General features: G+C 39.4%; 52 protein-coding genes (1 of these 52 only partly in view). 23 read left to right on the top strand and 29 right to left on the bottom strand.

The window, feature by feature from the left end; translation table 11 throughout:
* Nucleotides 1-21 precede the first annotated feature (21 nt).
* The 3 genes from AC3KZC_RS17800 to AC3KZC_RS17790 form a co-directional block, all read right to left on the bottom strand.
* Entirely contained in the window at nucleotides 22-684 is a 663-nt protein-coding gene (locus tag AC3KZC_RS17800) for a ChrR family anti-sigma-E factor (protein WP_490577304.1), read from the bottom strand.
* On the bottom strand, nucleotides 684-1,304 hold the full coding sequence (locus tag AC3KZC_RS17795) for a sigma-70 family RNA polymerase sigma factor (RefSeq protein ID WP_490577303.1): 621 nt from the start codon (nucleotides 1,302-1,304) through the stop codon (nucleotides 684-686). Before AC3KZC_RS17795 ends, AC3KZC_RS17800 begins: the two co-directional genes overlap by 1 nt.
* A gap of 70 nt (nucleotides 1,305-1,374) precedes the next feature.
* Complete coding sequence (locus tag AC3KZC_RS17790) at nucleotides 1,375-1,935, bottom strand: LON peptidase substrate-binding domain-containing protein (protein ID WP_490577302.1); 561 nt, start codon at nucleotides 1,933-1,935, stop codon at nucleotides 1,375-1,377.
* Between the two features lie 270 nt (nucleotides 1,936-2,205).
* Here AC3KZC_RS17790 and rimO point away from each other — a divergent pair, with 270 nt between their 5' ends.
* Nucleotides 2,206-3,609 (top strand): 30S ribosomal protein S12 methylthiotransferase RimO, encoded by a 1,404-nt coding sequence (gene rimO, locus AC3KZC_RS17785; RefSeq protein WP_490577301.1) that lies wholly within the window; start codon nucleotides 2,206-2,208, stop codon nucleotides 3,607-3,609.
* 1,159 nt (nucleotides 3,610-4,768) lie between these two features.
* On the opposite strand, the gene AC3KZC_RS17780 is transcribed toward rimO, so the two are convergent.
* From AC3KZC_RS17780 to AC3KZC_RS17770, 3 genes are all read right to left on the bottom strand, one after another.
* The gene (locus AC3KZC_RS17780) at nucleotides 4,769-7,480 is read right to left on the bottom strand and encodes a TonB-dependent receptor plug domain-containing protein (protein WP_490577300.1); all 2,712 of its coding nucleotides are present in this window, start codon (nucleotides 7,478-7,480) and stop codon (nucleotides 4,769-4,771) included.
* A gap of 302 nt (nucleotides 7,481-7,782) precedes the next feature.
* The gene (locus AC3KZC_RS17775; protein WP_490577299.1) at nucleotides 7,783-10,827 is read right to left on the bottom strand and encodes an efflux RND transporter permease subunit; all 3,045 of its coding nucleotides are present in this window, start codon (nucleotides 10,825-10,827) and stop codon (nucleotides 7,783-7,785) included.
* A 2-nt stretch (nucleotides 10,828-10,829) separates the two neighbouring features.
* Complete coding sequence (locus AC3KZC_RS17770) at nucleotides 10,830-11,915, bottom strand: efflux RND transporter periplasmic adaptor subunit (RefSeq protein ID WP_490577298.1); 1,086 nt, start codon at nucleotides 11,913-11,915, stop codon at nucleotides 10,830-10,832.
* Between the two features lie 139 nt (nucleotides 11,916-12,054).
* On the opposite strand from AC3KZC_RS17770, the gene AC3KZC_RS17765 reads away from it, so the two are divergent.
* From AC3KZC_RS17765 to AC3KZC_RS17740, 6 genes are all read left to right on the top strand, one after another.
* Nucleotides 12,055-12,957: a LysR family transcriptional regulator gene (locus AC3KZC_RS17765; protein WP_490577297.1), complete on the top strand. Its 903-nt coding sequence runs from the start codon at nucleotides 12,055-12,057 to the stop codon at nucleotides 12,955-12,957.
* Between the two features lie 284 nt (nucleotides 12,958-13,241).
* Entirely contained in the window at nucleotides 13,242-14,330 is a 1,089-nt protein-coding gene (locus AC3KZC_RS17760; RefSeq protein ID WP_490577296.1) for a hypothetical protein, read from the top strand.
* Nucleotides 14,324-14,845 carry a polysaccharide biosynthesis/export family protein gene (locus tag AC3KZC_RS17755; protein WP_490577295.1) on the top strand — a complete coding sequence of 174 codons (522 nt, stop codon included), beginning with the start codon at nucleotides 14,324-14,326 and terminating at the stop codon, nucleotides 14,843-14,845. Before AC3KZC_RS17760 ends, AC3KZC_RS17755 begins: the two co-directional genes overlap by 7 nt.
* Nucleotides 14,846-14,848: 3 nt before the next feature.
* Complete coding sequence (locus tag AC3KZC_RS17750) at nucleotides 14,849-16,918, top strand: GumC family protein (protein ID WP_490577294.1); 2,070 nt, start codon at nucleotides 14,849-14,851, stop codon at nucleotides 16,916-16,918.
* Complete coding sequence (locus AC3KZC_RS17745) at nucleotides 16,893-17,243, top strand: MGMT family protein (protein WP_490577293.1); 351 nt, start codon at nucleotides 16,893-16,895, stop codon at nucleotides 17,241-17,243. The genes AC3KZC_RS17750 and AC3KZC_RS17745 overlap by 26 nt, the downstream gene beginning before the upstream one ends.
* A 402-nt stretch (nucleotides 17,244-17,645) precedes the next feature.
* Nucleotides 17,646-17,921 carry an HU family DNA-binding protein gene (locus AC3KZC_RS17740; protein WP_086743443.1) on the top strand — a complete coding sequence of 92 codons (276 nt, stop codon included), beginning with the start codon at nucleotides 17,646-17,648 and terminating at the stop codon, nucleotides 17,919-17,921.
* A 63-nt stretch (nucleotides 17,922-17,984) separates the two neighbouring features.
* Here AC3KZC_RS17740 and ilvN read toward each other — a convergent pair whose 3' ends face one another.
* The 8 genes from ilvN to AC3KZC_RS17700 form a co-directional block, all read right to left on the bottom strand.
* On the bottom strand, nucleotides 17,985-18,482 hold the full coding sequence (ilvN, locus tag AC3KZC_RS17735; RefSeq protein WP_490577292.1) for an acetolactate synthase small subunit: 498 nt from the start codon (nucleotides 18,480-18,482) through the stop codon (nucleotides 17,985-17,987).
* The gene (locus AC3KZC_RS17730; RefSeq protein ID WP_490577291.1) at nucleotides 18,482-20,206 is read right to left on the bottom strand and encodes an acetolactate synthase 3 large subunit; all 1,725 of its coding nucleotides are present in this window, start codon (nucleotides 20,204-20,206) and stop codon (nucleotides 18,482-18,484) included. Before AC3KZC_RS17730 ends, ilvN begins: the two co-directional genes overlap by 1 nt.
* Before the next feature lie 427 nt (nucleotides 20,207-20,633).
* Nucleotides 20,634-21,641 (bottom strand): isocitrate dehydrogenase, encoded by a 1,008-nt coding sequence (locus tag AC3KZC_RS17725; protein WP_490577290.1) that lies wholly within the window; start codon nucleotides 21,639-21,641, stop codon nucleotides 20,634-20,636.
* Nucleotides 21,642-21,788: 147 nt separating this feature from the next.
* Nucleotides 21,789-23,528 (bottom strand): hypothetical protein, encoded by a 1,740-nt coding sequence (locus AC3KZC_RS17720; protein WP_490577289.1) that lies wholly within the window; start codon nucleotides 23,526-23,528, stop codon nucleotides 21,789-21,791.
* Nucleotides 23,525-23,911 carry a DUF3192 domain-containing protein gene (locus AC3KZC_RS17715; RefSeq protein ID WP_490577288.1) on the bottom strand — a complete coding sequence of 129 codons (387 nt, stop codon included), beginning with the start codon at nucleotides 23,909-23,911 and terminating at the stop codon, nucleotides 23,525-23,527. The genes AC3KZC_RS17720 and AC3KZC_RS17715 overlap by 4 nt, the downstream gene beginning before the upstream one ends.
* 74 nt (nucleotides 23,912-23,985) lie before the next feature.
* The gene (gene xni, locus AC3KZC_RS17710) at nucleotides 23,986-24,762 is read right to left on the bottom strand and encodes a flap endonuclease Xni (protein WP_490577287.1); all 777 of its coding nucleotides are present in this window, start codon (nucleotides 24,760-24,762) and stop codon (nucleotides 23,986-23,988) included.
* Nucleotides 24,762-26,114, bottom strand: a complete 1,353-nt coding sequence (gene ppnN / locus AC3KZC_RS17705) for a nucleotide 5'-monophosphate nucleosidase PpnN (RefSeq protein ID WP_490577286.1) — start codon at nucleotides 26,112-26,114, stop codon at nucleotides 24,762-24,764. The genes xni and ppnN overlap by 1 nt, the downstream gene beginning before the upstream one ends.
* A 67-nt stretch (nucleotides 26,115-26,181) precedes the next feature.
* Nucleotides 26,182-27,723, bottom strand: a complete 1,542-nt coding sequence (locus tag AC3KZC_RS17700; protein ID WP_490577285.1) for a GGDEF domain-containing protein — start codon at nucleotides 27,721-27,723, stop codon at nucleotides 26,182-26,184.
* 180 nt (nucleotides 27,724-27,903) lie between these two features.
* Between AC3KZC_RS17700 and AC3KZC_RS17695 the strand changes: the two genes are divergently transcribed.
* Both AC3KZC_RS17695 and AC3KZC_RS17690 read left to right on the top strand, forming a co-directional pair.
* Nucleotides 27,904-29,700, top strand: a complete 1,797-nt coding sequence (locus AC3KZC_RS17695) for a M61 family metallopeptidase (RefSeq protein ID WP_490577284.1) — start codon at nucleotides 27,904-27,906, stop codon at nucleotides 29,698-29,700.
* 169 nt (nucleotides 29,701-29,869) lie between these two features.
* A complete protein-coding gene (locus tag AC3KZC_RS17690; RefSeq protein WP_490577283.1) occupies nucleotides 29,870-31,282 on the top strand; it encodes an MFS transporter in 1,413 nt (470 codons plus the stop codon).
* A gap of 11 nt (nucleotides 31,283-31,293) precedes the next feature.
* Here AC3KZC_RS17690 and AC3KZC_RS17685 read toward each other — a convergent pair whose 3' ends face one another.
* The 9 genes from AC3KZC_RS17685 to hisG form a co-directional block, all read right to left on the bottom strand.
* Entirely contained in the window at nucleotides 31,294-31,491 is a 198-nt protein-coding gene (locus tag AC3KZC_RS17685; protein ID WP_490577282.1) for a DUF1289 domain-containing protein, read from the bottom strand.
* Nucleotides 31,492-31,728: 237 nt separating this feature from the next.
* Nucleotides 31,729-32,340, bottom strand: a complete 612-nt coding sequence (hisIE, locus tag AC3KZC_RS17680; RefSeq protein ID WP_490577281.1) for a bifunctional phosphoribosyl-AMP cyclohydrolase/phosphoribosyl-ATP diphosphatase HisIE — start codon at nucleotides 32,338-32,340, stop codon at nucleotides 31,729-31,731.
* Nucleotides 32,337-33,110 carry an imidazole glycerol phosphate synthase subunit HisF gene (gene hisF / locus AC3KZC_RS17675; RefSeq protein ID WP_490577280.1) on the bottom strand — a complete coding sequence of 258 codons (774 nt, stop codon included), beginning with the start codon at nucleotides 33,108-33,110 and terminating at the stop codon, nucleotides 32,337-32,339. The genes hisIE and hisF overlap by 4 nt, the downstream gene beginning before the upstream one ends.
* The gene (locus AC3KZC_RS17670; RefSeq protein WP_490577279.1) at nucleotides 33,092-33,826 is read right to left on the bottom strand and encodes a 1-(5-phosphoribosyl)-5-[(5-phosphoribosylamino)methylideneamino] imidazole-4-carboxamide isomerase; all 735 of its coding nucleotides are present in this window, start codon (nucleotides 33,824-33,826) and stop codon (nucleotides 33,092-33,094) included. Before AC3KZC_RS17670 ends, hisF begins: the two co-directional genes overlap by 19 nt.
* 27 nt (nucleotides 33,827-33,853) lie before the next feature.
* Nucleotides 33,854-34,444: an imidazole glycerol phosphate synthase subunit HisH gene (gene hisH / locus AC3KZC_RS17665; protein ID WP_490577278.1), complete on the bottom strand. Its 591-nt coding sequence runs from the start codon at nucleotides 34,442-34,444 to the stop codon at nucleotides 33,854-33,856.
* Complete coding sequence (gene hisB / locus AC3KZC_RS17660) at nucleotides 34,441-35,502, bottom strand: bifunctional histidinol-phosphatase/imidazoleglycerol-phosphate dehydratase HisB (protein WP_305975269.1); 1,062 nt, start codon at nucleotides 35,500-35,502, stop codon at nucleotides 34,441-34,443. Before hisB ends, hisH begins: the two co-directional genes overlap by 4 nt.
* Nucleotides 35,503-35,514: 12 nt before the next feature.
* A complete protein-coding gene (gene hisC, locus AC3KZC_RS17655; RefSeq protein WP_490577277.1) occupies nucleotides 35,515-36,579 on the bottom strand; it encodes a histidinol-phosphate transaminase in 1,065 nt (354 codons plus the stop codon).
* Nucleotides 36,572-37,870: a histidinol dehydrogenase gene (hisD, locus tag AC3KZC_RS17650; protein ID WP_490577276.1), complete on the bottom strand. Its 1,299-nt coding sequence runs from the start codon at nucleotides 37,868-37,870 to the stop codon at nucleotides 36,572-36,574. The genes hisC and hisD overlap by 8 nt, the downstream gene beginning before the upstream one ends.
* 5 nt (nucleotides 37,871-37,875) lie before the next feature.
* Nucleotides 37,876-38,775: an ATP phosphoribosyltransferase gene (gene hisG, locus AC3KZC_RS17645; RefSeq protein WP_490577275.1), complete on the bottom strand. Its 900-nt coding sequence runs from the start codon at nucleotides 38,773-38,775 to the stop codon at nucleotides 37,876-37,878.
* Between the two features lie 335 nt (nucleotides 38,776-39,110).
* Between hisG and AC3KZC_RS17640 the strand changes: the two genes are divergently transcribed.
* The 4 genes from AC3KZC_RS17640 to AC3KZC_RS17625 all read left to right on the top strand — a co-directional run bounded on the left by AC3KZC_RS17640 (nucleotide 39,111) and on the right by AC3KZC_RS17625 (nucleotide 42,443).
* Complete coding sequence (locus AC3KZC_RS17640) at nucleotides 39,111-39,323, top strand: hypothetical protein (RefSeq protein WP_490577274.1); 213 nt, start codon at nucleotides 39,111-39,113, stop codon at nucleotides 39,321-39,323.
* A 124-nt stretch (nucleotides 39,324-39,447) separates the two neighbouring features.
* The gene (yoaA, locus tag AC3KZC_RS17635) at nucleotides 39,448-41,361 is read left to right on the top strand and encodes a DNA repair helicase YoaA (RefSeq protein ID WP_490577273.1); all 1,914 of its coding nucleotides are present in this window, start codon (nucleotides 39,448-39,450) and stop codon (nucleotides 41,359-41,361) included.
* A 1-nt stretch (nucleotide 41,362) separates the two neighbouring features.
* Entirely contained in the window at nucleotides 41,363-42,046 is a 684-nt protein-coding gene (gene tsaB, locus AC3KZC_RS17630; protein ID WP_490577272.1) for a tRNA (adenosine(37)-N6)-threonylcarbamoyltransferase complex dimerization subunit type 1 TsaB, read from the top strand.
* 82 nt (nucleotides 42,047-42,128) lie between these two features.
* Entirely contained in the window at nucleotides 42,129-42,443 is a 315-nt protein-coding gene (locus tag AC3KZC_RS17625; RefSeq protein ID WP_490577271.1) for a hypothetical protein, read from the top strand.
* A gap of 32 nt (nucleotides 42,444-42,475) precedes the next feature.
* Here the strand turns inward: AC3KZC_RS17625 and AC3KZC_RS17620 are convergent, their stop codons facing one another.
* Nucleotides 42,476-43,765 (bottom strand): alkaline phosphatase, encoded by a 1,290-nt coding sequence (locus tag AC3KZC_RS17620; RefSeq protein WP_490577270.1) that lies wholly within the window; start codon nucleotides 43,763-43,765, stop codon nucleotides 42,476-42,478.
* Nucleotides 43,766-43,878: 113 nt separating this feature from the next.
* On the opposite strand from AC3KZC_RS17620, the gene AC3KZC_RS17615 reads away from it, so the two are divergent.
* From AC3KZC_RS17615 to rnd, 3 genes are all read left to right on the top strand, one after another.
* The gene (locus tag AC3KZC_RS17615; RefSeq protein ID WP_490577269.1) at nucleotides 43,879-44,730 is read left to right on the top strand and encodes an alpha/beta fold hydrolase; all 852 of its coding nucleotides are present in this window, start codon (nucleotides 43,879-43,881) and stop codon (nucleotides 44,728-44,730) included.
* A 123-nt stretch (nucleotides 44,731-44,853) separates the two neighbouring features.
* On the top strand, nucleotides 44,854-46,515 hold the full coding sequence (gene fadD, locus AC3KZC_RS17610; protein WP_490577268.1) for a long-chain-fatty-acid--CoA ligase FadD: 1,662 nt from the start codon (nucleotides 44,854-44,856) through the stop codon (nucleotides 46,513-46,515).
* 43 nt (nucleotides 46,516-46,558) lie between these two features.
* The gene (gene rnd / locus AC3KZC_RS17605) at nucleotides 46,559-47,686 is read left to right on the top strand and encodes a ribonuclease D (RefSeq protein WP_490577267.1); all 1,128 of its coding nucleotides are present in this window, start codon (nucleotides 46,559-46,561) and stop codon (nucleotides 47,684-47,686) included.
* A gap of 38 nt (nucleotides 47,687-47,724) precedes the next feature.
* Here the strand turns inward: rnd and minE are convergent, their stop codons facing one another.
* From minE to minC, 3 genes are read right to left on the bottom strand one after another with little or no spacing between them, the layout of a single operon-like run.
* A complete protein-coding gene (gene minE, locus AC3KZC_RS17600; protein ID WP_009836643.1) occupies nucleotides 47,725-47,988 on the bottom strand; it encodes a cell division topological specificity factor MinE in 264 nt (87 codons plus the stop codon).
* 1 nt (nucleotide 47,989) lies between these two features.
* A complete protein-coding gene (gene minD, locus AC3KZC_RS17595; protein WP_490577266.1) occupies nucleotides 47,990-48,799 on the bottom strand; it encodes a septum site-determining protein MinD in 810 nt (269 codons plus the stop codon).
* Nucleotides 48,800-48,804: 5 nt separating this feature from the next.
* Nucleotides 48,805-49,506: a septum site-determining protein MinC gene (gene minC, locus AC3KZC_RS17590; RefSeq protein ID WP_490577265.1), complete on the bottom strand. Its 702-nt coding sequence runs from the start codon at nucleotides 49,504-49,506 to the stop codon at nucleotides 48,805-48,807.
* 132 nt (nucleotides 49,507-49,638) lie between these two features.
* On the opposite strand from minC, the gene AC3KZC_RS17585 reads away from it, so the two are divergent.
* The 5 genes from AC3KZC_RS17585 (at nucleotide 49,639) to AC3KZC_RS17565 (ending at nucleotide 52,954) form a co-directional block, all read left to right on the top strand.
* Entirely contained in the window at nucleotides 49,639-49,920 is a 282-nt protein-coding gene (locus AC3KZC_RS17585) for a YcgL domain-containing protein (RefSeq protein WP_490577264.1), read from the top strand.
* Entirely contained in the window at nucleotides 49,917-50,945 is a 1,029-nt protein-coding gene (locus AC3KZC_RS17580) for a lytic murein transglycosylase (protein WP_490577263.1), read from the top strand. Before AC3KZC_RS17585 ends, AC3KZC_RS17580 begins: the two co-directional genes overlap by 4 nt.
* A gap of 83 nt (nucleotides 50,946-51,028) precedes the next feature.
* A complete protein-coding gene (locus AC3KZC_RS17575) occupies nucleotides 51,029-51,526 on the top strand; it encodes a YcgN family cysteine cluster protein (protein WP_490577262.1) in 498 nt (165 codons plus the stop codon).
* Nucleotides 51,526-52,053: an RNA methyltransferase gene (locus tag AC3KZC_RS17570; protein ID WP_490577261.1), complete on the top strand. Its 528-nt coding sequence runs from the start codon at nucleotides 51,526-51,528 to the stop codon at nucleotides 52,051-52,053. Before AC3KZC_RS17575 ends, AC3KZC_RS17570 begins: the two co-directional genes overlap by 1 nt.
* A 196-nt stretch (nucleotides 52,054-52,249) precedes the next feature.
* Nucleotides 52,250-52,954, top strand: a complete 705-nt coding sequence (locus AC3KZC_RS17565; RefSeq protein WP_490577260.1) for a hypothetical protein — start codon at nucleotides 52,250-52,252, stop codon at nucleotides 52,952-52,954.
* 40 nt (nucleotides 52,955-52,994) lie between these two features.
* On the opposite strand, the gene AC3KZC_RS17560 is transcribed toward AC3KZC_RS17565, so the two are convergent.
* Complete coding sequence (locus AC3KZC_RS17560) at nucleotides 52,995-53,930, bottom strand: carbohydrate kinase family protein (protein ID WP_490577259.1); 936 nt, start codon at nucleotides 53,928-53,930, stop codon at nucleotides 52,995-52,997.
* Nucleotides 53,927-55,114, bottom strand: coding sequence for an AGE family epimerase/isomerase (locus AC3KZC_RS17555; protein ID WP_490577258.1), 1,188 nt, complete (start codon nucleotides 55,112-55,114; stop codon nucleotides 53,927-53,929). The genes AC3KZC_RS17560 and AC3KZC_RS17555 overlap by 4 nt, the downstream gene beginning before the upstream one ends.
* A 135-nt stretch (nucleotides 55,115-55,249) precedes the next feature.
* Between AC3KZC_RS17555 and AC3KZC_RS17550 the strand changes: the two genes are divergently transcribed.
* Together AC3KZC_RS17550 and AC3KZC_RS17545 are read left to right on the top strand one after the other, a co-directional pair.
* The gene (locus AC3KZC_RS17550) at nucleotides 55,250-56,512 is read left to right on the top strand and encodes a sugar MFS transporter (RefSeq protein WP_490577257.1); all 1,263 of its coding nucleotides are present in this window, start codon (nucleotides 55,250-55,252) and stop codon (nucleotides 56,510-56,512) included.
* Between the two features lie 234 nt (nucleotides 56,513-56,746).
* A protein-coding gene (locus tag AC3KZC_RS17545; RefSeq protein WP_490577256.1) for a GH92 family glycosyl hydrolase crosses the window boundary here: on the top strand, nucleotides 56,747-57,671 show its 5' portion. Its footprint extends 1,448 nt past the window's final position; 925 of the gene's 2,373 nt are visible here — the first part of the coding sequence; it begins with the start codon at nucleotides 56,747-56,749; its stop codon lies beyond the right edge, outside the window.

Below are 57,671 nucleotides of genomic sequence, written 5' to 3'. Positions count from 1 at the left end.
TCATCCTTTTAACAATTTGTGCTAGTAAATAAAACTACCTAATGGGTTGAGCAGTTTAGACAAACCCTGAGTAAAATGTAGCGCATCATCGGCTACGGTAAAGCACAAGCATCCTGTTTCAGTCATCGGATTATGAGTATGTTCACCATCTAGCAATATAAAGTCACCTTTTTGATAGTGACCCATATCGTCGCTAAAACTGCCATCAAGTAATAAAGTTAGCTCAAAACCTTTGTGAGTGTGCATTGGAACCGCACCCCCTTTATCAATGTGCAGTAAACTGCTATGTAATGCACCTTCGTTAAAGTCAATACGTGAGCGACTAAGTTTGCCCATTTTGTACCAACCGCTCATATTTAAGCTACGAAGAGCGCGAGGTACGTTGTAAACGTTGCCTTTTAATTCAATTTCTGGTGATTGGACAATTTGTGGTTCATAAATGTCATCGCTTTGGCAAATAGTGTCCATCATGGCTGAAAAATCGAACTCAGTGTTACTTGATTCAGATTCGTTTTGAAGGTCTGAATTAAAAGATTGCGCAGTTTTGGTCGTAATTTCAGTGATTTGGTTTGCACATTCTTGGCATAACTCAGCATGCATCGAAATAGCTGCTGTCAAAGAAGCTGGGAGCTCACCTAATACATAGCTTTGTAATAGGGCTAATTGGGGGTGAAATTTTATCATTATAGCTCTCCTAGTTGTTCTTTGAGCTTGTTAAGTGCCAGACGAAGACGAGATTTTACCGTGCCTAGCGGAATATTGAGTTGCTCAGCGAGCTGCTCTTGCGACAGTTCTTGAAAATAAACACCTCTAATCACTTGTTGTTGTGCTTGCGGAAGGAGTTCTATGTACTGCGCAATGTGGTTTTGCATCAAATGATCGTTGAATTCTACTTCTTGTGCTGTTTGCGCCTCAACCACAGGCCACATATCATCACTGAGATAATCTTCACGTTGTGATCGTACTTTGCGCAGCATATCAAAAGAGACATTACGCATTATGGTGTAAATCCACGTCGTGGCCGCGCCTTTGTCAAAATCGAAAAGGTGCGCTTTACGCCATACATTACTCATGGTGTCTTGTAATAGTTCGTTTGCAGACGCTTCGCTGCCAAGTTGCTTGATACCAAAGCGAATAATTTTAGGTGCAAACCATTTAAATATCTGAGCAAATGCCTGACGATCGCGCTCGACTGCGATATCAGTTAACCAATTTTTTAATTGTTGTGACTCTTCTGGACTCATTTTGGCTTTTCTAGTCAAAGATGCTGTGCCCTGAGGGACATGCGATTGTTGAATTTGCATAGTTATTACACTTTAATAAACATGCCTTGTAATACGTGAGGAATAAAAATAAAGATCAGTCGCACAAAAATTATTTTTCTCCGCATAGCAGAGTATGGAGGAAGTTAAGACAAACACCAAAACTTTGTTCACTAAGAAATTGTTTTTTATCTGAAATATTTATTGGTAATAACTCTATAAAACGAGCGCAACACCAATTTGGGTTAGCAAAAAACGTTTCTTTATACATAGCTGCATACTTTGGGTTAGATGCAAAAATAGTTTTAAGTTCAATGGCGATTGCTTGCGATTGCACCGACAGGGTTTGTTTTGGCCAGTGTGGTATAGGCTTTGATTTAGCGCGTATTAACCCATCGTGTTCAACCTCAAAGTCGCTGAGCAAAACTAACGATTTAGCTTGAATATCAATGGATAAAAACCCGTCGTCAAGCATTGCAAAGTCAATAATTTCAACCCATGTTGCTGTGGTAGAGCTGTTATATTGATAGTCTTGTTCAAAACAGCTAAGAGCAAAACCCGTTCCACCCACACTTTCTTTAACCAAACGAATGTAACGAGGTTCGAATATCCGTAAACGAGTGACACCGCCCGGTAAAAGCACAATAGGTAAAGGAAAAACGCCAAGCTGCATATAAAAACCATCTAAAATGAATTGTCTTTTTCTATACGCTTTTTTACGTTAAATAGTTCAGTCAATTTGGTTTATCACTATTAACCTAAAAACTCATAATTGAGTTGATTTTATTCAATGATCTTAGGTTAGGTTACTCGTAATAAACACAAGCCTAAGCATTGATTGCTAATAAATCGTCGATGCAAGGGGTCACTCTTACTTACTTTATTAAATGTTTAGGCTATAATCCGCCTCCAGCATTTGCGCGTCACTCTTTACAGGTAAACCATGACAGTAGAAACCTTCAATCCAAAACAAACCACGACCCTAGACACTCCAGCTAAAACACTTGCCAGTCAAGCACCAACAGCTAAAAGTACGGGTTCTAAAGTCGGTTTTGTAAGCTTAGGTTGTCCAAAAAATCTCGTTGATTCAGAACGAATTTTAACGCAACTTCGAACTGAAGGTTACGAAGTAGTCAGTAGTTACCATGATTCAGATGTGGTGATTGTAAATACGTGTGGTTTTATAGACAGTGCAGTGCAAGAGTCTTTAGATACTATTGGTGAAGCACTAAAAGAAAATGGCAAGGTGATTGTAACGGGTTGTTTAGGTGCGCGTGAAGATGAAATTCGTCAAGTGCATCCTAATGTGCTTGGGATCACAGGCCCTCATGCATACGAAAACGTGATGGAGCATGTCCATGAGTTTGCACCAAAACCAGTGTTAAACCCATTTTTGAGCCTTATTCCTGACCAAGGCGTAAAATTGACTCCTAAGCATTATGCCTATTTAAAAATATCCGAAGGCTGTAATCATCGTTGCACGTTTTGTATTATTCCATCAATGCGAGGTGATTTAGTCTCGCGTCCAATTGGTGATGTGCTGCAAGAAGCCGAGCGTTTAAAACAAGCTGGCGTAAAAGAATTATTGGTTATTAGCCAAGATACCAGTGCTTATGGCGTTGATGTTAAAAGCAAAACCGGTTTTTGGAATGGCATGCCAGTTAAAACAGACATGCTTAACTTGTGTCAAGCATTGAACAAGCTTGGTATTTGGGTGCGTTTGCATTATGTTTACCCATATCCACATGTTGATGACATCATTCCACTGATGGCAGAAGGTAAGTTACTCCCTTATTTAGATATACCTTTTCAGCATGCAAGCCCTCGCATTTTAAAAATGATGAAGCGCCCAGGCCAAGCCGAGCGTACATTAGATCGCATTAAAAAATGGCGTGATCTGTGCCCTGAATTAGTGATCCGCTCAACATTTATTGTTGGTTTCCCAGGTGAAACAGAAGAAGATTTCCAAATATTACTCGATTGGTTAGAAGAGGCACAACTTGACCGCGTTGGTTGTTTTAAATATTCACCTATTGAGGGCGCTAAAGCAAACGAACTAGCTGATCCTGTGCCAGAAGAAATAATGCAAGACCGTTTTGAGCGTTTTATGTTGAAACAACAAGAAATCAGCAAAAACCGTTTGGCATTACGTGTAGGTCAAATTATGGAAGTGTTAGTTGATGAAGTTGACGAAGAAGGTGCGATTGGTCGTACCTTTGCTGATGCGCCTGAAATTGATGGTGTGATTTACCTAAACGGTGAAACTGATCTCAAACCAGGTGATGTTGTTAAAGTGTTAGTTGAACACTCTGACGAATATGATTTATGGGGCAGCTTAGTAAACTAAGCATAAGCCTGTTTGCACTTGCTAAAACAGATTGAGTGCCTCAACGTAAGCACACACTCGCAGCTGTTGAACTTCGGCCATGATAATGGGCAAGTTCAACAGGCCTAATATCAATTGCTGCAAAGTTGCTAACCCAGTAGTTAAAATAAACATAACAGTAGTCGATGCAGTGCTCGTGCTTTTGACCGAAAAAAGCGAGGTGCCATCGCGGGGTTGGTTATCATCCTTAGTCTTTATTTGAGTAAGCTCAGTACCTGCCTAGTTTTATCATGCCTTACAATCCGATTATTCGGCAAAACCCAGGTCAATATATGGCCACCATCGTTTTTGATGTGAAAGAGCCGTTACAACAATTTCTCTCAAGCTGCAGCTATTCAATCCACCAGTAGATTTGACATCGATTTTTATGTTGTGATTTGATGATAATTAATTCAAATCAATAAGATATTTATGAGAGATGTCAGGTATTTCCTGTTTATCAGTATGATAATGCGCAAGTGTTGCTTGATGACTTATGGTAGAAAAATATGGATTAAAAACATATCAAATCCGTGGATCTAATCTTGAGTTTTTTCTTCAGTGAGATCCGTTCCCAAGTAAATTTGTTTGCTGAATAAATTAAAAAAAACAACTGCGTTTTTTCAGCCGGAATCGTGCGCTGGCTTAACCGAATTAGAACGTTATCTAATCTGAACTAGTGCGCTGTTAGAACCGGAGTATGCAATTGCCTATTCCAGTAAAATAGCAATGCCAATCCATATAAATTAAAGCGTTAATCCAGTTAAGCAAGCGCAGCTTTCCAGTAAGAATAAAGCAATAGCGAAATATTGAATAAAAATGACCTTTAGAAAGTTAAGTTGGGGCGCATAGACGCCGTTTTGGGAGTGTCCATCTCATCACCCATAAATATCTCATTTTAAAAATGCTTCATTTTGAGGCGTTTTTTATGGCTAAAAAAGCCGACTTTCGTCGGCTTACAGGGAATGTCTCAGCGCTTACAAATGCAAGCGACAAAGTAGGCGGCATATCAGCAACCTACTTTAGCTCATGCATCTTATTCAGAATGACTGCCTTACTTATATCGTTAAAACGTGCTTATGGTTTTAAAAACGATACTAGACTAAATAAGGCAGTAAACCTGAAACCTGAGTGTGCAAGCTTAAAAACGTTGTTGGAAAGACAGGTATAATGTGCAACCGCGGATGCTATACAAGCTTGATGAAAAAGCATTAAATTTATCAAATTTGGGCTCTTCATCAGTTAAGTTTGTTACACCGAACGAGATGCTATTTTCCCATGGCAAGTTGACGTTATAGTTGAGGTTATGTGAAATATAGGCATCGATTTCAAACAGCTTGCTGTTGGTATCATCGATATAATTCCACGTTTTTTGTGCCCCAATGTAGTTTGCAAAGTAGTGAAGGCTGTGATCTCCTAAGGTGTAGTCTAGGCTCAAATTAACCCGTAAATCTGGCGTGTTTTGACGACCAGCAATATCCTCGGAAATAGTTGTTTCACCATCTTCAATGTATGAATATTTGTATTTGAGGTATTTAGAGACATTTATCTTCGCTGAAAAATCACCGTACTCAGTGCTAAAATTGCCAGTGAATGACACATCTAAACCTTGGCGTTCGCTTTTACCGATATTAAGTACGGGTGCAACCACATAATTGAGACGCCCATTAGGTAACAACGAGATTTCAGCCCCTGGATAAATAGTGGAAATATCTTGCCTTGGTGTCCCAGCAAGATCTGCTGCTTGATTAAGTTTTGCTTGGGTTTGCAATATTTCTGATGAATCAATTGAATCAATTAAGCCTTCTGTTTCAAGCGACCAATAATCCATTGTGATGCTAAAATTGTCATTAATATCCCATGACATACCAATGTTATAAGTATCCGATTCTTCAGCATTAAGGGTTTTATTGCCACCGGTGCGAGTAGCCGCTTCTTGTTTTAAGCTACATGAATCGATATCACTGCCAGCTTCATGACAGGCAATATAGTTCGTGAGTTTTCCAAACCCTTCTGTTTGCGCTTTATTTAAATCAGATAACGTTGGCGCTCGAAATCCAGTGCCCCAAGATGATCGTAATAGAACATTATCAAGTGGGTTATAACGTACAGATATTTGGGGATTAAATGTGCTACCGAAGTCGGAATATTTATCGTAGCGGCCTGCTAAGTTGATTTCTAAGGTATCAATTATCGGCAATACCAATTCAGCATAGCTTGAAATGACATCACGTTCGCCAGCGCCACCAGAGCCGCCATTTCCGCCTACGATTAATCCAGCTTCTGCAAGTGCATCAACTTTAGAGTCAAGGGATTCTTCACGGTACGATGCACCAATGTACATGGCTGATGTGCCAGCATCGAGTTGAAATAAATCAAAACTTAGGCCACCTGCGGCTTCTAGGTAATCGGCCACCATACGTTTATCATAGTTAGCCGCAATGCCACCAGGTAGAGGTGAATTTGGATCGCGCGGATCCCAACCTACAAACGTATTGGTTTGATCATCCCAATGGCCTACTAAATCATTTTGTGCCCCATCGAGTAAATAACCCGTACCCCATACAAAGTTAGTGTATTTGTTATAAGAAATTGACGCATCCCAGTCAAAAGCAGATGTTGAACCATCAAGCGCAAGCATATAATCGAATACGTTATCATGCATTTCTGCCACACGATCACCAGCATTATCAAAACGAAATTTCATTCCAGCATCAGGATCAGCATACAATTCTTTTAAACGAATTCCCTGTGAAGTGGTATAAGCAGGCAGGCCATTAGGGATTGAAATATTGGCAGGTACAGGGGCTGAAACATCTAGGGTTTCGTTTTTTGCCCAATAAGCACGAGCTGTTAGGCGAATGTCATCGGTCACGTTATAAGTGTAATGAATGAGTGTATTATCACGACGCGAGCGAGAAGAGCTCGCTGCTGCATTAGTATAATCATAACCACACAAAGTATCTCCATCGTAGTTACGATCGGTTAACGGCCCTTTAAAATCAGCCCCATAAATATCAGCGCAGGTGGCATCACCTTCAAAAGGATGTTGCCATGCCCAGCCACCGGCATTACCTTGCGTTAACGCTCGCCCAGTCCATGAAATATTAGCCCAATCGTTTGCGTCATTCGCATCTCCACCTGGAATAACAGAAGGTTGAGTATAAGTTCTGTCAGCTTGCATTATGGGGCTTTCTTCATAATGCTCAATTGTAAACACTAAGCTGCCCATATCTGAACTGAGCCCACCTGTGAATGAAAAATTGCTAGAATCCCCCCCTTTGGCTGATGGGCGATCGGCTCGGCCATCAAATTGCAATCCCTGAAAATCTTTTTTTAAGATAACGTTAATTACGCCCGCTATTGCATCTGTTCCATAAATAGCAGAGGCACCATCGGTTAATATTTCAATACGCTCAACCGCTGCCATTGGGATCGTATTTAGGTTACTGGCCCCTCCATCTAACACCGGTGATTTTGCCATGCGCTTACCATCAAGCAAGGTTAAGGTATGTTGTGCCGAGGCTCCCTTTAACTGGACAGTAGATTGTGAACTCCAGCTATTATTTGCACCGCCACCCCACGATCCAAACGCATTTAAATTAGAGTTACGTAATGCATCACCGACCGTTGCAAAACCGGCATTTGCCAGGTCTTCGGCATTTAAAATTGTAACTGGCACCGCACCTTCTAAATCAACGCGTTTAATTCGCGAACCTGTCACTTCAATTCGCTCTACTTGTTCAGTGCTATCAGCGGCATTAACTACAGGCACTGACATGTTCGCTAAGATGCAGCTGACTAAAAGTGATTTTTTAAAACTTAAGAGTTGTTTTTTATTAAAATTATTCATTATTAACCTCATTGATGAAACCCCCAAAATCCACATTGATATATTGTATACAATATATCAATGGTTCGAGATAATATGTTAGGCAGAGGTTAATTGCAAAATTATTTTGTGATTTTATAAATAATCGTGATGAAAACGGTGTACAAGAAGGAAGAGTTCAGTTGACGCATAAATTTTAAAACAACGAGTTACAGTGCAATTAAGCAAAGTTCTGCATAAGTCATTTTTTAATGTATTGCATTGAATTGAATTGAATCAAATTAAAGGCAGAGCCTCACATGTGCGGTGAGGCTCTGAGTCGATTAGCGTTTGATGTTAAAAATCATTGCGTAAAGCACAGGCACTACAATTAGGGTTAAAATCGTGGCAAAGCCTAATCCAAACATAATGGTGACAGCCATGGATTTAAAAAAGACATCAAATAAAAGGGGGATCATGCCTAAAATGGTCGTGATGGCAGCCATAGCAACAGGCCTAACACGTGAAACCGCCGAATCAAAAATCGCAAAATAAGGGTCTTTACCTTCTGCGAGTTCTAGATTGATTTGATCGACCAATACAATACCATTTTTAATTAACATCCCCGATAAGCTTAATAGCCCTAATAACGCCATAAAACTAAATGGACTATCGGTCACATATAGACCACCACTGACACCAATAATGGCCAAAGGCACTGTAGCCCAAATCACTAAAGGTTGTTTAACAGAGTTAAAAAGCAATACAGTAATGGCAAACATGGCTAAATACCCGATGGGTAAAGATCCAAAAATAGCTTTTTTCGCTTTTGAAGACGATTCAAATTCGCCTCCCCAATGCAGTTCATAACCGTGAGGCAATACAATTGCTTCAATCGGTGCTTTAACTCGTGCAAACAATTTAGCCGCTGTTTCATCCCCTAAAATATCATGATCGGCCATTACTGTGATGGTACGTTTACGATCACGGCGCATTAATAAGTTATCTTCGAACTCCGTATCAAAACCATCAACAACCTGATTAATCGGAATATAAACACGAAGGGCAGGGCTATATATTTGTAAGTCATTTAAACTATCCACTTCAAGACGCTCATTGGCTGGTGAGCGCGCAATAATGGGTAAAGTTTGTGTTCCTTCACGATAAACACCCACTTGTTTACCTGATAAGCTAGTCAGTAACAGACTGTCTAAATCGGCTTTACTGATCCCAAGGCGGCGGGCTTTTTGCTCATTAAATTTTGGACGAATAATTTTCGTCCGCTCGCGCCAATCATCCTTGATATTAAATGCTTTGGGATCGCTTTTAAGAATTGCTTTTGCTTGGTTGGCAAGTTCGCGTAGTACAAGTGGATCGGGGCCTGAAAAACGCGCTTCAATTTTTGCATCAGTTGAAGGGCCAATTTCCATTCGTTTTAATTTCACTTGAGCATCAAGTAAATGTTCGGCACTGTATTGCCTTAGATCAGCAATAATAGGGTCAAGTGCGTCACGATCGGCAACACGAATAATCATTTGCGCATAGGCTGGATAGGTTTTTTCAGGTGCATACGTCAACATAAAGCGCGGTGCGCCTTGTCCTATGGTGCTAGTAATATCAAGCACAGATTCTTTACTGAGCAAGTACTGTTCGATTTGTTTGATGTCAGCTTGAGTTTGTCGAATATCAGTCCCTTGGTATCGCCAATAGTCAAGATAAAACATTGGGGTATTCGATGCTGGAAAAAACGACTGTTTAACTTGCCCAAAACCGACGACTGATAGCACTAGCGCCAATAGCATCATACCCATAGTGGCTTTACGATAAGTTAAACACCAACTTAATGCGCTGCGATAAACGGTAAAAATAATGCCTTTATAAGGGTCTTCATTTGGGTCAACTGCGTTACTTTGTTTAAACATCAGATCGGCAAAAAATGGCGTCAGGGTAATCGCCGTTACCCAACTTAATAATAATGAAATCAGCAATACTGAAAACAAACTACCAGCAAATTCACCCGTTGCATCGGCACTGAGTCCAATAGGCGCAAATGCAGTGATGGCAATCACGGTGGCACCTAATAAAGGCCATTTGGTTTGTTCGACAATATCAACCGCAGCTTGCACTTTGGTACGGCCCTTTTGTAAGCCAATTAAAATACCTTCGGTGATCACTATGGCGTTGTCGACCAGCATGCCTAAAGCAATAATCAGTGCACCGAGCGAAATTCGCTGCAAATCAATGGCAAATAATTTCATGAATATAAATGTACCGAGTACTGTTATTAATAAAATTAAGCCAATGAGCACACCGCTTTTAAAACCCATAAAAACGAGCAAAACTAAAATAACGATAGCCACAGCTTCAAGTAACGAAATGATAAAATCATTCACCGACTTTTCAACTTCAACGGGTTGGTTATACACAGTTTGAACATTGATACCGTGAGGACGCTGGTATTCAAGTTCTGCCAAGTGCTTGGTGAGATTTTTTCCGATATCAACGACATTCACACCAGAACTAAATGAGACACCGAGCAACAGAGCTTGTTGACCTGCAAAATGAATAATGTTTTGCGGTACTTCGGCATAGCCACGCGATACGGTTGCTACATCACCAAGGTAAATCAGCTCTGATGCCCCTGGGCTTGAAATAAGTAAGTTTTCAAGCTCTTTAACATCTTTAAATTCACCTGTAGGGTGCAAACGAATAGACTCACTGCCTACTTTGATTTTACCTGCATTAGATACCGTATTTTGGCTTTGCAGCAATTGAAATATTTGTTGTGCAGAAATGCCTAAACTGGCTAATTTATGAGTTGAAATTTCAACCATGACTTGGGGTTGTTGTTCACCTGCGACAACCACCTTGCCAATGCCATCGACTAAAACGAGCTCTCGACGTAAGTAATCAACATAATCTTTTAGCTCATCATAGGAGTAACCTGCGCCACTGACCGCAAACATCACACCATAGACATCCCCAAAATCATCCATAATTTTTGAAGGCATCACACCATTAGGGAGTTTAGGCGCAAGATCGTTAATTTTTCGCCTCAGTTCGTCCCACATTTGGCGCAGCTCTTCTTTTCGGTAAGTGCTTTTCATCTCAATAGAGATTTGAGACATACCAGGCGATGAAATTGAGCTGACATAATCAACATAAGGTAATTGTTGGATCACATTTTCAATGGGATAGGTGACTTCTTCTTCAACTTGTTCAGGCGAAGCACCAGGGTATGCGGTGATCACCATGGCTTTTTTTAAGGTAAATTCGGGGTCTTCTAATTGACCTAAGCCTAAATAAGAAAATGTTCCGCCAATTAGCAGCAACAAAGTCACCATCCAAGAGATGACTTTTTTCTCAATTGATAATTGTGCCAAGTTCATGATTATAAGCCTTTTTCACGTTGCCAAGGGCGAACAACTAGGTTGTCACTCAACGAATGAACCCCAGCACTGACAATAAAGTCACCAGCTTTTAAGCCAGATAGTATTTCAATGCCCACTTGATGAAGTTCACCAATAGTCACGGCTACTTTATGCACTGTCTGGGTTGTTTCATCGTAACGCCAAACATAGTGCTTATTTGTTTGTTTATCTTGTGCAAGTTCAGAAAACACCGCTTCAACGGGAACCATGAATTGATCAGGGCTGGACTTAGTAATTTGCGATAGGTCGATAAGAACATTGCCTGTCATGCCCGCAAGCAAATTGAAGTCTTTTGGTACGGGTAAACTGAAAACAACTCGGTAAGTAAGGGTATTAGGATCAGCTTGTGTATCCCACTCTTTTACTGTCAGTGGGTATGCTTGTTCAGAAAAACCATCAAAAACAACTTTAGGTTGATAATTAATATTATTATTGAATCGAGCAACGACTTTTTCGGGGACTTGAATCGTTACATCCATCAAATCACGGGTTTCAAGTCTTAAAATATTTTGTTTTGCTTGAATGTTTTCGAAGTTTTTGACAAAGACTTTGGATACTGTGCCACTAAAAGGAGCCTTTAATTCGGTGTAATCGAGGTCTGCGAGGGCCTTTTTATAGGCTGATTCAGCGACTTGTTTATTGGCTTTGGCTTGATCAAACTCAGCCTCCGTAGTGATCCCTTTGCCGAGTAACGATTGTGTTCTTTCTAACTGCGATTGTGCCAGCTCAAAACGTGCTTTTTTATCTTCAACTTGAAGTTTAAAGTCCGTTGGATCGAGTTGTGCCAGTAATTGGCCTTTTTCAACATGTTGTCCTGCTAATACCGCAAAGCTTTTTAATTCGCCGTTAACTCTAAAACCAAGATAAGAACCCTGATTAGCTTCAACTTCTGCAGGAAAACTCCTTACATTTGTCTGGGCGTGATCATCAACTTGATATAGTTTTACCGGGCGGATCACTTGAGAAGAGGTTTCTTGTGATTGTTTGTTACAGCCAAGTAAGGTGGTAGAGAGCATAAGAGCTAATGCGATTTTAACTAATTGCATCGTAAATTCCTTGCAGGTAAGAAAAATTTATTACAGAACTATAGGTAATAAACAAGAGAACATAAATTTATCTAAATAATACGGATAAATAGTTTAAAATAAAATTTATATAAAATTAATAACAGTATAAGTATTTCTTATGACTTTAGAGCAAATTAGGATACTAGCCGCCGTCGTCGAATATGGCAGCTTAAAAAAAGCGGCTGAGATCCTTCATAAAACACAACCCGCTTTGAGCATGGCAATGCAAAAGTTAGAGGCTGAGCTGGGGTTTTTATTGCTCGATAGGGGGCAATACCGGTTAACACTCACACCTCACGGCGCAATATTCTTTCGTCAAGCACGCTCATGGCTTGCTGAAGCGAATCAACTCAAGGTGCTCGGTAAAAGTCTTGCCAAAGGATACGAAGCAAAATATCGCATTTGTTACGATGAAGCGTCTGTTAATAGTGAGGTTGATGACTGTCTCAGTATTTTATTTAAACACTATCCGTCGACTGAGTTTTTAATCAATAGTGGCAGCCGATTTAACGCCATCAACCAAGTCAAAGAGCAATCGGTTGAGCTTGGAATTGGGCCTTGGTTCCATATTTTTCAAGCAACTGGACAATATGAAAGTTTTCCTATTGGCGAATTAGATCTGGTTTTAGTGGCTTCACCGACCTTATTTTCACCAAAAGAAGTGCATTGCTCGAATGATTTAAAAAATTACAGTTGTATTACGCTCAAAGAAAGTAGTTTTGAATTTGACAGCGAGCAATTGACGATCGTTCAAGGTTCACAATTAATAAAAACGGATGATTTGGCGATGCTATCTCGGTTAGTGATGTCTGGGGCCGGTTGGGCAATGATGAGTCGCAATGCTTGTCAACCTCTTATTGATTCAGGGCGTTTGTTTGAAATTAGTTTAAACGATTATAGTGAAACAATTAAAGTTGAAATCCGAGTTTTTCGAAAAAAGCAGCGTGAACACGGTCCGGTTGCAAACAAAATATGGTCGTTATTACATGTTTTAAATCAAGCGCCGAGCAAGATCCCATAATACGAAACATCATTAGATAAAAAGTAACAAAGGAAATTTTGTTAACTTATTGTTTGTTATCGTTTTTAGGTAATACCAACAAAGCACCGATTTTTAATTGATGCTATCACATTGATTATTTTTATTAATTTTTTCAGTTGGGCTTGTTTTATCCTTGTATTTAAACGCATAATGCCTGCATTAAATCATGTAATGTTACATTTTTATTACAAAGCATTTTTAGCTAGACTATTTTCGCGAGTATTTTTTTGAAGTATTTATTTGCCCTTAGTTTTATGCTGCTAATGTCTACACGTTTTTGCCAAGCGAATATTGTTTGGGATAAGGAAATCAGTGAATTTAGAACATCTGTAGCATTAGAGCATGATGATAACGTATTCAATTCGATCTTAAATCAGCAAAATGAACATTTTTTACAGATGCTTGGCGATTTGCAGTGGCTGTCGTTGTACGATGGTTTTGGCGTGTATATTCCAGTCATTATTGATTATCGTCTTGCGCAATTTAGTGCTGAATTAAGCGGGGCTGATATTTCTTTTCGTCCAGAAATTCATCTTTTTATTCAGGATAACATTGAATTCAATACGGCATTTGGCTTTGAGCGCAGCACTAAATTAGGTGGTGATAGCGGTGCTGAGTTTTTACAACAACACGTTATTGAGCAATTGAACCAAAGCGCGCAAGTTGCTCTCTTACTTGGCCGAGATAAACAATTACAATACCTCAACTTTAATTTAAATCTTTCAGTTAAAAAACAGCAGCAAAAAAATCAATTACTAAACCAAATAGATTCACTTCAACTCGATGTTTTATATGGACATCGTTTTACAGAAGATAGCTATTGGTTGACGCATTTTAATGTTCAATCAGAACAAAGAGCGAAACAAAACAGTGATTTAATTGAGCTGGGTGTCGGATTTAAAACACAATTTGCATCTGATCATCAATTGAGTGTGATCACCGGTCTGTTTACCCGCTCTGGAGATAGCACCTTACGCGGTCAATATTGGCAAATATCCGATAGCTGGCAAATAAACGCCGATCATCAGTTGCGGTTGCTCACCTCTTCGCGTTCAGAAGTATCAACCACTCTAACTGCGTTGACGCAGCTTCGTACCGAGGTTGCATTACTGTATCAAATTGCCTTGTCATTTGAACACCAACTGAGTTTTTCTGCTGAGTATAGCTCGCTTACTCTTGATGAATTAAAGCGCACTCATGATAGTTGGGCTGGTTCGTTACTTTGGCGATGGTCTGTGATGGCGCATGTTACCACCGCTTTCTCTGTAGGGCATGTTTCAGTACAAGATAGCTTTTTAGAAGGTAGCCGTTCACAAAATAGTATTAATATGGCAGTAGAATATTTATGGTAAAGCCATACTCTTTTTTACTATTACTGATCGCGAGTTTTGTATCGTATGGAACGGAATTTAGTAAAGCGTATGAATTAGGTGCGGGCGATCATATTCACATTTCGGTCTACCAAGAGCCTGACTTATCTTTTTCAGGTCAAGTGAGTCAACAAGGAAAAGTAGATTTCCCCTTACTAGGTAGTATTGAATTATCGGGTTTTACCCAGCAACAAGCAAAAATGCACCTTGAAGCATTACTCAAAGATGGTTATTTAGTTGAACCGAGTGTGTCTATTCGAGTCTCAAGCTACCGACCTTTTTTTATTTATGGTGAGGTGAGAAGCCCTGGTAGTTATGCTTATCAGCCCGATATTACCCTTGAGCAAGTCATTGCACTTTCAGGTGGCTTGAAAGATCGCGCCTCACGCACGCAGTGGCAGATCCAAAGAGGTCAAAATAAAACGCTTTTTTTAGCTAAATCCGATACGGTTATTTTACCCGGTGACGTTATTAAAATAGAAAAGAGCTTCTTTTAGACGATGGCACAAGTATCTGGAGCATTTAAACCAGCTGAAGATGAAATAGATCTTACCGATTTAATCGCTCTTTTTTGGATTAAAAAATGGTTTATGCTTGTAGTCACTGCGATTGTATTTGCAATTGGCTTGAGTATGGTTGACCGCATGCCTGATGTTTATAAGGCTACGACCACGGTGATGGTTAAGGGCACTAAAGCTAACAATCCTTTACAATCATTAGTGCCTGGAATGGGATCTTCTAATGATGAACTCGATACAACCATTAAGTTATTAAAATCGAGCCAGTTTGCGCAATCAATCGTAGATTCACTTATTATACCGGTTAAATTACATCAATTTGCAACCGGTCATCGGTGGTCTGCTGACGATTTGCTCAATAACCTCACTATCAATATTGTAAATAAAACCAACTTGTTAGAAATTAGTTTTGAAAGCCAAAATGCAGAATTCACCGCAGAAGTGGCGAACAAAATCGCTCAAGCGTTTATGCAATATCAAACGCATTTGATGCAACCACATAGTAATAAAAGTGATGATTGGATCCACTCAAAAATACAGGATGTAAAAAACTCTTTAGAGCAAGAAGAAATAAAACTAATGGCATTTAGGCAGCAGCAAAACGTAGTCGATATTGCCAGTAGCGTTGCAATTGCAAAACAAGAAATTACATTATTATATCGAGAATTAAGAGAGCTAACCCTACAGTTCGAGCTTTTACAACGCTTTATGCAAAAAGTGACATCAGCGAATAATGAGTTACCGGTGTTACTTGTTATCACTGAAGTGGCCACTGCTCCAATAATCAGGGATCTTCTACAGCAAAAAGCCTTACAGCAAACGCAGCTTTCACAAATTAAACTTCGTTATTTAGAAAAGCACCCAACGTTTAAGTCAATGGCATTAAAAATTGCAGACACAGAGCAGCAATTAGAGAATGAAGTGCACGCCTTTGTGAGTGCGATGACAAAAAAGAAGCAAGAAATAGCACTTCAACTTCGCGAATTGGAACTAAAACAGCGAAGCGCAAACGAAGTGCTCGAAAGTGCAATTATTCAAGAGCAAGAATTTAATAAAATACAGCGTTCCGTGGATGCGAATATTAAATTACTTGAATCTTTAAGTGCTAAACAAAAAGAGACCGAGTTATTAAAAGATATTACCGGTTCGTCCGATATCATAGTGGTTGATCCTGCAATCACTCCTTTGGCACCGATAAAACCTAAAAAAGTACTTATTGCTGCAGTCTCTGGTGTAATGGGATTTCTATTATCTGTTGTATTGGTTATTTTGCTTCATTTTTTTGCTGATAGTCACCGACGCTATCGGCAAATAGCACACCATTATGGGTATAAAGTATTGGGAGAATTGCCACGTATTCGAAATAAAAACAAAGATAAAAGCCAACCTATTTTATTTGGCAGCGGTAAGCAATTTGAAATTTATCAAGAATCGATACGTTCAATTCGAACCAAAGTGATGTTAGATAAAGATCTTGGGGATGAAAAAATTATAGCTGTGACTTCTCTGACACCCAATGAAGGCAAGTCGAGTACATGTTTACAAATGGCCAAATCGTTTTCAGAGCTTGAGCGTGTGATTATTATTGATGCTGATTTACGTGATCCCTCAATTGCAGTTGCATTGGGTCAATCACGACATCGACCTGGCTTGACTAATTTTTTAGCTCAAACTCACAGTTTTGAAGAGTGTATTTTTCATGATGAGCAAATTAATGCCGATGTTTTACCTTCAGGCCTTAGGCCAATGAACCCACTACTATTTTTATCAATGCAACGATTTGAAAGCATGCTGAAGGTACTTCAGAAAAAATATGATCGGATCATACTTGAATGTCCCCCTATTTTATCTGTGAGTGATGCGTTAATGGTCAGCAAGCATGTAAGTGGCTTAACCTTGGTTGTTGATGTACAAAAAACGCCTTTAGCAAAATTTAATCATGATATAGAGCTACTTAGCCATGCCGAGACAACAATAAGTGGCATAATATTAAACCGAATAAAATACGATAACCAAAACTATTATTATGGCGCGACAAAAAAGCGAACTTGAAAACGAGCTTAAAAAAATGCAAATTTGGACCATTATAGGTGCTATTCCTCATGGTCAGGTCGCTTGTTATGGGCAAATTGCTAAGATGGCAGGGTTGCCAAATTACGCTCGTTTTGTTGGAGCTTGCCTTAAAAACCTTCCAAAAGACTCTCAGCTACCTTGGCATCGAGTCATTAATGCTCAAGGTTGTATCAGTTTTAGTGCTCACTCTGCCGATTTTTGTCGTCAAAAAGAACAACTAGAAGCCGAAGGTATTTTGGTTACCAATGGACGGATATCGTTAAAAAAATATCAGTGGCATGCATCAGCAATTACAACCATTTAAGAATTGACTGCGACTAAAGATTAAAACAAATCTTAATTGGTCTCAAAATGAAGCATCAACTCACACTTTTATTCTTATTGTTTTTACCCATCCTCAGTCTGTGTGTTTGTTATTTAATTGTAACTTTATGCGTGTTATCAAAACGTAACTTCTGTATTAGGCCCTAATATAAAGAGGATGTTTGGCCATCATCTTGTTGCGCTTTCATTATATATATCAGCTTGTTCAGAAAAATATGACCCTTTAATAGTTACATTTACGTGGATAGAAAAAATATTTTACATTTGATTAAAAAAATAAAGTAAATTGCCTAAAAAAATGAAAATAGCTGTTGCCAAGCCAATAAAAATGCATAACTATAAGGCCTGCGAAGGCACAATAATAAAGAATAGGAATCTAGAAATGAACAAAGCTCAATTAGTTGAAAAAATTGCCACTGATGCAGAGATTTCAAAAGCGGCTGCTAGCCGTGCACTTGATGCATTCACTGGTGCAGTATCAAACTCGCTAAAAGAAGGTAATTCTGTAGCTTTAGTTGGTTTTGGTACGTTTTCAGTTAAAGCTCGTGCAGCACGCACAGGCCGTAACCCACAGACTGGCGCAGAAATTCAAATCTCAGCAGCAAACATCCCATCTTTCAAAGCGGGTAAAGGCTTAAAAGACAGCGTAAACGTTTAATACGCGCTTAAGCACATTATTTAAATAAGGGACCTTTTAGGTCCCTTATTTATTTTATCTTTGTTAGATTCTAAGCGCTTTATCACCACGTATAAATCCAACAACCCCAGATCGGACAACTTCAACAATTTCAGTTTCGTTACGTAAAGTATCGATAAACGAAGCTAGTTTGTCAGTGTTACCAACGAGTTGAAGTGAATAGGTTGTTTTTCCCATATCAATAATTGAGCCGCCAAACACATCGGTGATACGAGAGACAGTGGCACGACTTTGCTCATCTGCAGCGCGGACTTTTATCAAGACTAATTCGCGTTCGATATGATTGGTATCGGTTAAGTCTATCACTTTAAGTACATCAACCAGTTTATTAACCTGTTTGGTTATTTGCTCAATAATACGATCATCACCTTGGGTTGTGATGGTAATGCGTGAGAGCGAATTGTCATCTGTGGTGCCCACGGTCAGGCTATCAATATTATATGCTCGCTGTGAAAAAAGCCCCACAATTCGAGACAGTGCCCCTGGTTCATTTTCGAGTAAGATGGCTAAAATTCGTTTCATTATGCTTTTACTCCTTTTTTAAGCCACATGTCATCTATGGCACCTAAACGAATTTGCATTGGATAAACATGTTCTGATTCATCGATACAGACATCAACAAATACCAGTCTATCGGTTATTGCCATCGCAGTTGCAAGGGCATCTTCTAATTGATCAGGATAATCAACACGGATCCCAACATGACCATAACTTTCGGCTAATTTTACAAAGTCCGGTAAAGACTCCATATAAGATGAAGAGTGGCGTCCAGAATAAATCATATCTTGCCATTGCCTAACCATGCCTAAAGAACGGTTATTAAGAGAAATAATTTTAACGGCTAAGCCATATTGCATACAGGTTGAAAGCTCTTGAATATTCATTTGAATAGAACCATCGCCGGTCACACAGACTGACTCTTTATCAGGAAATGCAAGCTTCACACCCATTGCCGCTGGTAATCCAAATCCCATCGTGCCTAAACCACCACTGTTAATCCATTGGCGAGGTTTATCAAAAGGGTAATACTGGGCTGCAAACATCTGATGTTGCCCAACATCTGAGCTGATATACGCCTTTCCTTGGGTGACTTTATAGAGGGTTTCAATGACTGTTTGTGGTTTTATTTTACCTTCCGCTTTGGTGTAACTTAGGCACTTTTGGTCACGCCAGCTATTGATAGTGCGCCACCAATCTTCTTGTGCAGCTCGGTCTATTTGAAGTTCACTTTTATCGATTTCAACCTGTAATTGTTCAAAGACTGTTGCTAAATCACCAACGACAGGAATATGCGCAGAAATCGTTTTAGAAATCGAGGTAGGATCTACATCGACATGAATGATGGTTGCTTTTGGACAAAACTTTTTAACATTATTGGTGACGCGATCATCAAATCGAGCGCCTAAGGCTAAAATCACATCGGCATTGGCCATTGCTTTGTTTGCTTCTAAGTTGCCATGCATTCCAAGCATACCAATAAAGTTTGGATGAGTGCCTGAAATGCCTCCCAAACCCATTAACGTATTAGTGATGGGGGCATTGAGTGATTCAACTAATTGAGTGAGTTGTTCAGAAGTATCAGACAAAATAATGCCACCTCCTGAATAAATAACTAATCTTTTCGCTTTTAAAATGGCCTGAACTGATTTTTTAATTTGTTTTGAATGTCCTTTCTTACTCGGATTATAAGAGCGTAAAGAAATTTCTTTTGGCATGACAAATGGGAATTCAAGAGCAGGATTAAGAATATCTTTTGGTAGCTCAACAACTACGGGGCCTGGTCGCCCTGTTTTAGCAATGTAAAAGGCTTTGGCCAACACTTCTGGGATCTCAAGCGCACTGCGGCAATTAAAACTGTGTTTTACTATTGGTCTTGAGCAACCAACGATATCAGTTTCTTGAAAGGCATCATCACCAATTAGATTACTAGGGACTTGTCCAGCAAGCACGACCATTGGGATCGAATCCATATAGGCTGTAGCAATACCTGTAACGCAATTGGTCGCTCCTGGACCTGATGTCGCAAGAACGACGCCCACTTGACCTGTTGCACGGGAAAACCCATCAGCCATGTGCGTTGCTGCTTGTTCATGGCGCACTAGTATGTGTTCAACATCGTTTTGTACATACAAGGCATCGTAAATATCTAGTACAGAGCCTCCGGGATAACCAAATACATATTTGACCTCTAGTTCTTTCAGTGCTCGCACGACAAGTGCAGCTCCTGACATCATTTCTTGTTCCATCCTCATTCCTTATTTTAAGTCAAAAAAAAACCCCGTCTTAATGTGCGGGGTTTATTTTGAGTGCTGTTTGTTGCTCAAGTTAACCCGCTGGCATCACCACAGTGACCAGTACCACGAGCACAACTAAAACAACACGAGTTAAATTCATAGATATTTTTTAATTAATTATTAACAAGCTCTTTTTTATAAGTTTTACCCGTTAATGTCAAGTTAATAAATAAAGTTTTAAGGGATAAAAAATGCGAAAAATCAATGCGTGAGATGTTATTTTGGATAAGTATTCCTTTGGGTGAACTGTTAAGGGATTTAAATGTTAGGATTGAATTAAATAATGCCTATTTAAGTCTCTGTCTTGAGGGAGAAATTACGATTTTTTTGCAAAAAAAAGCCCACAATATGTGGGCTAGTGTATATTTTTATTTTTGTATTACAGACGTTCAATCACGGCTTGGGTAAAGTCTGTAGTACCGTGGTTACCACCTAGGTCGCGTGTTGTACGATCACCAGTTTTAATCACATCAGCTACAGCATTACGAATACGCTCGGCGGTATCGGCCATGCCCAAGTGTTCTAACATTTGAATTGACGCTAAAATAACAGAGGTTGGGTTGGCTAGATTTTTACCTGCGATATCCGGTGCACTTCCATGAACGGCTTCAAAAATTGCAGCATCTTCACCAATATTTGCACCTGGAGCCATTCCAAGACCACCGACTAAACCTGCACATAAATCAGATAAAATATCACCAAACAAATTAGTGGTTACAATTACATCAAACTCTTCAGGTGTCATTACTAATTTCATACACGCCGCATCTACAATCATTTCTGTCGATTCAATATCAGGGTAGCGTGCAGCGACTTCACGTGCCACTTTTAGGAATAAGCCTGAAGTAGATTTTAAAATGTTGGCTTTGTGAACTGTAGTCACTTTTTTACGGTTTTCACGACGAGCTAATTCGTAAGCAAAAACGGCAATTTTTTCAGCACCTTCACGTGTAATTTTAGAGACTGCTTCCGCTTCTGAACCGTCTTCAGATACTACTTGACCTAAACCAGAATACATACCTTGAGTATTTTCACGTACAGTAATGATATCAATATCTTCATAACGTGCTTTAGTGCCTTCGAACGATACAACAGGTCGAACATTGGCATACAAATTAAACTTTTTACGCAAGGTCACATTGATTGAAGTAAAGCCTTCACCTACAGGTGTGGTAAGTGGACCTTTAAGTGTGATTTTATTTTTGGCAATGGCATCAATCGTTGCTTGTGGTAATAATTCGCCAGTATTTTCTAACGCAGTTAGACCAGCATCAACAAACTCATATTCAAAATCACAGCCAGCTGCATTTAAAATTTCTAAGGCTGAATCTATGATGCTAGGACCGATCCCGTCACCTTTAATTACTGTGATAATTTGTTTGGCCATTGTAAGATTCCTTTAACAAGAGTGTTCCATCAGAATTTTTATACCGATGGATGGAATTAATATTCAGTCGTGCTTTATAGCAATTTCGCTGCAATGTTTCCAGATTTAACTACATAAATAACACCAATTGCTTATAAATAAGGCGTTTTAGAGTAAGTTGAATGGATTGAGATTATATTTATTACTAAAAAAAAGATGGAAATCATCATTCGGCTTGCACTCAGAAATACCTAATGTACTAAATGCACGTTCTAGTATGTTATTGCTCAATGTGCATGAGATCACTTGTTTAAAATAAATACGATTGATAGATGCACAAGTGATAATTAAGCAAGCAAGTTCGACAGAGTATGTGTGTGCTTCTAACTGTGGTAGTCGGGTTAAATTCGTTAATGCTGAATGCCAATTTGTGCTGAGGTATAAATCTTTGGTGATTGTGAGTTCTGCGTGTGTTGCTGGTAGTAACAAAAAAGGGTTGGGGCTTAGCTGATCAGAGCTTTTTAAAACTCGCTCATTACTAGAGGTGTTAAAAAATAAATGAGGATTTGATTGTAAAATAACCAATACATACTTAAGTAATGCGCAGCTCGACTGCTCTGAAAATAAGTGGTGATGGTCTTTTGCTAAATGCTCTAGTAGCTCTAAGGCAATATATAATCGAGTCTTAAAAAAAGACTGATTCGGTAAATTGAGCGAATCAATAGCTTGGATAAGGGTTATTTTTTTTATTATTTCAGGTGTTCTTGCAGGCCCAAGAAGCAAGATAGCGTGTTTTAAGTCATAAATATTTTGCCCGGTACGCGCTGAGGCGTATTGGCAAATTAAAGGGGCTAAGTTTGGCGATTGATCACAAATTTTTAGCAACTGTTCTAACGAAACGATTCTAAAGCGTTCTAAAACAACCAGTAGTTCGTCAATAGATTGCTCTTCAATAGATTGTTCTTCATTTTCTGATGCCTTTTGCAGGCCGAGTAAGCGTTTCTCTAATGGCCTAAACCAGAGGCTGAAAATTAAATGTTCATCCAAACACGCTTTTTGCGTAAATTTTGTTTGACTTGGCGCTTCTTTACTCTCTTGCCAGTGCCCTTTAGCTGTCAGTTTTCGCTCACTTAAATGAAAACTTAAATGCGTCTGCTCATCAATAAAATCTATATAGAGATAAAGCTGGTTATTTTTTTGATAGCAGCTTCCGGGAATAATAGATGGCAAGGTTTTAATGAGCTTTTTTAATAAGTTTTGAGCATTTTCATTATCAGTCGCGCAATAAACATTTTTTAGTGCATCATTTAAACTGATGGCTTGAGCCGATTTTGATAAGGTTATTTTTCGGGCTAGTAATTCAGATAGTGCAACAATACAAGTAGGTTCATCGAGTACATAATGTTCTTTTTGCCCTAAAAAATGTTTACTTACACTCGATAAGTTGTTAAGTGTATGATAAATAATTGGTTCTTTAACTTTACCTGTTTGCATTAACTTTAGAGCCAATAAATGACGTTGCACCCACAGTTTTTTACCCTGAGGTGTGAGAGCTTCGTTGTTTGCCAGTTGATTTGATTCTTTTTGAGCGCACATTAAATGAATTAAGCAACTCGCAATCAGTCCCTGTCTTATTGTGCTTGGGATCGATGCAGCATGACAAAACATACAACATAAAATCGTTTGATTGATAATTAAATTAGTTGTAAAACCTTGTTTTGATATATAAAACATAAGCTGAGCTTGTAAAGCTCTTGGGTTGGAGATATAGGCATTATCATATTGTTCTGCTAATAAACTAATAAGCGGGAATAATTTTGGCCATTTTTCTTTATCGTAATATAAGCGCAGTAACGTATGGGTTGCGCCAACGAGATCATGAAGTTGTTTTGCTGAAAAGTCACTCATATGAGTTCGCTATTATAAGCAGTCAGAGCGCCTAGACCCCATGCGATGAGTAAGCCATCTTTAAAAAGCATTCCTGTGCATTCATCTTGGGTCGTAATGCCATCCGATTTGACATGTTGAGTCCGATAAAAAAAAATTTGATAAACATGTTCGTTACGTTTTTTTGCAAAAGTTAAATCAGGTGCGCCTAATTGCTGTAGTAGTGTATCGCTTGATAATTTTTGCCCAGCCTTTAATTTATCAATGAAACGATTATTAAAGGCTTCTCTATCTTGCCAATTCATTGTAGCGGGGTCGTCTTGATAAAAAACAATAACTAAAGAGGCTAGAGCCACATAAAGGCCTATCCCTAACAAAATATAACGAATAATCTTTTTCGTCATTAAACTAACCTTTACAGACATTGACCAATGTGAATTTGGATTTTTGATATCATAACTCATTCGCATTGATATGTTTAAGCTCTTTTTAAGCGCAGATCTTTGAGCGAAAAACCTAAAGGGAGATCAACACGTAATGTCGAAAGGGTTTTTGAGATCACATATTCGTTAAGTTGAGTCTCTAACTTATCTCGGATTTTTTGATTAAGCTCAGAGCTGGCTAATGCAGCGCTAACACAAGGATGCTGGGCTAATATTGTTTGTGCCGTTTTTTTACCAATCCCTTTTACACCAGGAATATCGTTAGTGGTATCTCCTGCCAGTGCCCAAAGTTCAATGAGTTGATTTTTATTGACAGAAAACTTTTCTAAAATGGTGTCTTCAGTAAAATATTGACCAGAGAAATAGTCATAAACGTGAATATATGGGTCGAGCAAAGGTAAAAACCCTTTGTCTGTTGAAATGATCGTTGAATTAATTAGTTGTCTTGCTGCTTTATCTGCAAGTGTTGCAATAATATCGTCTGCTTCATCATCTTGAGGAAAATAACTGATAACCCCTATATCTGACAGTTGTAGAGCAAAGCGCTGTAAGCTTCCTTGAAGCGGACTTGGCATTGGCTTTCGATTGATTTTATATTCAGGATAATATTGATAGCGCCAGCTATTATCGCCATCAAAAACAGCAATTGCGTGAGTAGGATTGATTTGTTTTAAGAGTTTACTGACAGCGCGCTCAACACGGTTTATCGCATTTTTGATTGCGATCTCATCGTGATTTGACTGATTGCTATCAACAGCATAGATGCGTCGGATAAGATTCAACGCATCTATGATTAAAAGGTGCTTATTCATTAGGTCTTTATGTTGTAACAAGGTACATACTTTGTCCCAGGTAATTTCATTCTACCTTGTTTAACAAATGCTTGCAGCAGTAAATCCATGTCCTGCATTAAGCTTAAATCTCCAGACAATGAAAAAGGACCATGTTGTTTAATTTCCTTGATCCCTTCATCTTTGACATTTCCAGCGACAATACCTGAAAACGCACGACGTAAATTTGCTGCTAGTTGTTGAGGAGGTTGATTAAGATGCAGGTCAAGACTGGCCATGTTGCCATGTGTCGGAGCAAATGGATGTTGGAAATCATCATCAATCTTAAGTGTCCAGTTAAAGTGGTAAGCGTCGCCCTGGGCTTTACGATAATCACGCACTTGTTGCATATTTTGTTTTAGCCTAGAGGCTACGGCTTGTGGATCGCCTACAATCACTTCAAATTTAGCAAGCGCTTGTTTACCTAAGGTTTTTTCAACAAAACGACAAATTTCATCAAAATATGCCTTACTTTCAATTGGCCCAGTCAAAATAACCGGCAAATGTTGTTTTTCATTTTCAGGGTGAAGCAAAATACCCAACAAGTATAAGAGTTCTTCAGCAGTACCCGCGCCACCTGGAAAAATAATAATTCCATGGGCAACACGGATAAAGGCTTCTAATCTTTTTTCAATATCTGGAAAAATAACTAGTTCGTTAACGATAGGGTTTGGTGGCTCAGCTGCAATGATACTTGGCTCAGTCAAACCTAAATATCGATTATTTTTTATGCGTTGTTTAGCATGACCAATGGTTGCACCTTTCATTGGGCCTTTCATTGCTCCTGGGCCACATCCAGTGCAAATGTTTAGGCCTCGTAAACCTAATTGATAGCCAACTTCTTTAGTGTAGCGATATTCAATTTCATTGATTGAATGACCACCCCAGCAAACAATCATGTTTGGGTCGGTATTAACCGGAAGTGCATTTGCATTACGAAGCATATCAAACACTACATGGGTAGTATGAGCTGAATCAGTAATGGTTGGGTGAGGCGAGTCGTATTTACTATTTATAAATAAAATATCGCGGATCACCGAGAATAGGTGTTCATGGATCCCGCGGATAATCTGGCCATCAACAAAAGCGGTTTCTGGCGGATTGTGTAATTCTATTTTAATTCCTCGCTCTCGACTCAGTAAATTAATATCAAAATCACGATATTTATTATAAATTTCATCGCTTGAATCGGTATGGCTACCAACATTTAAAACAGCAAGCGAACAATTTCGAAATAAACGGTATAACTCTGAGGTCGAAGATTGCTTTAAGGAATCAACTTCTAATTGGGAAAGTAAATCTAAACTGCCGATTGGATTAAGCTGTACTAGCATTGATATTTCCTTCTATCGCTCAATAACTATTTATTTAATATAGTTTTTTTACAATAGAAGGCAATATTTATTTTTTAATAACTAACCTGTCTCGTCCAGTTCTTTTAGCTTCATACAGTGCTTCATCGGCACGATCAAAGACTTCTTGTGTGGTATCGATTGACATAAATTGGGTTGCACCAATCGAAATTGTAATTTGTACATTATTATCTTTAAATTTAAACGGAATGGCTTTTATCGCTTTTCTGATTTTTTCAAGTGGTTGAATTATTTGTTTTAAATCGGTATCAGGCATAATAATAATAAATTCTTCGCCGCCAAACCGCGCTATAAAATCCGTATTACGCACCGTTTTTTTCAATGCACTTGCAATGACCTGTAATGTTTTATCGCCTGCACTGTGGCCAAAGCTGTCGTTTATTCGTTTGAAGTGATCAACATCAATCACTACAAGGCATAAACTTTTATTGTTCCGTTTAAAACTATTAAATTCGAGTTGAAAACGTTCATCAAAAGCGGCTCTGTTTGGTAACTTTGTTAAGCTATCTTGTAAGCTTTTGAATTTTTGTTCTGCTAAACGCTCTCGATAAACGGCTGTTTCATTTTCAAGGGTATCAATTCTTGTTTGCATTACTTTTAATGATTCGGTAATACATTCACGCTCTTGTACTTCGAGTTCTTCTTTATATTTTATATCTAAAGTGAGGGCTTCTAGTTTTTTGCCGACAATCAGTTTTAGTTCTGTTATTGAATTAGCTTGTTGGCTTTGATCATTAAGTTGAGAGATTTTTTCTTCAATTTTTTGATTTAACTCAGCCATTTTATGGCCGACATCTTTTGAACGATTGACGGAATCGAGTAGTGTTTTATGCAATAAAGAAAGCGTTTCGTTAATTGCAAATAAAAAACTTTGAGCGGTTTGCCGTTCTTGAGAAATGGTTGAAACAATAAGACGAATAATATTAATACAGCTCTCTAGCAATACATTAAGCTGATGGTTAGAAGAGATACGTTGTTTTATATGGTCTATTTTTTTAGCGCTTTCGCCTTCAAAGGCAAGCTCGCTGGTTAAATTGAGTAATTCATTGGCTAAATCAGGAGAAAGTGCGTGTGGATCTGAACTTAAATCACCGTGTTTATTATTAAGTACTTGATGGTAAATTTCGACAAGATTAGAAAGTACGGGTACGAAATCTTGTGTGGCTTTAATATCATTTAACCCGTTGGTTAATAAATTACGTAAACTACGACGTAAGTCATCAGGTACACCTTTTGACTGTTGAAGTCGTTTACCTGCGTCGTTAACCGTTTGGTGTAATTCTCTTATATTCGCATTTTGGCGGCTTTCTTGTTGCTGCAAAATAATGCTTATGTCATCAATTAAAGGTTTCAGCCTATCAAAGTCGATACCTTTACTTATCAAAGAGCGAAAGTTTGCTAAACGATTATCCAGTTCAATATCAATCCCTTTACAGGCCAAAGATAGTTTTGATACAAACTGCACTAAAGTGGATACTTGAGCATGGCGAGCTTGTTCAATGACATTACGACTTTGAATGGTTGATGCGAGTTTCTTTTCTAGAGACTCTATTTCCTTATGGTTTGACACAGACGTTCTTATTCCTTCTACTACTTAACTTTGAAGACTAAGTTGATTATATGCAAAACACCCAATAACTCCATGCTTTAAGTTAAATTTCCTTCTTAAATACTGTACATAAATCGATTCAGTTACTTATCGCAAAGGCTAGAAAATAGTGTGCGCACTTGTTACCCTCAAAGGATAATAATGAATAAGGAATTCCGAGTGCACAAACTATCATCATTAGCTTCTTTTTTGTTGCTTTTATCATCAGCGCCCCTTTTTGCCGATGTTAACTATAAACTTGAAATTAATCAGCCTGAACATCATCTTTCAAACGTTGTGGTGCAATTCCCAAAAACAGCTCAGTCTTATTTAGATGTGAAACTTCCTTCTTGGCGAACAGGTCGCTATGAAGAGTTGAATTTGGCCAATGGTGTTCGTTTTTTTGAAGCAAAAGATGCGTCAGGCAAAGCATTAAGTTGGTACAAGGTAGAAAAGAGTACTTGGCGTGTTGAATTACTTGAGCCTGCAAGCATTACGATTAACTATCAAGTGTATGCAAATGAGCTGGGTAATCGTTCGCGTCATATTGATGACAGCCATGCTTACATTGATGCATCCGGTTTTTTTATGTACAGCGAGAGCTTTAGAGACGAGCCTATCACGGTGCAATTAGATGTGCCTAAAAAGTGGCGTAGTGTCTCTGGTTTGAACCAAGGTAAAAACAAGCATTCATTTGTAGCCCCTAATGTCGATGTGCTTATTGATTCTCCAATCGAAACTGGTATTAACCAATGGTATGAATTTGAAGTAGATGGGCGTCAATATGAGTTAGTTATTTGGGGTCATGGGAATTATGATGTTGATTTAATGCTAAGCGATTTAAAAAAGTTAGTTAAAACGGGCGATGTGATTTGGCAAGGTTATCCATTTGAGCGCTATGTTTTTATGGTGCATGCAACCTCTGGTGCACGCGGGGCAACAGAGCATTTAAATTCGACCATCATTCAACGCTACCGCGAAAGCTTTCATAAACGCGAAGATTACCTTGAGTTTATATCAACAGCAGCTCATGAATTTATCCACACTTGGAATGTTAAAGCGTATCGCCCTCAAGGATTAGTTCCTTACGATTATATTAATCCAAATTACAGCCGTATGTTGTGGATTTCTGAAGGGTCAACCAGTTATTTAGAAGATCATTTATTATTACGAAGCGGTATTAAAACGACGAAGGAACTCTATAAAGGGTTAGCTAAGTCGATAAATCGTCATCTTGAAACGCCTGGCAGAGAAGTGCAGTCTGCTGCTGATACTAGTTTTGACAAATGGATTAATCAAGGAGGCGACCATGGTCGTAATTTTAGTACCAACATTTATTCTGAAGGTGCTTTAATTTCATTCGCCCTTGATATTGATATACTCGAAAAAACCCAAGGTAAAAAAAGTTATCGTGATGTGCACAATGCGCTATATCAAGATTTTTCATTGCCTAAAGGCTTTACAGAGCAAGACGTTAAGACCATTTTACAACAGTTAACAGGTGCTGATTATACAGGCTGGTGGGCACAAAACGTTGATGCACCCGCGAACTTAGACTTTGAGCATTTGCTTGGTGTGATAGGGCTTGAGTTAGTCTATCCTAAAGAAACTAAGTTTGTCGCCGATCCTGAATTTTCGGCACGTGCGGGGAGTGAACTACCAACACTTAGCGCAGTAAAACGAAATGGCGCAGCGTGGAAAGCTGGCTTAACTTCGGGTGATGTAATTGTTGCCGTTAATGGTCATAAAGTACCAGCAGATTTAAATGGGTATTTTGCTCAATTTAAAGTAGGCCAAACACTAAAGCTTGATTTTTTCCGCCGCGATACCTTGCTTAAAACAGAATTGGTTTTAGCTCAAAAATCGGATAAAGATAAAGTCATTCAGGTTGTTAATGAGCCATCAGAGCAGCAAAAAAGTTTATACAAAGCATGGATTGGATTAGATTTAGTTAATTAATAATTCTATTTTCTTGGTATTACAAAAGCACTTCAATATGAGGTGCTTTTTTATTTAAACAGACAAAACGATAAAACTGGCTAGAGTTATAACTTTGGCTAGGTCATACTACTTCTATTATGTAGGTAGTTGATCATTAGTTCTTTTTACGGGTAAATTAGTTATAACAATGCAAAACGACGGTGTGATAAAACCAACTAGGCGTACTTGGCTACGTAGCACGTTAAAGTGTTCTCAAAAAGAAGCTGTAGCTTCTTCTACTATGACAGCCACCAGTGATAATTTTTTTAATGCCTATGCTATTTCACTCGGTGCATCAATGGCTCAAATGGGGTTAGTTACTGGCTTACCCCAATTGTTTGGTGCAGCTGCTCAGCTAATATCTGTTTGGCTTGCGAGCCATTTTAATCGGCGTTCGTTTATAGTCACTTGCGCTTTATTGCAGGCAATTATTGTAGCGACAATCGCGCTTCTGGCAACATTAAGCCCTGATGATGCAGTTTATTACTTTATTATTTTTGCGGTGCTTTATCATGCTTGCTTGAATTTAATCCAACCGCATTGGCGGGCTTGGATGGGCAGTGTTGTTCCTAGGCGAAGAAGAGGTGCTTTTTTTGCATCACGTACTCGACTCACCATGATTTCATCGTTGAGTATGTTTTTTATTGGTGGTGGAATTTTGTCGCTCACTGACTCAATGGCGATGGCCTGGTTAGGATTCACATTGTTATTTTCTATTGCTGCTATGGGTCGGTTTATCTCAGCATTTCTACTGTATAAAATGCACGATCCTGTTCATGTACATGAAAAAGAACAAGGCGTGTTTGGTAGTACCTTTAGTAATTTTAGAGCAGCTTGGAAAGACCAAACTTTTCGTCATTACAGTTTGTTTGTAGGTTTAATGCAAGCCATGGTGGCAATATCAGCTCCATTTTTTGCCGTCTATATGTTAGAAGACCTAAAATTCAGTTACTTTGAATTCGTTTTAACCAGTGTTGCATCGATAATGACACAATTTTTAACGCTAAAGTTTTGGGGGCGATACAGCGATCAGTTCGGCAATCGCTTAGTGATGATCATTACGAGCTGTTTAATTCCAACCTTACCGCTGACATGGCTATTTTCGGCTGATTTTTATTACATTTTATTGATTCAGATGCTCTCTGGTTTTGCATGGAGCGGCTTTACGCTCAGTACGGCAAATTATTTATATGATATTAGGCCTTTTAGGTCTGACTTTGCGACCTACGCCGCACTGCAATCTGCGTTAGGTGCAGCTATGGTTTTTGTTGGCGCAATGGTCGGAGGGCAAATTGCATCTCATGCCCCAGAGATTGTAAATTATCTTGAGATTAGCGCGTGGCAAGCACATCCATTATTTTTAGTATTTTTTGTTTCGAGTGTCTTACGGGGGTTAGTTACTTTATGGTTTATTCCACGTTCAGTCGAACCGAATATTCGACCACGACCTAAATTACTCAATATAATGTTTCGTGTTGCTCGATTTAATGCAATTTCTGGTGTTAGTCTTGATTGGTTAACCATTATCAAAAAACGAGACCATAAGTGCAACGATGAGTAAATTGCTTGTAATTATTGGGTAGGTCTTTTTTTATCTAAATGAGCATCTGCACGTGGTGTGTTTAAAATCACATCACGCTCTCTTTGTGTTAATAAAATCCAATCATAAATTTCATCTTCTGTTCGACCGCAGCCGGTACAGTATCCGCTTAAACGATGGCACTGCCCAATACAGGCGGTTTTAAATTGATTTTGTTTGGCTTTTTTCATTGTGTAAACGACTTCTTTTGATTTTGCTACAAGTTGTTATTGTATCAGCCTTACAAACCAATTGTGACATTGTTTGGCAATGAATGAGGCGAGACTTGCTGTCAGACTGAAGGAAAATGCCATAAGCACAGTCCAAATGATTTTCTAAAATGAGCGTCAACCATGCCTTCAAAATCTGTTATCAAGTTAAGAGTTAAACCAGCGAAAGCCGATTTAACTCTGCTTGATGTATATCGTTTATTTGTGGCGCTTCTCTAAATTAGCAATCACTTCAGTCACAGGGACATCTGCTTTTTGTAATAAAACCAGTAGATGGAATAATAAATCGGCAGATTCATTGATAAGCTCCTCACGGTCTTGTTTGACTGCTGCAAGTGCAACCTCTACGCCTTCTTCACCGACTTTTTGCGCACTGCGACTAATGTCCTTAGCGAACAACGAAGCTGTATAACTACTTTCTGGTGACGCTGTTTTACGTGATTCAATGACGCGGTTGAGTTGACCCAGAAATGCCCAATCCGGTGTTGCACCAGGAAAACAACTTTGTGTGCCTAAATGACAGGTTGGGCCATCAGGTGTTGCTAAAATCAAAATGGAGTCATGATCACAATCAGTATGAATATCAATTACATGTAAGTAATTTTTGGAACTTTCACCTTTGACCCATAACCGCTCTTTTGAACGACTATAAAAGGTCACTTTTTCGGTGGTTAAAGTTTGCTCCAGTGCAGCCTTATTCATAAAGCCTTGCATTAATACTGTGCCAGTTGCGATATCTTGAACAATCGCAGGGATCAGTTCACTTTTTGCAAAGTCTAGGTTTTGATAATTGCTTAAATCTAACTTCATAGTCGAGTTGCCACCTGATTTTTGGCTAAAAATTGTTTGAGATCTGGAATATCAATGATGTTTTTATGAAACACACTTGCCGCCAGTGCACCATCAACATTTGCTTGTTGAAAAACATCAACAAAGTCTTGCATTGTACCTGCTCCGCCAGATGCTATGAGCGGTACATGGCAGTGTTCACGAATTAAATTGAGTTGTTCGATATCGTACCCATTACGCACACCATCTTGGTTCATGCAGTTTAAAACAATTTCACCTGCGCCTAAATCTTGCACTTGCTTAACCCAATCCATGGTGGTGTAACGGGTGCGTGAAGAGGCATTGGGATCGCCTGTCAGCTGGTAAACTAAATATTGATTTGTTTCTTGGTCATAAAAACTGTCGATACCGACAACCACACATTGTTTACCAAACTCATCATGTAACTGTTTGATTAACTGTGGATTTGCGATGGCGGGGCTGTTAATGCTGATTTTATCAGCGCCTTGTTCGAGTACTCGACCCGCATCGCTTACTGATTTAATGCCACCGGCAACACAAAACGGAATATCAATATGGCGTGCAATCGTTTCGACCCAAGTTAAATCAAGCAGTCTTTTTTCAACACTGGCACTGATCTCGTAAAACACCAGTTCATCGGCACCTGCGTCGCTATAAGCTTGGGCAAGGGGTAAAATATCACCAATTATTTCATGTTCTTTGAATTTTACACCTTTAACTACTTGGCCATTTTTAACGTCTAAGCAAGGAATTATGCGTTTGGACAACATGCAATGGCCTCCTCAACACTGAAGGCACCATCTAATAATGATTTACCTAAAATAATGCCGCTCACACCCAGTACTTTTAATTTAGCAATATCATCAAGGGAGCTTACGCCACCTGAGGCTTGAACTTGGATATCCGGAAATTCAGCCAGTAAGTCTTGGTACAAAGGAAATGACGGGCCTGTCATGGTGCCATCTTTACTGATGTCCGTGCATAAGAACTCATTGACGCCAAGCGCTTTGTAAAAAGCAACTAACTCAAATAATCCAAGTTCTGCATTGTTAAGCCAACCATGGGTTGCCGGAAGCCAGCCGTTTTCAGTCTTGTTCACGTCCAAAGCGATTACAAATTTCTCTGGGCCAAATTGGTCTATCCAAGCTTTCACAGTCTCGCTCTTCTCCACAGCCATCGAGCCAATTACTACTTGCTTCGCGCCTGCTGCTAGCCAAGTGCTGATGTCTGACTCGCTTCGAATGCCGCCGCCGATTTGAAAGGGTACGTTGAGCCCTTCTAATGCTTTTTGAATGTGTTGCCATTGTTTTTTGCTCGGATCTCGAGCGCCCTCTAAGTCGACTAAATGTAATTTAGACGCGCCGCTTCTTGCGTATTCGGCTAAGCGAGCACCTAACTCATATGGGTAAAATTGTGCTGTATCGTATTTGCCTTGGTACAGACGAACAATTTGGTTTTGTAAAACATCTAATGCTGGAATGATCACAGGTTAAGTCTCTCTGTTTTTGGTCGCTTAAATGCGCCATTCAATAAAATTAGTTAATAAGCGGGCACCGACTTTGGCTGAGCGCTCAGGATGAAATTGCATACCAGCAAAATTATCTTTGGTCACAATGGCTGAAAATCGCTCGCCATATTCACCACTGACTAAGGTTGCACTGTTAACGCGATGGGCAAAACTATGCACAAAATAGACTTGATCCGATGCTAATAAGCCCTGAGTAAGAGCATGAGCTGACTCAACGTGCAAATTATTCCAGCCCATGTGCGGTGATGTGAGTTGTCCTGTCTCAAGTAACGATACTTTGCCAGGGATCACGCCTAAGGTATCGACATGCCCTTCTTCAGTCGATTCGCATAGCAATTGCATTCCTAAACAAATGCCCATCAATGGCTTTTGATACTCAGTAATGGCTGATTGCCAGCCGCCATCAATTAAGCGTTTCATCGCAACACTTGCATGGCCAACGCCTGGCAGCACTGCACGGTCAAAATTAATCAATTGATCTGGGTGGCTTATCACCTCGGTAGGGCAATTTAATCGCTCAAAGGCAAATCGGACTGAATTGATATTGGCACAACCGGTATTGATGATAGCAATCATAACATTCCCTTTGAGCTGGCTAATACTTGAGTGGCGTCTTTCGCTATGGCCATTCTAAGTGCGCGTGAAAATGCTTTAAACAATCCTTCAACTTGGTGGTGACAATTGCCATCACTAATTGACAAAATTAAGCTTAATGCTGCGTTATCAGTCAGGCTTTTAAAAAAGTGTTCGACCATTTGGACATCCATATCGCCGACTTTTTCGCGGCTAAAATTGGCATTCAGTACAAACGATGCACGACCAGATAAGTCAATCTGGGCTTCAGCTTTACATTCGTCCATTGGCAAGGCAAACCCATAGCGTGCGATTTGTGATTTTGTACCAAGAGCGGTTTTGATTGCTTGGCCCAGCGCAATGCCAATGTCTTCCACTAGATGGTGTTCATCGATGTATAAATCACCCGAGGCTTTAATGTCCAATTCAATATTGGCGTGGGTGCGAATTTGATCTAGCATATGGTCGAAAAATCCAAGCCCTGTTTCAATACTGCCTTTTGCTGGGCTATCTAAATTTAGCCTAAGTGCAATTTGGGTTTCTTTCGTATTACGCTCAATTAGGGCACAGCGGTTAGGTGTTAATAAACGCGTGGTAATACTTTGCCAATCACCTTGGTACAAAATGCCTTCGCAACCTATGTTTTCGGCCAAGCCGATATCCGTTTGGCGATCGCCAATGACAAAAGAGCGTGATAAATCAACCTTGCCTGAACGCAAATAACCAGTCATAAGCCCTGTTTTAGGCTTGCGGCAGGTGCAGTTATCTTCGCTAAAGTGTGGGCAAATTAATACGTCTTCAAATTTAACCCCTTGGCTGGTGAAAATATCCATCATGTGGTTTTGTGCCACATGATAATTTGCTTCAGGGAATGAATCAGTGCCTAAACCATCTTGATTAGAGACAATCACTAAACGATATCCCGCAGCTTGTAATTGCAGCAGCGCAGGGATGACGCCCGGTTCTAATTTTACTTTGGCAACACTGTCGACTTGTTTATCTTCGATTGGCTCATAAATCAGGGTGCCATCGCGGTCAATAAATAAATAGGGAAAACTCATTACTGCTTACTCTTATTGTTGATTGATGGCATCGAGCCAAATGGATACTTGTTGAAGTTCTTGTTGATTACCAATGCTGATCCTGAGCCAAGCATTTGAACCAAAAAGAGTAAATGGGCGCATGATTAATCCCATTTCTTTTGCAATGTCGAGCACACTGACGCTATTGAGTTGCACAGTCACAAAGTTACCTTCACCAGTTAACACCGATTTTATGGCACTTGATTGCTTACATTGTTTAATTAATTGTTGTTTAAATTGGTTTAACTCAATGACTTGTTGTTGCATGGTAGCAATGGAGCTTGCTGTTAGTGCATGAGCTGCAATGCGCGCAACCACAGTTGAAACTGGGTAGGGCGCAATCACTTTACGAACAGGCGCAAGCACTTCTTCGCGTGATAACATAAATCCGGTGCGTAATCCTGCAAGGCCAAATGCTTTAGAAAGCGTACGTAAAATGACGATATTATTGCATTGTTCAAGTAACGATAACGCTGATTGATCAGGGCAAAACTCAATGTATGCCTCATCCACTACAATCAGTGTTTTACTGCCAACTTGTGCACTGATTTCTCTTATCCGATCGACAGAAACCATTGCACCTGTTGGGTTGTTAGGATTACAAATAAAGACCAGCTTACTGGTGCCAATTTCTTTGATTAAAGAGGCGATTGAACCTGTTTGTAATTCAGCTTGTGTGAGAGCATTTAGTGCTACATTGTGACTTTCGGCAGTCACTTTATACATGCCATAGGTTGGTAAAAATAACGCAATACTGTCTTGTTGTGGAATACAAAAAGTACGAATAAGTAGCTCTATGCCTTCATCAGCACCGCGGGTCATTAACACCTGTTTTGACGTAAGATTACAATATTGCGCATAGGCATTAATCACTGCTTCGGGCTGTGGCTCCGGATATCGATTAAGATCTTCAAGCGTAATGCTGATTTGTTGTGAAAACGGACTTTCATTGGCATTGAGCCACGTTGAACCAGTGATTTTTTCACTTTTTGCAGAACTATATGCAGTTAAGTTTGCAATGTTTTTTGGTAGTAATTGTTCTATAAAATTAATCATTTGCAATACTCTCTAATCGGATTGATACCGCTTTTCCATGGGCATCAAGCCCTTCAGCAGCAGCTAAAGGTAATATAGCTTTAGCAAGTTCCGTTAAGCCACTTTTTGAAATAGTTTGAATGGTATAGGTGCGATAAAAATCAAGTAAGTTTAAACTTGAATACACTTGGCTATAACCATAAGTCGGTAATACATGGTTGGTGCCAGAGGCATAATCACCTGCCGATTCTGGGGTAAAGTCACCAACAAATACCGAGCCTGCATTTTTCACTAAATCAAGATAGGGCGTTGCATCAGCTAGTTGTAATATCAAGTGTTCAGGACCATATTTTGCAGACACTTCAAATGCTTGTTCAATTGAATCAACTAAAATGAACGATGAATTTTCAAGTGCTGCACGTGCTATGTCTTTACGGCTTAGGCTATTTAGTTGATCACTCAATGCAACTTGTGTGGCTGCAATGATGCTAGCACTGTTTGTGACTAACACGACTTGCGAATCTTCGCCATGCTCTGCTTGAGAGAGTAAATCTGCCGCAATAAATCCAGGGTTAGCACGCTCATCGGCAATGACTAATACTTCAGATGGGCCAGCTGGCATATCAATCGCCAAACCAGGTACTTGCTGCGCTACTAATTGTTTGGCCATAGTGACAAAACTATTGCCAGGCCCAAAGATTTTAAAAACCTTAGGCACTGACTCTGTACCATAGGCCATTGCTGCAATGGCACCAGCGCCACCGGCTTCAACAATTGTTTTAATGCCACACAGTTGCGCAGCATATAAAATAGCTGGGTTAATTGTTTCACTGCCTTTAACAGGCGTTGCCAGTACAATCGTTTGTGCCCCTGCAAGTTGTGCCAGTACACCTTGCATTAAAACTGAAGAAGGGAGTGGGGCGCTTCCACCTGGTACATAAATACCTACAGCTTCAATGGCTTGATACTTCAACTCACAGACTACACCAGGCGTTGTTTCAATTTTTAACGCTTTGGGTTGCTGCGCCTGATGAAATTGCTTGATGTTGTTATAGGCAATATCAATCGCTGTTTTAAGCTCAGTTGTTAATAAGTTCGCAGCTTGCGCAATTTCATCGTGTGGCACTAACAAACGCGCGTTGCTGCGATTATCAAACTGCTGCGCTAAATTGAGCAAAGCTTGATCGCCTCGTTGTTTTACTTGCTCTAAGATTGCTGATGTTGCCGTTAACACTGATTGACTTTGTTTTACCGCAGGTCTTAACAACGCACGTTGTTGTTCTAAAACGGTGGCCTCATTCCACAGGATCATCAGATTTACTCCATCATTTTTTCAATTGGCATAACAAGAATCGAGCTTGCGCCTAAGGCTTTAAGTGACTCCATTGTTTCCCAAAACAAGGTTTCAGAACTCACCATGTGGAGCGCAACAAGCTCATCGGATGCAGCAAGTGCTAAAACGGTAGGTTGACCTGTGCCTGGGAGTAACGCACAAATTTCTTTTAGACGTGATTTTGGTGCATGCAGCATGATGTATTTGCTTTCTTTAGCTTGTTTAACACCACGTAGGCGCGGCAATAACTTATTGATTAAAGAAAGTTTGGCATCATCTTTTAATGCTGGGTTTTGAATTAAACAAGCGTTTGATTCTAAAATAGTTTCACCTTGGATTAAGCCGTTGGCCTCTAAAGTCGCACCGGTAGAAACTAAATCACAAATTGCATCTGCAAGCCCTGCACGTGGTGCAACTTCCACTGAACCCGTTAGCATAACCACACTGGCAGAAATATTTTCACGCTTTAAGTATTGGCTTAAAATTTCAGGGTAGGTTGTTGCAATGCGCTTACCTTGAAACCACTGTTTGTCTTTTGGGCCTAATTCTTGTGGCCATGCAAGAGCAAGGCGGCAGAAACCAAAATCAAGTTGTGCTAATTTTGTAACTTCACTTGGTAGTGATTGGCGAGCGCGATCAGCGGATGCTTCAACTAATACGTTTTCACCTACGATGCCTAAATCACACACACCATCCATAACAAGCCCTGGAATATCGTCATCACGAACCCGCAATACGTCGATGGGCATATTAGTTGAGTGGGCGATTAAACGTTGTTCACGAAGTTCAAGTTTAATGCCTAGTTGTTTTAGTAAGTCTTGGCAGTCTGTTGATAAACGGCCTGATTTTTGAATTGCGATGCGTAAGCGTGTTGAATCTGTCATTTTCTTTTTCCTAATTAGTAAAACTAAAAACCCCGAGGGGGAACCTCGGGGCGAAAATGAAAACTATTTGAATTCGCTAGAGGTTCCTTTTTAGGAATAACCCCTCAGCGAAAGACCTGAAAGGCTATTCCGATGAATGATGGTGGTGATGAATAGTGTTCAGGTTAAAAATCATGGTTTAATGCTCTTGTTTATTTAATGTTGCTAGAGTGTTTAATTCCCCTATAGATAAACATTATTTTTTATATCGTGCAATATAAAAAAAATAAAAGTTTAGAATATCTTATAACTACCGATAATATAGCTAGTAGTTGTAGGATTAAATCGGAGGTTGTATGGATGCCATTTTACCTTTTTTACCGCGTATCGCTAATATCATTCCATCAGAGCGCCGCTCTTTATATGTGGCTGGGATAAAAGATGCGAAAATTAAAAAGATAAACAAGGACTTAAAGCGTTTGGAAGAGCATAAATCAAAAGCTGAAAATCAAGAAGTATTGAACGATGAAGAGAGCGAAACGGGCGCGCATCTGGATATTTGGGTGTAATTATTCGTTTTTTTAATACTTGATACGCTACTGTTTTTCTATAATTTAACTAGTCAGCATCGGCTCGCTCACGTACCATATCAGTTCAATTTGCTGCTCCAAAGAAGTGAAGTCAACTCTACTTATGCCATTAATTTCAGATATTTTTAGTGCAACAGGTCCGCTTGCATTACAAATCGATGGTTATCAGCCTCGTCAAGCTCAAATCGATATGGCGTTAGCTGTTGAAGATGTAATTAAAAAGCAGCAGCAATTAGTCGTAGAAGCGGGAACGGGTACGGGTAAAACCTTTGCCTATTTGGCACCTGCGTTACTCAGCGATAAAAAAGTGATTATTTCTACTGGTTCAAAAGCCCTGCAAGAACAGTTATATCATCGTGATTTACCAAAGCTTTTAAAAGTACTCACTATCGGTAAAAAAACAGCCTTGCTCAAAGGTCGTTCTAATTATTTGTGTCCCTATCGCTTGAATCAGCATGTAAGTCATGTACCAACCGATGATATCGACGTGATGCACGAATTAGCAATGGTCGCCAAATTTGCCACAGAAACAAAAACCGGAGATATGGCAGACTGCATTGGTATTGAAGAAGATGCCAAAGTACTGCCTTACGTTACTTCAACAGCAGAAAATTGTTTGGGTAAAGAATGCCCTGAATTTGATAATTGCTACATCAAAAAAGCCAGATTAAAAGCAATTGACGCTGAATTGGTCGTCGTAAATCATCATTTATTTTTTGCTGATATGGCAGTTAAAGAAGGCGGATTTGGTGAACTGATCCCAACCGCCAGTGCTTATATATTTGATGAGGCTCATCAGTTATCTGAAATTGCTAGCCAATATTTTGGTCAATCGGTCAGTACAAAATCCCTTTTTGATTTGATCAATGATTTAAGATTGGTGTATCGCACTGAACTGTTCGACATGATCCAGCTAGGTAAAGCGCTGGATAAGTTGCAAAGCAGTGTGTCTGATTTTAGATTGCAGTTTCCCCTTGATAGTACTCGAGGTGATTGGCGTGAAACACATAAAAATGAAAACGTAAAACGAGCGGTAGAGCGAATTATTAATGACATTACTTTTTTATATCAAGTCACTAAATTAGCGCTTGATCGCAGTGACAATGTGACCCATTTGTTTGACCGATGTGTAGCACTGCGAAAATTGTTAGATTTGATGTTTGATACTAAAGCACATGGATTTAGTTATTGGTATGAAACAACAAAACGTAATGTCACCTTTAATATTACCCCTTTAAATATTGCAGATAAATTTGCCGCGTTAATCGAAAAATCAGACGCAGCTTGGGTCTTTACCTCTGCTACGTTATCGGTAAAAGACGACCTAACCCATTTCAATTTAGCTTTAGGATTAAATCCCGCGAAAAGTTTTATTGTTGAAAGTCCTTTTGATTATCACAATCAAGCATTGCTTTGTTTACCGCGTTATTTGCCAGAAGTAAACTCGCCCGATATGGCACATAGCCTCGTAAAAATATCGTTAAAATTAATTGCCGCAGCAAAAGGTCGTTGTTTTATTTTATTTACTAGCTATCGCATGATGAATTTAGTCGCAGAAGGACTGAGTAAACTTGTTGAATATCCTGTTTTTGTACAAGGGCAAACGTCAAAACGAATTTTACTCGAAAAATACATTCGCCATGGTAATGCTATTTTGCTGGGTACAGCCTCTTTTTGGGAAGGAGTCGATGTGCGAGGCAGTAGCCTAAGCTGTGTTATTATTGATAAACTGCCCTTTGTGGCACCGGATGACCCGTTACTACAAGCAAAAATGCAAGATTGTAAAATGCAAGGTGGTGATCCTTTTGCACAAATCCAGCTACCCCAAGCTGTTATTACTTTAAAACAAGGTGTTGGACGCTTGATCCGTGACCAAAATGATAAAGGGGTTTTGGTTCTTTGTGATAATCGCCTTGTTACTCGCCAATATGGTGGGTTATTTTTAGCCAGTTTACCTGCAATGCAACGTACTCGAGACTTAGATAAAGCAGCTAACTTCTTAACATTGATAGAATAATATGAGCCAAATAATTTTAGCATTTGATGCCTCTACTGAAGCATTATCTGTCGCATTACAATATCAAACTACAACAAGTCATTTTGAGGTGTGCCCGCAAGAGCACAGCCAAAAAATTCTTCCGACCATTGAACAGGTTTTAACACAAGGTAATTGTGAACTTTCTCAGCTCGACTTTATTGCATTTGGCCAAGGCCCTGGCAGTTTTACAGGGGTGAGAATTGGGGTGTCGATTGCGCAAGGGCTTGCTTATTCAGCAAACTTGCCTGTGGTGGGTGTTTCAACTTTACAAGTTATGGCACAAGAGGCGATTGCAAAACATGATAGCGATGATGTGTTTGTTGCTATAGACGCCAGAATGAGTGAAGTTTATTTTGCGCATTATCATAAAAATGAGGCCGGCCTCGCGCAGCTTGTTGAGCAAGAGTGTGTAATAAAACCAGACGAACTTGTATTGCCATCGGTTGCGGCTATTGCTGTTGGTACTGGTTGGCAAACTTATCCTGATGCGGTGAGCCGCGACAACATTTTAGTCGATTTATCAATAACTTTGCCAAATAGCCTGTACATGTTGCCATTAGCAGCAGCTAAATTTCAAGCCGGTGAGGCGACAGGCGCTGCTTATGCTCAGCCTGTTTATGTTCGTGATACTGTAACGTGGCAAAAGTTACCAGGGCGCGAATAGCTCATTATATAAATTGACACATATTTACAAATAGATGCGCTGATTTATACTGCACTAACAAGTATGAGAATATGAATTGAATATGGCGGTGACTCTTCTTACAACAACGGATGGCGGACGACTTTACGGTGTAACGTCGGCTAAATCCGCTTTTTCAAAAAAGCAGTCACACCCAGCAATTGAACAAAAACCACACGCTCAATCTTATATCCGAAACGATCCCAACGCATTGGCGGGTTTATCCCAAAATAACCCGTTTATTTTGCCGCAATCGGATACGATTTATGACAAGCCAAGTAATAAAGCAAGTTTAGCCATTTCAACTTATAAGAGTTTTGCTAACATGCAACGACGCGAAGAAGTACAGCTGCTGGTTGGTGTCGATGTATATGCATAATAAAAAGGGAAGCCTCGCTTCCCTTTTTTTGCTCATCGCTTGATATAATCAATCAGTTTGTTTGCAATATCAGTATTGTTTAAATGACCTCTGAAGGCTTCGCTACCTTGACCGTAGGCAAAGACTTGAACATCAATAGCGGTATGCCCGTCGGTTGTCCAACCGGTATAACTTTTATTATTAATGATTGTTTTTATTGAGGCTTCTAAAGCTTCTTTTCCTAACCCTTTTGCTTGATTAACTAAAGCAAGCTGCTCTTTATCAAGAGTCCAAGTGACATATTTATCCCATGTGGTTTTTATATCATCGTTTTCTGATATTTTTCTAGCGAGACGGCTAGCACTAATGTTAATCCCTTTGATTATCTCTGTATCCCATTTATATTCACTATTGGAGCCAAGTGTTAAACCCCCAGTGGAATGATCCGCTGTTATCACTAACAACGTGTCAGGGTGTTTATCAACATAGTTTTTTGCCGTTTGAACTGATTGAGCGAAATCATCCATTTCAGCCATCGCACAGCGTATATCATTTGCATGCCCACACCAGTCAATCAAACTGCCTTCAATCATGACAAAAAAACCATTTTTACTTTGTTTTTCAAGTAATGAGAAGGCTTTGTTTGTCATTACTGTTAGGCGATCGGGTGTTGAATCTATTGCATATCTCATTGCGGTTTTGGCAAAAAGACCGAGCGCTGGAATACTTGTTAAGTTATTAATTGCTGTTAAGTCATCGCTATATTGATAGCCTGACTTTATAAATTCAGCGACTAAGTCACGATCTGGGCGTTTAAAATATTCAGTTCCACCGCCTAACATCAAATCAACAGGAAGTTTGCCGCCAATTTTATTGTCTATGTAATCATTTGCGATTTCATTGTAATTTTTTCGATGAATATTATGGGCTGCAAAACTGGCCGGAGTGGCATGGTTTATTTGTGATGTTGCTACAAGAGCCGTTAACATACCTTGCTTTTTGGCAATTTCAAGCATGGTTTCGAGTGGTTTTTTATCGGTATCTACCGCAATTGCGCCGTTGTAACTTTTATGACCTGTGCTCAGTGCTGTTGCTCCTGCTGCACTATCGGTTACATAAGTGTGATCATCTGGAAAAGTGCGGGCCATGCCAGTGAGGATTGTATCAAATACGGTTGTTTCTACTTCTTTAGTGGATAAATCATCTGAATAATAACGATACGCAGTGGTATAAGCTGGGCCCATACCATCGCCAATCATATAAATAATATTTTTTGGTGCATCAGCAGCATAAACTGATGACGAAAGAAGGCCTAAGGCTGTGAGAGTCAGTATATTTTTCATAGTATATTCTTATTTTATAGAAGGCTTTATTTTAAGGTGTTCATTGTATAATAAAAACAAATTTAAGTATGTTACCGTTAAATAACAAAAGCTAACGACCCAAAGAGGAATGTGTGATTTTTGAATCAACCACTGCGTTAAGTAATGGCCTTTCACTGCAAGGGATTAAAGCTGGGGAGCATGGAAAGCCAACAGTACTTGCCCTACATGGCTGGCAAGACAACTGTCACAGCTTTGTTCCCTTATTTAATGTTATTGGACAATACAATTGTTATGCATTTGATTTTCCAGGGCATGGGCTATCTGATTGGCGTCATCCAACAGCACACTACTATTTGACCGAATATGTCGATGATGTGCTTAATATAATTAACAGCACAATTAAAGAGCCGGTTCACTTGGTTGGGCATTCTATGGGGGCAATGGTAGCAACATTATTTACTGCGTGTTTTCCTGAAAAAGTAAAAAGCCTCACTTTGATTGACGGAATTGGTTTTATTACCACACCAGCACAGGATGTTGTTAAACAACTGCAACAAGCCTTTGATAACCGAGAACGCCTATCGAAAAAAACAAGTAAAGTATATACAAGTTTAGATTTACTTATTGCAATGCGTAAGCAGGTTTCTGATTTAAATGAAGAAAATGCACGTTTAATTATGAAACGAAATTGCATGAATGTAAATAATGGCGTTAAACTCACAATTGACCCAAAATTGAAACTGGCATCTGCATTTCGATTTTGTGATGAACAAGCCCATTCAATCTGTAAAAACATCAGTATTCATACTAATGTAATTTTAGCTAGTTCAAATAATGCTGGATTTACCGATGCTTATGTTCGCTATGCACACGATTTTCAATCGATTTCGTGCTATGAATTAGAAGGAGGGCACCATTGTCATATGGAGCAACCTCAGGCACTTGCCGCTATTTTACGACAGATTATCGCTTTGTCGAATTGAGGCAATTGTATGTTCATAATAAATATGTGATGATATGTGGTCGTTTAGAGTAATTACTCAATTGTTAAATAACCTTAGTTGAATTAAGGTAACTATAATGAATAAAAATAAGAGGAGCTAACGGTGGATAAAATTTGGCTGAACAGGTATCCAGAAAATATGCCTGCAGAAATAGATCCAAGGCACTACAACTCCCTACTCGATCTATTTGAGATAAGTTTTTCGGAGTATGCCCAGTTGCCAGCTTTTGCAAACATGGGTAAAGAGTTGAGCTATCAAGAACTTGATATCGCAACAAAAAAATTCGCATCGTATTTGCAACATGACTTAGGCCTTAAAAAAGGCGATAAAGTCGCAGTGATGATGCCTAATTTACTACAAACACCAGTCGCTATACTGGGAATTCTACGCGCCGGTTGTACAGTTGTTAACGTAAACCCTCTTTATACAGCGCGCGAGCTTGAACATCAGCTTAATGATTCTGATACCACCGCGATTGTTATTTTAGCTAATTTTGCACACACACTTGAAGAAGTGCTGGATAAAACGAACGTCAAACATATTATTCTCAGTGAAATCGGTGATATGTGCGGTGGACTTAAAAAGCATTTAGTTAACTTTGTGGTCAAGCATATTAAGAAAATGGTCCCTCCTTTTTCTTTACCTAATGTTATCCCATATACCCGCTTAATGGCTGACGCTAATGTTAGTCATTATGTACGACCTGATCTCACTCATTTAGATTTAGCGTTTTTACAATACACCGGTGGCACAACAGGCGTTTCAAAAGGCGCAATGCTTAGTCATGGCAATATGGTTGCCAACCTAGAGCAGGTTTCAGGTTGTCTCGATACTGTACTTGAACGTGGTAAAGAAGTCGTAGTCACTGCATTACCGCTTTACCATATCTTCGCACTAACAGCCAACTGCCTAACATTTATGAAGTATGGCGGACTAAATCTACTGATCACAAATCCTCGTGATATGAAAGGGTTTGTTAAAGAATTAGCAAGTAACCGTTTTACGGCTATCACTGGTGTTAATACACTCTTTAATGGGTTACTCAATACCCCAGGATTTGAAGAGCTTGATTTTTCATCTCTTAAATTATCTTTAGGTGGAGGCATGGCGGTGCAACGCCCTGTGGCTGAGCGCTGGCAAACGATTACAAAATCTCGGTTAGTTGAAGGTTATGGATTAACAGAGTGCGCGCCATTAGTAACCATTAGCCCGTATGATTTAACTGCTTATAATGGTTCAATTGGTTTACCTGCACCAAGCACCGATATCAAAATTATGGGTGAGGATGGTCAGGAAGTTGCTATGGGCGAGGCTGGGGAGCTCTGGGTCAAAGGTCCACAAGTGATGATAGGGTATTATAATCGACCTGATGCAACAGCTGAATGTATGCACGATGGATGGTTTGCGACGGGTGATATTGCAACTTATGACGATGAAGGGTTCTTTTATATCGTCGATCGTAAAAAAGACATGATTATTGTGTCTGGTTTTAATGTGTTCCCGAATGAAATCGAAGAAGTGTGTATGATGCACTCAGGCGTGCTTGAAGTTGCAGCAGTGGGTATTGCCCACGAAGTCAGCGGAGAACAAGTTAAGATTTTTGTTGTGAAAAAAGACCCATCTTTAACAGAAAAAGATATAATAGCTCACTGTCGTAAGAATCTAACTAACTACAAGGTACCTAAATTCGTTGAATTTAGAAAGGAACTTCCTAAAACCAATGTAGGAAAAATTTTAAGGCGTGCCTTAAAAGAAGCAAGTTAATAAAAGCCGGCTCTGCCGGCTTTTTTATTAAAGGGGCTCATACTTGCACTATCAATATATCCAAGAACAATCACAACTCGACCAATTTTTGCATGCTATTTCGACTCAGTCTATATTAGCGATTGATACCGAGTTTATGCGCAGGCGTACTTTATATCCTGAAATTGCCCTCATTCAAGTCTTTGATGGTACGCATTTAGGTTTGATTGACCCCTGCTGTGATCTCGACTTAAGTTTCTTTTGGCAAATAATGTCAGATGAAAAGATTTTAAAAGTGCTGCATTCACCGTCAGAAGATGTCGAAGTTTTTTTAAAGCACGGCTGTATTCCTCATTCAATTTTTGACACGCAATTTGCGCTGAGTTTACTAGGTGGTGCTAATTGTTTAGGTTTTGCAATTATGGTTGAGCGCTTTTTGGGTTTAACTATTGATAAAAGTGAATCGAGAACCAATTGGCTTCAGCGACCTCTTAGCCCTAGCCAATTAGAGTATGCTGCTGGTGATGTATTTTATCTGCTTCCTTGTTTTGAGAAGATCCGCACTGAAATTGAAGCGCTTGATTTGATGAATGTTGTCATCAGTGAAGGTGAGTTACTTATCACCAAGCGCGCCTATCAAACACCCGATGAAATGCTTCATATTGATATCAATAATTCGTGGCAGCTTCATCCTGCTCAATTGGCGGTGTTAAATCAATTGGCTGTTTGGCGACGCGATAAAGCAAGAGAGAAGAATTTGGCGCTTGGCTTTATTTTAAAAGAACCCACTTTATTTGAAATTGCACGTCGTCAACCGCAATCCATGAATCAATTGCGTACTATCTCAGGGATTGAGCCGATGGAGATAAATAAGTCAGGAAAGCAAATATTAGAGTGCGTTCAAGCTGGATTAGCCATTGATCCACAAAACCATCCGGCAAAAGTAACACGTTTAATTGATTACCCTGATTATAAAAAATCGGCAAAACTGATTAAACAAAAAATAACAAAAGTAGCTGAGCATGCAGGCGTTCCAATTGATGTTTTTGCCAGTAAAAAGCAAATTAATCAGTTGCTAAGTTGGCATTGGAAACTGAATGAGCAAAATAGGGCGCTGGTATTAATCCCTGATCTAATGACTGGATGGCGAAGCGAATTATTGGGTGATACTTTAAAAGAGTGGCGCGATTAGTAAAACTAAAAGGGTTGCTAATCGCAACCCTTTTTATATTAACGGCGATTATCGTCAGGCAGTGTTACATTCAATTCTAAGACTGATAAATCATCTTCGTTTTGCTCAAACTGTACCTGAACTTGATCTGCACTGATATGAACATATTTGCGGATCACATCAAGGATATCTTGCTTTAGTTGCGGTAAATAGTCAGGTGTACCGCGCTGAGACCGCTCATGCGCAACTATAATTTGTAACCTTTCTTTGGCTACTGATGCAGTTGCTTTTTTAGGTGAGCGAAAATAGTCAAGTAATGCCACATTATCCTCCAAAAATCCGTTTAAAGATGCCCTTCTTTTCAACAGTCAAGAAGCGGAAATCAACTTTTTCACCAAGAAGACGGCTAATCGCATCTTGATAAGCTTGGCCTGCGTCCGATAAAGTATCTAAAATGACTGGTTGGCCAGAGTTAGATGCATTAAGTACAGCTTGTGACTCTGGAATTACACCCAGTAAATCAATTGCCAAAATGTCTTGAACGTCTTCAACCGACAGCATTTCACCTCTTTCAACGCGCTCAGGGTTATAACGTGTTAACAATAAATGTTCTTTAATGTTTTCACGACCTTCTTCGGCCCGTTTTGATTTGCTTTGTAAAATACCTAAAATTCTGTCCGAGTCACGTACTGAAGAGACTTCAGGATTTGTTGTAACGATGGCTTCGTCAGCAAAATATAACGCCATCATCGCGCCGGCTTCAATCCCAGCGGGTGAATCACAAACAATAAAGTCAAATGTTTGCTTTAGCTCATCTAAAACACGTTCAACGCCCTCTTTGGTCAGCGCATCTTTATCGCGAGTTTGAGATGCCGGTAACAAAAAGAGTTTATCGACACGTTTATCTTTAATTAGCGCTTGATTTAAGTTGGCTTCATTATTGATAACGTTCACAAAGTCATAAACAACACGGCGCTCACAACCCATAATTAGGTCGAGATTACGCAATCCGATGTCGAAATCGATAATAACGGTTTTATATCCTTTAAGTGCAAGGCCGGTGCCGATTGCTGCACTCGATGTAGTTTTTCCTACGCCGCCTTTACCTGAAGTAACGACAATAACTTTTGCCATGAATGTTATCCTTTAACCAATGCGGTAATTTCTAATGATTCTTGTTTTAATTGTACACAGGCTGGTTGACCCCAGAATTCGCCTTGGAGCGATTCACTTAACCAGTAATTTCCATTGACTGAAACTAACTCTGCCTCAAGTTTTTGACAGAATATTTGCGCGTCACTGAATCCTTGTGCGCCAGCGATTGCACGCCCTCTAAGAGGACCGTAAATATGAACGTTACCATCAGCAATCACTTCTGCTCCGTGACTGACTGCACCGTGAACAATTAAATCACGGTTTTTGGCATAAACTTGTTGCCCACCACGTACCGTGCCATGGATAACTTGCGGAGGAAGGTAGACCTCTTTTTCGATGACGGTTGTGTTGGGCTGGGATTTCGAAGACTGCTTGGTATCTTGTGAGTAATTAAGTACCGACAGCATTTGCTCTTTTGCTGCTGCATGTTGGCTATCTGTACCATTACAGACCCCAACAGGATTGAGTTTCAAGTCAATTAAAACATGTTTTAATTGAGCGAAATCGATTTGTTGTTCAACAACAGACTGTAAATTGATAACAATCGGCGCACCGTAAAAAAATTTAGGTGCTTGAGAAATTTTCTCATCAAGTTGCTTTACCAGCATTGGGATATCATTTTGATATACATGTAATACTGAAAGCGTAAATAGATTGCCTTTTAATTCGAATATTTGTTCTGACATAGCTGCTCTATTGGATTGCGTACCTGTTATTATATTTTCAAAAACTCTCGGCTTGGCCGCAAAATCTCTCACTTTTTAATTCTTCCATGTTATAGTGTGAATCACCCATAAGCAAGACGAAAAGACTATCAAATGTTAGCTGCTGTGTATAAAAGTAGTAAAAAAGCGGACACCTACCTATATGTAGAACGTCGCGACGATTTTTCAAGTATTCCCGTGCCTTTAATGGACACTTTTGGTAAGCCTACTTTTGTAATGATCCTTAACTTACGAGATAGAAAAGCCCTTGGTGTAGCTGATATAGATAAAGTACGTGAAAAGTTACAGCAACAAGGTTTTTATTTACAAATCCCCCCCCCAACAGAAAATTTATTAGAACAATTACGAAATCAAAATGGAGCAAACCAGTTGTGATAAAAAAAATTGCGTTAGTCGTATTTAGTGCTGCAGGTTTATGTTTGACAAGTGCAGTTCACGCAACAGAAAAAAATGAAAAATTTGATCTTTATGTTGCGGCTTTAAAACAAGAAGCCCTAGCTAAAGGTTATAGTAATGATTTAATCGAGCGTGCTTTTGCAACGGTTCATTTTAAACCTAAAGTGGTCTCAGCAGATAAAAATCAGCCTGAAGTAAAAGAAACGTTAGAGACGTATTTACCAAAACGTGTCCCTCAGTGGAAAATTGATAAAGCACGACGTTTATATCAAGAAAATAAAACATTATTAGAAGCGATTGCAAAAGAATATGGGGTGCAAGCTCGTTTTATTGTTGCGTTGTGGGGGTTGGAAAGTAACTTTGGGAAAATACAAGGAAACTTCCCTGTGGTTTCTTCGCTTGTGACGTTAGCTTTTGATGGTCGCCGTGAAGAAATGTATAAAAATCAGCTTTGGGCTGCGCTGGATATTTTAAAAGAAGGTCATATTGATCTTGAGCATTTTAAGGGGTCTTGGGCGGGTGCGATGGGGCAAACTCAATTTATGCCTACTTCTTTTGTCGCCTATGCTGTTGATTATGATAAAGACGGTAAAAAAGACATTTGGCAAAATCAACAAGATGCTTTCGCTTCGATTGCTAATTATCTAAAGCAAGCTGGTTGGAATGATAACTTAACCTGGGGTCGTCAAGTTCAACTTCCTGAAGGTTTCAGTCCCGATTACTTTATTAAGCGTGGTACTAAGTCTCGTACAGAATGGCTTGAGCAATGGAAATTATCAGAACGAGATTTAAAAACATGGAATGAGTTAGGTTTACGTCGTGCTGATGGCACGCTTCTTCCTAACTTACCATTGACTGCTATTTTAGTTAAACCGGATTATCCTGATGGCCGTGTTTATTTAGCATATGATAACTACAAAGCCTTAATGCATTGGAATCGTTCTTATTATTTTGCTACTTCGGTTGGTTATTTATCTGATCGAATCGCGTATCCAAAAATCTAGCCCTTTTTTAGACTGGAACTTTGCGCCCCATCTGGGTTTGGGCTAGAATGCCCGCCTTGTTGGGGCGATGAAGAGATTTAAGAATGTTAGAGGCGAACTTTTGGCAGCACAAAACGCTAAACCAAATGGATCAAGCAGAATGGGAAGCAATTTGTGATGGTTGCGGTAAATGTTGTTTAAATTCATTTATAGATAGTGATGATGACGATGAATTTTCGCCCACAGACATTTTACGCGAAGGTGAAGAGTTAATTTTTACCAACATTGCTTGCCAATATCTCGATGCGCATCTGTGTCAATGTACAGACTATGCTAATCGTCAAATATTAGTACCAAGCTGCGTTAAACTCACCAAAGAAAACCTCAAAGATATCTTCTTTATGCCACAAAGCTGCAGCTACCGTCGTATGCATGAAGGTCGCGGTTTAGCCTCTTGGCATCCACTTCGCCATGATGGTGATAAAACAGCGATGCACCAAGCTGGGATCAGTGTTCAAGATAAAGTCGTTAAAGACAACGAAATCGATTTAGATGACTTCCAAGATTACATCGCCTCATGGCCTACGTTAGATAAAGATTAATGAGTGATATGAAAAAAAATACCTCAGCGAGTATTGGTTTAGTTAATCCTAAAAGTCCGACAAATGTAGGCGCTGTGATGCGTGCTGCTGGGTGTTATGGCGTGCAATCGGTTTTTTATTCGGGTGAGCGTTTTGAGCGGGCGCGCAAATTTGCAACGGATACTAAAAACATATCAGAAACAATCCCTTTAATTGGTGTGGATGATTTCACACACTTGTTAGGTCAAGATATTAAAGTTGTTGGGGTGGAATTAATAGAAGGGGCCACTGCGCTAACTCGTTATACGCATCCTGATAATGCCTTTTATATTTTTGGTCCTGAAGATGGTTCGTTAGGTAAAGACATTCTGAAACTGTGTGATGATGTGGTGTATATCCCGACAAAAGGCTGTATGAATTTGGCCGCTACAGTCAATGTTGTTTTGTACGATCGATTGGCAAAATCGCCCACTATTATTGAAGGTGATGAGCTTATTCGTCAAAGTCGTGATAATAATAATCGGATCAGTTTACACGATATTAAATAGGGTATTATTCGTAATTTAATCGGGCAACCATTTCAAAGTTTGGGCCGAGTCATTGCGCTATCATTTGGATTCATTAAAACAAATTGTGAGCTCTGGTTTGCTCATTGTTTATGTGAGTATTTAATAGTATTAGAAATACGATCAAAGCTGATGTGATTTCTAATAGAGGGTAAGTTGTTTTTTAAGGATGAATAATTTGAAATTTTTGAAACTGTGTGTTGTGTTTGCTTTTATTTTTATATTGGCTGCGTGTGGTGGATCTGAAAAAGACGCCGCAACGGCTATTCCAAGCCTAAGCACTGCAAGACCTGCTGATGGTTTACATCTTATAGAAAGTGACTCAAATACAGCCCTTATTGTGGCAGGTAAGCAGGCCCTTATTTACTCTCGTTATACCCAAAGCTCACAAATTGAAAGTTTACTTTCAATTGATTTATATGGCAAAACAACGGGTCTACATACGAATAAATCCAATGATCAGTTAATTGCAGTCACAGGTGGCTTTAAACACAATGTGTACCATTACAAATGTGCTGATCCGCAAGATGCGGGTAAAGGTTGTATTAATGATTATCAAAAAAGAACGTTTAAAAATGATCTGAGCCGAAGTCTACAAAGACCAAGCTTAGAAGCGATTAATAATAATTATCAACAGACTCAATGGCGTTTAACGCTATACGGAAATGAAGTTGATTTTATTATTAACGTTGATAATGGCAGCAGTATTAATTTTGATTTAAATGCCAGTTCAACTGAATGGGGAATTTATACCCTCAGTGCTAAGCAAAATAATACCAAGGGCATAATTGTTTTTTATCAAGTAAATGACAAATCGTATTTCGATTTACTTTTTTATGATAATCAAAAGCTTAATGTCAATTTAAACCAGATAACTTTATAAGCAAGTCATCGGGTACTTGCTTAATTAGAGTCAACTTCTGTCAACATTCATTCTGTGTGGGCAATGCTGTAAATGATCCATAGCGCGTCACGGTAACGGCTGCACATTTAGCACCAAACTCGATTGCATCAATTAGCAAGTGATCGGTTAAATTCTCTAATGTATGCTGATTTTTTTGTAATGTGAATAAAACACCTGCCATAAATGAATCGCCAGCAGCGGTGGTATCAGTCGCTTTAACTGAATGAACACAAACCTCATATTGCCCAGACTTGCTGTAAAGCATAATGGGTTTATCGCCATCAGTGACGATAATATAACTCACACCCAGTGTTAAACAACGTGTAAGGGTTTGTTCATCACTGGACAGTTTATTGCTATTGAGAGTGAGATAAGTTAACTCCTCTTTAGCTAATTTGAGAACGTGAGCATTAGAGATGCAATGCCATATTCTTTGTGCGGTATCGCGTGTGTGTGGCCATAGGTTAAGGCGAAGATTTACATCGAAGCTGATCAGCGCCCCATGAAATTTTGCCATGTTTAGGCCTGAAAGCGTTGTATTATAAATACTTTTTTCGGTGAGGCTATTGCTACAAAAATGAAAATACTGATGTTCATTAAACATCTGCGGCTTAAAATGTTTTTCTTTAAACAGCAGATCGGCCGCAGGAGGTCGATAAAAACTAAATGAACGATCACCTTCATTATTAAGTGATACAAACGCAAGTGCAGTTTTGGCTTTTGAGGTATACACACAATAATCTGTATTAACACCATAGTGGGTGAGTTCTTGGTGTAAAAACTGACCAAACATATCATCCCCTAACATGCCGCAAAAAGAGCTTTTACCACCTAATTTACTGATCCCCACAGCCACATTGGCGGGAGCACCACCGGCATATTTAGTAAAAGACTCAGGTGTTTTTCCATCAGATAAAAAATCAATTAAGGCTTCACCAAAACAAATCACACTCATAGTTGTGCTCCTTTCAAACGTAAGGCCCGGATCACTTCATAGCAGGCTCCCATGGTATGGTAATCAGTTTTACCTGCAGGACTTTTTTCATCACTGTATGCTTCATTATTATTTTTCAAAATGCGGTACCATGCGCCGTGTTGATGATCAATCATATGAGCCCATGAGTATTGCCAAATTTTGTTATACCAATGCCAATATTGCTCTTTACCCGTTTCAATTGCCAGTAATGCAGCAGCAGCAAAAGATTCGGCTTGCACCCAAAAATATTTATCTGGATCACAAATTGTTTTATCTGGAGCAAAACCATAACAAATACCATTGTGAATTGGGTCCCAAGCGGTTTCGACCGCGGATAAAAAAAGCGCTTCGGCACGTTCAACTAACCATGCTTGGGGTTGGTGGCGGTTTAAAATCAGTAACAATTTGGCCCATTCTGTTAAATGACCCGGTTGAAACCCCCATGGGCGAAATAGGTGTTTAGGGTTATCTAAATTATAGTGCCAATCGATTTGCCAATCTTGATTGTAATGCTCCCAGATTAAGCCATCCGCTTGCTCTGCTTGTATACAGGTAACTTGGCGGGCGAGGGTATTAGCGCGTTCTAGATAGCGTTTATTTTCAGTGGCTTCAAAGCACATCAGTAATGCTTCGCACATGTGCATATTGGCATTTTGGCCACGATAAGGGCTCACTGTAGAAAAATCTGGGCTGATTTCATCACGGTATAAGCCAAACTCAGGCTCCCAGAAATACTTTTCAAGTAGATCCCACGTGGCACAAAGTTCGGTATTTGCATGCTGCAAGCCTGCTTTAATAGCCATTGCATTGGCCAATAAAACAAACGCAAGGCCATAACAGTGGTTGGTACTGTCTTGGCTTTGGTTATTTTCAATGAGCCATGCATACCCTTCTTTTTGCTTATGCACCTGATTTATATAATCTAAACCATGTTGGATAAGAGGTAAGTAACGTGGCTCTTTAAACTCGATATATGCCATTGCATAATTAAAAACAAATCGAGTACTTGATACTAAATGGCGTGTTTTATGGTTATATACTTGGCCATCATCTTTAAAAAAATGAAAAAAACCTCCACTTTTATCGATACACCGAGGGTGATAAAACGCCATAGTTGATTCAATATGGCCTTTCAAAAAATCAATTGATTTAAAATCTTGCATTCACGTTACCTAGTATTTTCTCAATTTTATTACTTTAACTTAGTTTTAAATTTTTTGGAACGCTCCAATAAATTTATTGTGAACTTATCATTAGGCTGTGTACAATCAATCTAAATCGTTAATGGAGCGTTAAAAGTGAGTGAAGTGAATTTAAATCAGTCCTATACAACGGCTGAACATAATAATAAAAATTACCTATTACCCTTAACAGCAATGACTACGTTGTTTTTTTTATGGGGTTTTATTACGGTTTTAAATGATGTGCTGATCCCCCGTTTAAAAGATGTATTTGATCTTAGCTATACCGAAGCAATGCTCATTCAGTTTTGTTTTTTTGGTGCTTATTTTATTGTTTCTCTGCCTGCCGGTATGTTGGTCAGAAAAATCGGTTATCGTAAAGGTGTCATTGCAGGATTATGTATTGCAGCGCTTGGGTGTTGTTTGTTTTATCCAGCGGCACTTATTCATGCTTATTGGTTATTTTTAGGGGCTTTATTTATTTTAGCCAGTGGCATTACAGTGCTGCAAGTGTCGGCTAATCCTTACGTGGCGGCCCTTGGCCCAGTTGAAACAGCCTCAAGTCGTTTAAATCTAGCACAAGCACTCAACTCATTTGGTACAACGATAGGGCCGATTGTTGGCGCAGCGTTATTTTTTGGCACCGCAGGGGCATTAGTAAATGAAGCGGCCCGTGCGGATTCTGTCAAAATTCCTTATTTGATGATTGCTGGGGCATTACTGACGATTGCGATTGTCTTTGCTTTTTTGAAGTTGCCTGAATTGCATCAACATCATAGTGATGATACGAGCACCGAGGCTGAAAAACCTTTAGTTAACGCTCGTCACCTCGTAATGGGGGTGTTAGCCATTTTTTGTTACGTGGGTGCTGAAGTATCAATCGGTAGTTTTTTAGTTAACTATTTTGGCGAAGCCCATATTGCAGGCCTAGAAGAGCATCAAGCCGCAAAGCTCATTAGTTATTATTGGGGTGGCGCTATGGTCGGGCGGTTTGTTGGGGCTGTAGTAATGCGTCATATAGCTCCTTGGAAGGTACTCGTATTCAATACACTGATGGTGATTGCGCTGTTGTTAGTGACAATTAACACCACCGGAAGCGTTGCGATGTATTCAGTGTTAGCTATTGGTTTATTTAACTCGATTATGTTTCCTACTATTTTTACGCTATCAATTGAAGGCCTAGGTGCTCAAACTTCAAAAGGATCGGGTTGGTTATGTTTGGCCATTGTTGGGGGTGCAATTATACCATTAGCTCAAGGCGTAATGGCTGATTTAGCCAATATTCAAATTAGCTTTTTAGTACCCGCAGTGTGTTATGTCTTTATTTTATGGTTTGGCTTTAATGTTACTAAGCTTAAACAAAAGTGGGAGCAGAGTTAGCAATAAAGTTCTTTGCAAAGCGATGTAATTTTAAGCGCCAGATGGCGCTTTTTTTGTATCAGAAGAAAAGAGAGTGTTGAGGCATCAATGACTAATGCTCTTTGGGCCACTTGTTTTAATGTAAAAATACAGCGTTGGATTTATTTTAGGAAAATTGTCGCTTAGCTCTTGAATACGTATTCATAAAAAAGGTATAGTTTAATTCATTGGAACGATCCAAGATATAGGTAGAAAATGAAAAGAATAGTACTACTTACCCTAATTTCAGGTGCTGTGATGAGTGTCAACCTCGCTGCAGCGAATCAATTGACTTCATCAAACAATAAACCGGACAATCACTTGCAATGGGTTGATCCTTTCATCGGAACGGGTGGTGATGGCCATACGTTTCCAGGTGCTGTGGTGCCCTTTGGAATGATGCAACTGAGTCCTGATACCGATACCGTAATGCGAGGTGTTGACCCTCAAGCTGAAATATACAAACGTTGCGCAGGGTATCACTATGATGACCATACTATTGTTGGTTTTTCACATACCCATTTTAGCGGGACAGGCCATTCAGATTTAGGCGATTTATTAATTATGCCAATGGTTGATAAAGTGCAACTTGAGCCAGGTACGGCAGCCGATCCTGATTCCGGTTACCGCTCGCGTTTTTCTCATGAGCAAGAATGGGCAAGCCCTGGCTATTACGCAGTTGAATTACTCGATAGCAATATTAAAGCTGAGCTCACAACAACAGAGCGTGCTGGTATGCATCAGTACACCTTTAGAAAAGGTGATCAAGCACACATTATTTTAGATCTAACCACGGCCATTTATAACTTTAAAAACAAAGTCATTTGGAGTGATATTCGCAAAATTGACGACCACACATTGGTTGCATACCGTGCGACGAATGGTTGGGCCAATAACCGTCAAATGTATTTTGCCATTGAGTTTTCACAACCCATCGACAGTTATGAATTTATCAATCTTGACGATAACCGCTATCGTTGTATGGGGTGTTTAGGCAAGGAAAAGCACTCAACCATCGAAAACAAGCAAGTTAAAGAAGCCGCAGGTAAAGCGATTAAATTTGTAGCCAGCTTTAATAACCCAACAGAGAAACCTATTAAAGTGAAGGTTGCATTGTCGGCGGTCAGTAAATCAAACGCGC

The organism is Pseudoalteromonas sp. J2K-J031 (genome assembly GCF_058197095.2).
Note: the sequence above shows the minus strand (reverse complement) of the source record. Positions and strands in the feature narration are given on the sequence as shown.

Excerpts from the sequence above, each read along its gene's own strand:
- AC3KZC_RS17685 (WP_490577282.1), bottom strand. The coding sequence starts at position 31,491 with ATGAAAAAAGCCAAACAAAATCAATTTAAAACCGCCTGTATTGGGCAG.
- AC3KZC_RS17555 (WP_490577258.1), bottom strand. The coding sequence starts at position 55,114 with ATGCAAGATTTTAAATCAATTGATTTTTTGAAAGGCCATATTGAATCA.
- AC3KZC_RS17570 (WP_490577261.1), top strand. The coding sequence starts at position 51,526 with ATGAGTGATATGAAAAAAAATACCTCAGCGAGTATTGGTTTAGTTAAT.
- AC3KZC_RS17800 (WP_490577304.1), bottom strand. The coding sequence starts at position 684 with ATGATAAAATTTCACCCCCAATTAGCCCTATTACAAAGCTATGTATTA.
- xni (WP_490577287.1), bottom strand. The coding sequence starts at position 24,762 with ATGAATAAGCACCTTTTAATCATAGATGCGTTGAATCTTATCCGACGC.
- AC3KZC_RS17690 (WP_490577283.1), top strand. The coding sequence starts at position 29,870 with ATGCAAAACGACGGTGTGATAAAACCAACTAGGCGTACTTGGCTACGT.
- hisIE (WP_490577281.1), bottom strand. The coding sequence starts at position 32,340 with ATGAAGTTAGATTTAAGCAATTATCAAAACCTAGACTTTGCAAAAAGT.
- AC3KZC_RS17760 (WP_490577296.1), top strand. The coding sequence starts at position 13,242 with ATGTCTACACGTTTTTGCCAAGCGAATATTGTTTGGGATAAGGAAATC.
- AC3KZC_RS17730 (WP_490577291.1), bottom strand. The coding sequence starts at position 20,206 with ATGGAACAAGAAATGATGTCAGGAGCTGCACTTGTCGTGCGAGCACTG.
- AC3KZC_RS17740 (WP_086743443.1), top strand. The coding sequence starts at position 17,646 with ATGAACAAAGCTCAATTAGTTGAAAAAATTGCCACTGATGCAGAGATT.
- AC3KZC_RS17780 (WP_490577300.1), bottom strand. The coding sequence starts at position 7,480 with ATGAATAATTTTAATAAAAAACAACTCTTAAGTTTTAAAAAATCACTT.
- AC3KZC_RS17625 (WP_490577271.1), top strand. The coding sequence starts at position 42,129 with ATGGCGGTGACTCTTCTTACAACAACGGATGGCGGACGACTTTACGGT.
- tsaB (WP_490577272.1), top strand. The coding sequence starts at position 41,363 with ATGAGCCAAATAATTTTAGCATTTGATGCCTCTACTGAAGCATTATCT.
- AC3KZC_RS17725 (WP_490577290.1), bottom strand. The coding sequence starts at position 21,641 with ATGGCCAAACAAATTATCACAGTAATTAAAGGTGACGGGATCGGTCCT.
- hisD (WP_490577276.1), bottom strand. The coding sequence starts at position 37,870 with ATGATCCTGTGGAATGAGGCCACCGTTTTAGAACAACAACGTGCGTTG.
- AC3KZC_RS17750 (WP_490577294.1), top strand. The coding sequence starts at position 14,849 with ATGGCACAAGTATCTGGAGCATTTAAACCAGCTGAAGATGAAATAGAT.
- AC3KZC_RS17585 (WP_490577264.1), top strand. The coding sequence starts at position 49,639 with ATGTTAGCTGCTGTGTATAAAAGTAGTAAAAAAGCGGACACCTACCTA.
- hisF (WP_490577280.1), bottom strand. The coding sequence starts at position 33,110 with ATGTTGTCCAAACGCATAATTCCTTGCTTAGACGTTAAAAATGGCCAA.
- hisC (WP_490577277.1), bottom strand. The coding sequence starts at position 36,579 with ATGATTAATTTTATAGAACAATTACTACCAAAAAACATTGCAAACTTA.
- AC3KZC_RS17775 (WP_490577299.1), bottom strand. The coding sequence starts at position 10,827 with ATGAACTTGGCACAATTATCAATTGAGAAAAAAGTCATCTCTTGGATG.
- AC3KZC_RS17640 (WP_490577274.1), top strand. The coding sequence starts at position 39,111 with ATGGATGCCATTTTACCTTTTTTACCGCGTATCGCTAATATCATTCCA.
- AC3KZC_RS17770 (WP_490577298.1), bottom strand. The coding sequence starts at position 11,915 with ATGCAATTAGTTAAAATCGCATTAGCTCTTATGCTCTCTACCACCTTA.
- AC3KZC_RS17755 (WP_490577295.1), top strand. The coding sequence starts at position 14,324 with ATGGTAAAGCCATACTCTTTTTTACTATTACTGATCGCGAGTTTTGTA.
- AC3KZC_RS17795 (WP_490577303.1), bottom strand. The coding sequence starts at position 1,304 with ATGCAAATTCAACAATCGCATGTCCCTCAGGGCACAGCATCTTTGACT.
- hisH (WP_490577278.1), bottom strand. The coding sequence starts at position 34,444 with ATGATTGCTATCATCAATACCGGTTGTGCCAATATCAATTCAGTCCGA.
- AC3KZC_RS17620 (WP_490577270.1), bottom strand. The coding sequence starts at position 43,765 with ATGAAAAATATACTGACTCTCACAGCCTTAGGCCTTCTTTCGTCATCA.
- ppnN (WP_490577286.1), bottom strand. The coding sequence starts at position 26,114 with ATGCTAGTACAGCTTAATCCAATCGGCAGTTTAGATTTACTTTCCCAA.
- AC3KZC_RS17790 (WP_490577302.1), bottom strand. The coding sequence starts at position 1,935 with ATGCAGCTTGGCGTTTTTCCTTTACCTATTGTGCTTTTACCGGGCGGT.
- rimO (WP_490577301.1), top strand. The coding sequence starts at position 2,206 with ATGACAGTAGAAACCTTCAATCCAAAACAAACCACGACCCTAGACACT.
- hisB (WP_305975269.1), bottom strand. The coding sequence starts at position 35,502 with ATGAGTTTTCCCTATTTATTTATTGACCGCGATGGCACCCTGATTTAT.
- minD (WP_490577266.1), bottom strand. The coding sequence starts at position 48,799 with ATGGCAAAAGTTATTGTCGTTACTTCAGGTAAAGGCGGCGTAGGAAAA.
- ilvN (WP_490577292.1), bottom strand. The coding sequence starts at position 18,482 with ATGAAACGAATTTTAGCCATCTTACTCGAAAATGAACCAGGGGCACTG.
- AC3KZC_RS17575 (WP_490577262.1), top strand. The coding sequence starts at position 51,029 with ATGTTAGAGGCGAACTTTTGGCAGCACAAAACGCTAAACCAAATGGAT.
- AC3KZC_RS17560 (WP_490577259.1), bottom strand. The coding sequence starts at position 53,930 with ATGAGTGTGATTTGTTTTGGTGAAGCCTTAATTGATTTTTTATCTGAT.
- yoaA (WP_490577273.1), top strand. The coding sequence starts at position 39,448 with ATGCCATTAATTTCAGATATTTTTAGTGCAACAGGTCCGCTTGCATTA.
- hisG (WP_490577275.1), bottom strand. The coding sequence starts at position 38,775 with ATGACAGATTCAACACGCTTACGCATCGCAATTCAAAAATCAGGCCGT.
- AC3KZC_RS17720 (WP_490577289.1), bottom strand. The coding sequence starts at position 23,528 with ATGAGTGACTTTTCAGCAAAACAACTTCATGATCTCGTTGGCGCAACC.
- AC3KZC_RS17765 (WP_490577297.1), top strand. The coding sequence starts at position 12,055 with ATGACTTTAGAGCAAATTAGGATACTAGCCGCCGTCGTCGAATATGGC.
- AC3KZC_RS17745 (WP_490577293.1), top strand. The coding sequence starts at position 16,893 with ATGGCGCGACAAAAAAGCGAACTTGAAAACGAGCTTAAAAAAATGCAA.
- AC3KZC_RS17715 (WP_490577288.1), bottom strand. The coding sequence starts at position 23,911 with ATGACGAAAAAGATTATTCGTTATATTTTGTTAGGGATAGGCCTTTAT.
- minC (WP_490577265.1), bottom strand. The coding sequence starts at position 49,506 with ATGTCAGAACAAATATTCGAATTAAAAGGCAATCTATTTACGCTTTCA.
- AC3KZC_RS17695 (WP_490577284.1), top strand. The coding sequence starts at position 27,904 with ATGAATAAGGAATTCCGAGTGCACAAACTATCATCATTAGCTTCTTTT.